This window comes from Burkholderia sp. Bp8984, assembly GCF_003853755.1.
Taxonomy (GTDB): Bacteria; Pseudomonadota; Gammaproteobacteria; order Burkholderiales; family Burkholderiaceae; genus Burkholderia.
The window spans coordinates 1-57,671 of record NZ_QTQN01000043.1; the positions used below are offsets into that span (position 1 = coordinate 1).

Annotated in this window: 51 protein-coding genes and 1 pseudogene (1 of these 52 running past the window's edge); 12 read left to right on the plus strand and 40 right to left on the minus strand. The window is 62.6% G+C overall.

Annotated elements, in window-relative coordinates:
- Nucleotides 1-236 precede the first annotated feature (236 nt).
- Nucleotides 237-1,121 carry a LysR family transcriptional regulator gene (locus tag DID98_RS31005; protein WP_185500408.1) on the minus strand — a complete coding sequence of 295 codons (885 nt, stop codon included), beginning with the start codon at nt 1,119-1,121 and terminating at the stop codon, nt 237-239.
- Between the two features lie 77 nt (nt 1,122-1,198).
- On the opposite strand from DID98_RS31005, the gene DID98_RS31010 reads away from it, so the two are divergent.
- The 3 genes from DID98_RS31010 (at nt 1,199) to DID98_RS31020 (ending at nt 3,908) form a co-directional block, all read left to right on the plus strand.
- Nucleotides 1,199-2,500, plus strand: coding sequence for an aspartate aminotransferase family protein (locus tag DID98_RS31010; protein WP_124523218.1), 1,302 nt, complete (start codon nt 1,199-1,201; stop codon nt 2,498-2,500).
- Between the two features lie 86 nt (nt 2,501-2,586).
- Nucleotides 2,587-3,456, plus strand: coding sequence for an AraC family transcriptional regulator (locus tag DID98_RS31015; protein WP_124523216.1), 870 nt, complete (start codon nt 2,587-2,589; stop codon nt 3,454-3,456).
- 44 nt (nt 3,457-3,500) lie between these two features.
- Complete coding sequence (locus DID98_RS31020) at nt 3,501-3,908, plus strand: DUF2000 family protein (RefSeq protein WP_124485251.1); 408 nt, start codon at nt 3,501-3,503, stop codon at nt 3,906-3,908.
- Between the two features lie 136 nt (nt 3,909-4,044).
- Here DID98_RS31020 and DID98_RS31025 read toward each other — a convergent pair.
- From DID98_RS31025 to DID98_RS31035, 3 genes and pseudogenes are all read right to left on the minus strand, one after another.
- Nucleotides 4,045-4,848, minus strand: a pseudogene (locus DID98_RS31025) (DMT family transporter); the annotation flags it as partial.
- A gap of 14 nt (nt 4,849-4,862) precedes the next feature.
- Nucleotides 4,863-5,849, minus strand: a complete 987-nt coding sequence (locus DID98_RS31030; protein WP_124523214.1) for a 2OG-Fe(II) oxygenase — start codon at nt 5,847-5,849, stop codon at nt 4,863-4,865.
- A 36-nt stretch (nt 5,850-5,885) separates the two neighbouring features.
- Nucleotides 5,886-6,866, minus strand: coding sequence for a hypothetical protein (locus tag DID98_RS31035; RefSeq protein ID WP_044846851.1), 981 nt, complete (start codon nt 6,864-6,866; stop codon nt 5,886-5,888).
- Nucleotides 6,867-6,999: 133 nt separating this feature from the next.
- Between DID98_RS31035 and DID98_RS31040 the strand changes: the two genes are divergently transcribed.
- A complete protein-coding gene (locus DID98_RS31040; RefSeq protein WP_044846850.1) occupies nt 7,000-7,851 on the plus strand; it encodes a LysR substrate-binding domain-containing protein in 852 nt (283 codons plus the stop codon).
- Nucleotides 7,852-8,192: 341 nt separating this feature from the next.
- On the opposite strand, the gene DID98_RS31050 is transcribed toward DID98_RS31040, so the two are convergent.
- The 5 genes from DID98_RS31050 to DID98_RS31070 form a co-directional block, all read right to left on the minus strand.
- A complete protein-coding gene (locus tag DID98_RS31050) occupies nt 8,193-8,894 on the minus strand; it encodes an ABC transporter ATP-binding protein (RefSeq protein ID WP_044846849.1) in 702 nt (233 codons plus the stop codon).
- Nucleotides 8,894-9,667: a high-affinity branched-chain amino acid ABC transporter ATP-binding protein LivG gene (gene livG / locus DID98_RS31055; protein WP_044846848.1), complete on the minus strand. Its 774-nt coding sequence runs from the start codon at nt 9,665-9,667 to the stop codon at nt 8,894-8,896. Before livG ends, DID98_RS31050 begins: the two co-directional genes overlap by 1 nt.
- Nucleotides 9,664-10,935, minus strand: a complete 1,272-nt coding sequence (locus tag DID98_RS31060) for a high-affinity branched-chain amino acid ABC transporter permease LivM (protein WP_044846847.1) — start codon at nt 10,933-10,935, stop codon at nt 9,664-9,666. Before DID98_RS31060 ends, livG begins: the two co-directional genes overlap by 4 nt.
- Nucleotides 10,936-10,946: 11 nt before the next feature.
- Nucleotides 10,947-11,873, minus strand: coding sequence for a high-affinity branched-chain amino acid ABC transporter permease LivH (gene livH, locus DID98_RS31065; RefSeq protein ID WP_044846846.1), 927 nt, complete (start codon nt 11,871-11,873; stop codon nt 10,947-10,949).
- A gap of 185 nt (nt 11,874-12,058) precedes the next feature.
- Nucleotides 12,059-13,177: a branched-chain amino acid ABC transporter substrate-binding protein gene (locus DID98_RS31070; RefSeq protein ID WP_044846845.1), complete on the minus strand. Its 1,119-nt coding sequence runs from the start codon at nt 13,175-13,177 to the stop codon at nt 12,059-12,061.
- Nucleotides 13,178-13,990: 813 nt separating this feature from the next.
- Between DID98_RS31070 and DID98_RS31075 the strand changes: the two genes are divergently transcribed.
- On the plus strand, nt 13,991-14,608 hold the full coding sequence (locus DID98_RS31075) for a hypothetical protein (RefSeq protein WP_260426269.1): 618 nt from the start codon (nt 13,991-13,993) through the stop codon (nt 14,606-14,608).
- A gap of 86 nt (nt 14,609-14,694) precedes the next feature.
- Here the strand turns inward: DID98_RS31075 and DID98_RS31080 are convergent, their stop codons facing one another.
- The 3 genes from DID98_RS31080 to DID98_RS36670 all read right to left on the minus strand — a co-directional run bounded on the left by DID98_RS31080 (nt 14,695) and on the right by DID98_RS36670 (nt 18,029).
- Nucleotides 14,695-14,913, minus strand: a complete 219-nt coding sequence (locus tag DID98_RS31080) for a hypothetical protein (RefSeq protein ID WP_124523210.1) — start codon at nt 14,911-14,913, stop codon at nt 14,695-14,697.
- Between the two features lie 773 nt (nt 14,914-15,686).
- Entirely contained in the window at nt 15,687-17,357 is a 1,671-nt protein-coding gene (locus DID98_RS31085) for a P-loop NTPase fold protein (RefSeq protein WP_221621955.1), read from the minus strand.
- 30 nt (nt 17,358-17,387) lie between these two features.
- Nucleotides 17,388-18,029, minus strand: coding sequence for a P-loop NTPase fold protein (locus tag DID98_RS36670; RefSeq protein ID WP_221621956.1), 642 nt, complete (start codon nt 18,027-18,029; stop codon nt 17,388-17,390).
- A 617-nt stretch (nt 18,030-18,646) separates the two neighbouring features.
- On the opposite strand from DID98_RS36670, the gene DID98_RS31090 reads away from it, so the two are divergent.
- Entirely contained in the window at nt 18,647-19,798 is a 1,152-nt protein-coding gene (locus tag DID98_RS31090; RefSeq protein WP_124523208.1) for a YaaC family protein, read from the plus strand.
- Between the two features lie 272 nt (nt 19,799-20,070).
- Here DID98_RS31090 and DID98_RS31095 read toward each other — a convergent pair whose 3' ends face one another.
- From DID98_RS31095 to DID98_RS31110, 4 genes are all read right to left on the minus strand, one after another.
- Nucleotides 20,071-20,628: a Swt1 family HEPN domain-containing protein gene (locus DID98_RS31095; RefSeq protein ID WP_124523206.1), complete on the minus strand. Its 558-nt coding sequence runs from the start codon at nt 20,626-20,628 to the stop codon at nt 20,071-20,073.
- A gap of 3 nt (nt 20,629-20,631) precedes the next feature.
- Entirely contained in the window at nt 20,632-21,267 is a 636-nt protein-coding gene (locus DID98_RS31100) for a DUF5343 domain-containing protein (protein ID WP_124523204.1), read from the minus strand.
- A gap of 580 nt (nt 21,268-21,847) precedes the next feature.
- Complete coding sequence (locus DID98_RS31105; RefSeq protein WP_124523202.1) at nt 21,848-23,356, minus strand: caspase family protein; 1,509 nt, start codon at nt 23,354-23,356, stop codon at nt 21,848-21,850.
- 10 nt (nt 23,357-23,366) lie between these two features.
- Complete coding sequence (locus DID98_RS31110) at nt 23,367-24,164, minus strand: hypothetical protein (RefSeq protein WP_124523200.1); 798 nt, start codon at nt 24,162-24,164, stop codon at nt 23,367-23,369.
- Nucleotides 24,165-24,899: 735 nt separating this feature from the next.
- Between DID98_RS31110 and DID98_RS31115 the strand changes: the two genes are divergently transcribed.
- Nucleotides 24,900-25,874 carry a helix-turn-helix transcriptional regulator gene (locus DID98_RS31115; protein ID WP_260426270.1) on the plus strand — a complete coding sequence of 325 codons (975 nt, stop codon included), beginning with the start codon at nt 24,900-24,902 and terminating at the stop codon, nt 25,872-25,874.
- Between the two features lie 468 nt (nt 25,875-26,342).
- On the opposite strand, the gene DID98_RS31120 is transcribed toward DID98_RS31115, so the two are convergent.
- The 13 genes from DID98_RS31120 to DID98_RS31190 all read right to left on the minus strand — a co-directional run bounded on the left by DID98_RS31120 (nt 26,343) and on the right by DID98_RS31190 (nt 42,081).
- The gene (locus DID98_RS31120) at nt 26,343-26,852 is read right to left on the minus strand and encodes a hypothetical protein (RefSeq protein WP_124523196.1); all 510 of its coding nucleotides are present in this window, start codon (nt 26,850-26,852) and stop codon (nt 26,343-26,345) included.
- A gap of 243 nt (nt 26,853-27,095) precedes the next feature.
- Entirely contained in the window at nt 27,096-27,707 is a 612-nt protein-coding gene (locus DID98_RS31125; protein ID WP_124523194.1) for a hypothetical protein, read from the minus strand.
- A gap of 215 nt (nt 27,708-27,922) precedes the next feature.
- Nucleotides 27,923-28,300 (minus strand): hypothetical protein, encoded by a 378-nt coding sequence (locus tag DID98_RS31130; protein ID WP_124523192.1) that lies wholly within the window; start codon nt 28,298-28,300, stop codon nt 27,923-27,925.
- Nucleotides 28,301-28,714: 414 nt separating this feature from the next.
- Nucleotides 28,715-29,059 (minus strand): hypothetical protein, encoded by a 345-nt coding sequence (locus DID98_RS31135; RefSeq protein ID WP_124523190.1) that lies wholly within the window; start codon nt 29,057-29,059, stop codon nt 28,715-28,717.
- A 198-nt stretch (nt 29,060-29,257) separates the two neighbouring features.
- Complete coding sequence (locus DID98_RS31140) at nt 29,258-29,521, minus strand: hypothetical protein (protein WP_221621957.1); 264 nt, start codon at nt 29,519-29,521, stop codon at nt 29,258-29,260.
- A gap of 148 nt (nt 29,522-29,669) precedes the next feature.
- The gene (locus DID98_RS31145; RefSeq protein ID WP_124523188.1) at nt 29,670-30,305 is read right to left on the minus strand and encodes a hypothetical protein; all 636 of its coding nucleotides are present in this window, start codon (nt 30,303-30,305) and stop codon (nt 29,670-29,672) included.
- A gap of 7 nt (nt 30,306-30,312) precedes the next feature.
- On the minus strand, nt 30,313-34,626 hold the full coding sequence (locus DID98_RS36420; RefSeq protein ID WP_260426271.1) for an RHS repeat-associated core domain-containing protein: 4,314 nt from the start codon (nt 34,624-34,626) through the stop codon (nt 30,313-30,315).
- On the minus strand, nt 34,623-35,081 hold the full coding sequence (locus DID98_RS31165; protein WP_039323783.1) for a DcrB-related protein: 459 nt from the start codon (nt 35,079-35,081) through the stop codon (nt 34,623-34,625). Before DID98_RS31165 ends, DID98_RS36420 begins: the two co-directional genes overlap by 4 nt.
- 17 nt (nt 35,082-35,098) lie before the next feature.
- A complete protein-coding gene (locus DID98_RS31170; RefSeq protein ID WP_124523184.1) occupies nt 35,099-37,237 on the minus strand; it encodes a type VI secretion system Vgr family protein in 2,139 nt (712 codons plus the stop codon).
- A gap of 134 nt (nt 37,238-37,371) precedes the next feature.
- Complete coding sequence (gene tssF / locus DID98_RS31175; protein WP_124523182.1) at nt 37,372-39,261, minus strand: type VI secretion system baseplate subunit TssF; 1,890 nt, start codon at nt 39,259-39,261, stop codon at nt 37,372-37,374.
- Nucleotides 39,262-39,510: 249 nt separating this feature from the next.
- A complete protein-coding gene (locus DID98_RS31180; RefSeq protein ID WP_044847820.1) occupies nt 39,511-40,020 on the minus strand; it encodes an OmpA family protein in 510 nt (169 codons plus the stop codon).
- 88 nt (nt 40,021-40,108) lie between these two features.
- Entirely contained in the window at nt 40,109-41,377 is a 1,269-nt protein-coding gene (locus DID98_RS31185; RefSeq protein WP_124523180.1) for a diguanylate cyclase domain-containing protein, read from the minus strand.
- Nucleotides 41,374-42,081, minus strand: coding sequence for a YfiR family protein (locus DID98_RS31190; RefSeq protein WP_124523178.1), 708 nt, complete (start codon nt 42,079-42,081; stop codon nt 41,374-41,376). The genes DID98_RS31185 and DID98_RS31190 overlap by 4 nt, the downstream gene beginning before the upstream one ends.
- A gap of 78 nt (nt 42,082-42,159) precedes the next feature.
- Here DID98_RS31190 and DID98_RS35980 point away from each other — a divergent pair, with 78 nt between their 5' ends.
- Complete coding sequence (locus DID98_RS35980; RefSeq protein WP_185500410.1) at nt 42,160-42,315, plus strand: hypothetical protein; 156 nt, start codon at nt 42,160-42,162, stop codon at nt 42,313-42,315.
- Nucleotides 42,316-42,499: 184 nt separating this feature from the next.
- Here DID98_RS35980 and DID98_RS31195 read toward each other — a convergent pair whose 3' ends face one another.
- Complete coding sequence (locus DID98_RS31195; RefSeq protein ID WP_124523176.1) at nt 42,500-43,585, minus strand: hypothetical protein; 1,086 nt, start codon at nt 43,583-43,585, stop codon at nt 42,500-42,502.
- Nucleotides 43,586-43,887: 302 nt separating this feature from the next.
- Here DID98_RS31195 and DID98_RS31200 point away from each other — a divergent pair, with 302 nt between their 5' ends.
- Complete coding sequence (locus DID98_RS31200; RefSeq protein ID WP_124485219.1) at nt 43,888-45,129, plus strand: FAD-binding oxidoreductase; 1,242 nt, start codon at nt 43,888-43,890, stop codon at nt 45,127-45,129.
- Nucleotides 45,130-45,145: 16 nt separating this feature from the next.
- Here DID98_RS31200 and DID98_RS31205 read toward each other — a convergent pair whose 3' ends face one another.
- The 9 genes from DID98_RS31205 to DID98_RS31245 form a co-directional block, all read right to left on the minus strand.
- A complete protein-coding gene (locus DID98_RS31205) occupies nt 45,146-45,907 on the minus strand; it encodes a FadR/GntR family transcriptional regulator (protein ID WP_124523174.1) in 762 nt (253 codons plus the stop codon).
- A 77-nt stretch (nt 45,908-45,984) separates the two neighbouring features.
- Nucleotides 45,985-46,875: an amidohydrolase gene (locus DID98_RS31210; RefSeq protein ID WP_124485217.1), complete on the minus strand. Its 891-nt coding sequence runs from the start codon at nt 46,873-46,875 to the stop codon at nt 45,985-45,987.
- A gap of 43 nt (nt 46,876-46,918) precedes the next feature.
- Nucleotides 46,919-47,860, minus strand: a complete 942-nt coding sequence (locus tag DID98_RS31215) for an ABC transporter substrate-binding protein (RefSeq protein ID WP_124485216.1) — start codon at nt 47,858-47,860, stop codon at nt 46,919-46,921.
- Between the two features lie 86 nt (nt 47,861-47,946).
- Nucleotides 47,947-48,984: an ABC transporter permease gene (locus tag DID98_RS31220; protein WP_124523172.1), complete on the minus strand. Its 1,038-nt coding sequence runs from the start codon at nt 48,982-48,984 to the stop codon at nt 47,947-47,949.
- Between the two features lie 19 nt (nt 48,985-49,003).
- On the minus strand, nt 49,004-50,548 hold the full coding sequence (locus DID98_RS31225; protein ID WP_124571964.1) for a sugar ABC transporter ATP-binding protein: 1,545 nt from the start codon (nt 50,546-50,548) through the stop codon (nt 49,004-49,006).
- A gap of 12 nt (nt 50,549-50,560) precedes the next feature.
- Entirely contained in the window at nt 50,561-51,337 is a 777-nt protein-coding gene (locus DID98_RS31230; protein WP_124523170.1) for an SDR family oxidoreductase, read from the minus strand.
- A gap of 83 nt (nt 51,338-51,420) precedes the next feature.
- A complete protein-coding gene (locus DID98_RS31235; protein ID WP_124523168.1) occupies nt 51,421-52,698 on the minus strand; it encodes an L-fuconate dehydratase in 1,278 nt (425 codons plus the stop codon).
- A 23-nt stretch (nt 52,699-52,721) separates the two neighbouring features.
- Nucleotides 52,722-53,564: an ureidoglycolate lyase gene (locus DID98_RS31240; RefSeq protein ID WP_124523166.1), complete on the minus strand. Its 843-nt coding sequence runs from the start codon at nt 53,562-53,564 to the stop codon at nt 52,722-52,724.
- Nucleotides 53,565-53,632: 68 nt separating this feature from the next.
- On the minus strand, nt 53,633-54,397 hold the full coding sequence (locus tag DID98_RS31245; protein ID WP_124523164.1) for an SDR family oxidoreductase: 765 nt from the start codon (nt 54,395-54,397) through the stop codon (nt 53,633-53,635).
- Between the two features lie 677 nt (nt 54,398-55,074).
- On the opposite strand from DID98_RS31245, the gene DID98_RS31250 reads away from it, so the two are divergent.
- The 3 genes from DID98_RS31250 to DID98_RS31260 all read left to right on the plus strand — a co-directional run bounded on the left by DID98_RS31250 (nt 55,075) and on the right by DID98_RS31260 (nt 57,036).
- On the plus strand, nt 55,075-55,365 hold the full coding sequence (locus tag DID98_RS31250) for a DUF3331 domain-containing protein (RefSeq protein WP_044847789.1): 291 nt from the start codon (nt 55,075-55,077) through the stop codon (nt 55,363-55,365).
- Between the two features lie 167 nt (nt 55,366-55,532).
- Nucleotides 55,533-56,519, plus strand: a complete 987-nt coding sequence (locus tag DID98_RS31255) for an oxidoreductase (protein ID WP_124523162.1) — start codon at nt 55,533-55,535, stop codon at nt 56,517-56,519.
- Nucleotides 56,520-56,733: 214 nt separating this feature from the next.
- A complete protein-coding gene (locus DID98_RS31260; protein WP_124485209.1) occupies nt 56,734-57,036 on the plus strand; it encodes a DUF4148 domain-containing protein in 303 nt (100 codons plus the stop codon).
- Between the two features lie 210 nt (nt 57,037-57,246).
- On the opposite strand, the gene DID98_RS31265 is transcribed toward DID98_RS31260, so the two are convergent.
- Nucleotides 57,247-57,671, minus strand: partial view of a TauD/TfdA family dioxygenase gene (locus DID98_RS31265; protein WP_124523160.1) — the 3' portion only. The gene runs 772 nt beyond the window's last position; the window shows 425 of its 1,197 coding nt (coding positions 773-1,197); the start codon falls outside the window, past its right edge; the stop codon is at nt 57,247-57,249.

Here is a 57,671-nt window from a genome sequence, read left to right on the forward strand (position 1 = left end):
GGACGACGACAAATGACCGCAACGGGGCATTGAGCCGCCATTGATCCTCCGCTGGCCCGAAGGGCTGATATGGGTCGGCATCGGCCAGTCCTGAAAAGATCGAGCGTAGGTCGTGGCGTAGCTTCGTGTGCCGATCCCTATCAGACAAGGCGCAGGTACTGCTGCATCAGCATTCCCCCTCTCCATCAGAAAACGGCGCATCGCTCGACCGATCACCCACACGCCCTACCCCGCCCTCACAGCACCGGCAACACCGCCCGAATATGCTCCGCGAACGCCGCCGTCAGATGCGACGGCCGCTTCCGGTCGAACCGCAGCGTAATGCCGACCGCCGGCAGCGGCGGCAATCCGCGATCGCTGGCGAGGATGGCCAGATCCGCCGGCACCGCCGTCTGCGTCATCACCGCGAACGCCTGCCCCGAACGCACCAGCGCGGTCAGCCCCGCGAGGCTGCTGCTCGCATACGCGACGCGATAATCGCGGCCCGCGCGATGCAGCGCCTCACAGGCCGCGATGTGATCGAGCGTATCGGGATCGGACAGCGCGAGCGGCAACGGATCGAACCGCGCGGCATCGAGCCCCGGATAGCCGATCCACACCAGTTGCTCGCGGCGGATGAAGTCGCCGTCCGAGCCATCGTCCGGCACGGACACCATCGCCAGATCGACCGCCCGCTTGTCGAGCTGTTCGAGCAAGCGCGGCGTCGGCCCGCACACGACTTCGACGATCGCCTGCGGATGCTGGCTCGAAAACTGCCGCAGCAGCGAAGGCAGGAACACGCCCGCGTAATCGTCCGGGCAGCCGAACCGGATCGTGCCCGACAACCCGGTGCCGCACAGATCGGCCATCGCCTCGTCGTGCTGCCGCAGGATGCGCTGCGCATGCACGAGCAGCCGCTCGCCGGGATGCGTGAGCAGCAGGCCGCGCCCGGTGCGCTGGAACAGCGGCTGGTCGACGCTTTCCTCGAGCCGCCGCATCTGCTGGCTGAGCGCGGACTGCGTGCGGCCGACCCGCGCCGCCGCGCGGCTGAGCGAGCGCACTTCGGCGATGACGACGAACGAGCGCAGCAGGTCGATTTCGAGCGAACGTGCCAAGGTATTAGCTCCTTTTCTACCTTGCATAAGAACTATTCGTTTCCATAAAACCAGACCGGCGCCTAGACTGCAAGCGATCCTTGGCCCTTGTCCGGAGAAGCCCGATGTCCCTGAACGACGACGCAACCTTCTGGCACAACGCCAGGCAGCACCTGATCCGCTACGGCGGCACGTTCGAGCCGATGATCATCGAGCGCGCGCAAGGCAGCTTCGTCTACGACGCGGACGGCCGCGCGATCCTCGATTTCACGTCGGGCCAGATGAGCGCGGTGCTCGGGCACAGCCATCCGGAGATCGTCTCCGTCATCAACGAATACGCGGGCAAGCTCGATCACCTGTTCAGCGGGATGCTGTCGCGCCCCGTCGTCGACCTCGCGACGCGCCTCGCCGACCTCACGCCGCCCGGGCTCGATCGCGCGCTGCTGCTGAGCACCGGCGCGGAATCGAACGAAGCGGCGATCCGGATGGCGAAGCTCGTCACCGGCAAGTACGAGATCGTCGGCTTCGCGCAGTCGTGGCACGGGATGACGGGCGCGGCGGCATCCGCCACGTACAGCGCCGGCCGCAAGGGCGTCGGCCCGGCCGCCGTCGGCTCGTTCGCGATTCCGGCGCCGTTCGCGTACCGGCCGCGCTTCGAGCGCAACGGCACCTACGACTATCTCGCCGAACTCGACTACGCATTCGACCTGATCGATCGCCAGTCGAGCGGCAACCTCGCCGCGTTCATCGCGGAGCCGATCCTCAGCTCGGGCGGCATCATCGAATTGCCCGAAGGCTACATGGCGGCGCTCAAGCGCAAGTGCGAGGAGCGCGGGATGCTGCTGATCCTCGACGAAGCGCAAACCGGCGTCGGGCGCACCGGCACGATGTTCGCGTGCCAGCGCGACGGCGTGACGCCCGACCTCCTCACGCTGTCGAAAACCCTCGGCGCGGGGCTGCCGCTCGCGGCGGTCGTCACGTCCGCGCGGATCGAGGAACGCGCGCACGAACTCGGCTACCTGTTCTACACGACCCACGTGTCGGACCCGCTGCCGGCAGCGGTCGGCCTGCGCGTGCTCGACGTGGTGCAGCGCGACGGCCTCGTCCAGCGGGCGAACGTGATGGGCGACCGGCTGCGGCGCGGGCTGCTCGACCTGATGGAGCGCTTCGACTGCATCGGCGACGTGCGCGGGCGCGGCCTGCTGCTCGGCGTCGAGATCGTCAAGGACCGGCGGACGAAGGAGCCGGCGGACGGCCTTGGCGCGAAGATCACGCGCGAATGCATGAACCTCGGGCTCAGCATGAACATCGTGCAGTTGCCCGGAATGGGCGGCGTGTTCCGGATCGCGCCGCCGCTGACCGTCAGCGAAGCGGAAATCGATCTCGGGCTGTCGCTGCTGGAACAGGCGATCGCACGCGTGCTGTAACCCCGCCGCCCGTCGCTGCCGCGCGAAGCGCGTACGATCTGCGTACACTATCCGGCAGGCAACGACGACGGGCAGCGAGGCGAGCGATGGCAAGCGCGGCAAACGACAACGGCACGAACGAACACTGGCTCGTCGCGCGCCGCGATCCGGAAACGGGGATCGAAAGCCTGCGCGCGCATTTCAGCGGGCATGCGTACGATCCGCACGATCACGACGACATGCTGATCGGCTTCACGGAACAAGGCGTACAGCGTTTCCAGTGTCATCGGTCGCTGCACACGAGCGTGCCGGGCCGCGCGATCCTGATCGAACCGGGCGCGCTGCACGACGGCCATGCGCCGGAAGCCGGCGGCTTCACCTACTCGATGCTGTACCTGCCACAGGCGTGGGTCGAACGTGCGGCCCGCCGAATCGATCTTCCCGGCCTGAGCGGCGTCGAAGCCGCGTTCGGCCATACGCTCGTCGACGATCGCCGCCTCGTCGACGCGATCCGCCACGCGTTTCTCGCGATCCACGGCAACGAAGGCAAGCTCGCGCGCGACCAGACGCTCGACCGTCTCCTCATGCGCCTCGGCGGTCAGTTGCGCGAGTCGGTCGCGGCAAGCGCCAACGCGAGCACGGGCACCGTGCCGCCGGCGATCGTGCGCGTGCGCGACCTGCTGCACGCGCATCTGGACGGCAATCTCGGCCTCGACGAACTCGCCGAGCGGGCCGGCATCGATCGCTTCCGGCTCACACGGCTGTTCCAGCGCGCGTACGGAACGTCGCCGCACGCGTACCTGGTTCGCCTGCGCCTGCGCGCGGCGCGCCGGCTGCTCGCGGCGGGCCGCACGCCGGCGCAGGCCGCCGCGGACGTCGGCTTCGCCGACCAGAGTCACCTCGGCCGCTGGTTCCGGCGTGCGTATAGGATGACGCCGGCCGCCTATCGGCGGATGTGCACAAACGTTCCAGACTGATCGCGCCGGCTATCCGATCATGAGCGCTTCAACGAGGAGCACTCATGTTCGATACGAAAGTGGCATTGATCGTGCGCGACGATCTCGCGGCGTGGCAGAAACTCAACGTGGTCGCATTTCTCGCGACGGGCGTCGCGGCCGGCGCGCCCGAAGCGCTCGGCGAGCCTTACGAGGATGCGGCCGGGAATCGCTACGGCCGCATGTTCGGCCAGCCGATGCTGGTGTTCGCGGCCGATCTCGACGGCCTGCAGGCCGCGCATCGGCACGCGCTGTCGCGCGAAGTCAGGATCGTGCCGTACGTGCGCGCGATGTTCTCGACCGGGCACGACGCGGCCAATCGCGAAGTGTTTCGCGCCGGGGACGCGACGAATCTCGATCTGGTCGGCCTTGCATTGCACGGGCCGAAGAAGGCCGTGGATAAAGCCGTGAAGGGTCTGGCGTTGCACGCGTGAACCCGGCGTCCGGCTCGCTGCCGCGGGCCGCTTCCATGCCTGGCCGCCGCGTCCGGCCGAACCGTTCGCCGTGCTTGCTGGCGAGCCACACGCCGAGCGCGACGACGACGATGCCGAGATAGGTCGTCACCGGAATCCGGTCGCCGAACATCCACGCGGCCCAGGTCAGCGTCACGGGCGGTTCGAGATAGACGAGCGTCGCCACGCGCGTCGCGGGCATGCGCTTGAGCAGCGCCCATAACGTCAGGTAAGCCATGAACGTCGAGAACACCGTCAGCCACACGACGGACAACCAGACGTTCGGCTGCGTCGGCACATGCAGATCGCCGGTGACGAGCCCGCATGCCGCGAACAGCACGAGGCTCACGCACCCCTGCACGAACAGCGGCAGAAACAACCCGTCCTCGTTGCTGCGCGCCGTCGTGAGCGCGCGCCGCCGCTGATAGATCGTCGCGATCGACAGCCCCAGCGCGGACACCAGCGGCAGCAGGTACATGACGATGCCGACCGATTCGGTCGGCAGCGCGTATTGCCCGCCGATCACGATGCCGACGCCGATGAATCCGAGCACGAGCCCGGCCCACTGGCGCGCGCCGCTGCGCTCGCTGCCTTCGAACGTCGTCATCGCCGCCGTGATGAGCGGCTGCAACGCCGCGACGATCGCCGCGATGCCCGGCGGCAGCCCATGCTGGATCGCGACGTAGACGCAGGCCAGGTAGAGGAACTGCGACAGAAAGCCGATCACCGCGTGATAGCGAATCTTCTCCAGCGTCAGGCGCCCGAGCCGCCTGTTGAGGACGATCGCCAGACAGAGCGTGACGAGCAGAAAACGCCAGAACAGCAGGTTGAACGCACCGGCCGTCTCCGCGCCGAGCTTGGCGCCGATGAAGCCGGAACTCCACGACAACACGAACACGAGCTGGATCAGGAAAAGCTGCATCGGAACTGCGCCCCTCAGAACGTGACCGTGGATGTGTGCGCGTCGCCCAGCTCTTCGAACCGGATCGGTTCGAGACCGAGGCGAAGGTACTGCATCGCCGCGTCGTCGCGAAGGCTGCGTTGCAGTGCCAGCCAGTTGACGACCGTGCGCGGGATGCCGTCGTCCGAAGCGAGATGCCAGAAGCCGTTGTCGTCTTCGCGTGTATACGGGCAATGAAACGACAGCACCAGCGACATGCGCCGCCCTGCCTCGACCGGTTCGACGCCGTGAAACAGCTTGCTGCCGTAGATCAGCAGCGCGTCGCCCGCCTGGCTCAAATCCGCCGTCTTCACATGCGCGCGTTCGCGATCGTGCCGATCGAACGTCTCGGCAGTCGATTCGTAGAACAGAAAGTTTCCACCCTCGTATTCGGATCGATCCGACAGCACGATGTTCAGCACGAAACTGGTGCCGTCGGTGTGCCACATGCCGACCTGTTCCTTGTCGTCGCGCTCGCGCGTCGGGTAGTAATAGTTGAACTGCGAGCGCGCATTGATCATCGGATACGGGATCAACGGCGCGCCGGCCAGACGCGACAGCCGCAGCAGGAACGCGCGGTCGTGCATCATGGCGTCGATGAAGCGCGAGCGGTTCGTCACCGCACGCACCCGCTTCGAGATGATCCAGTTGCTGTGCGACGCGCTGCGTTCCAGCGTGCGGCCGATCTCGCGCAACGCGTGAACCGCTTCGTCGGAGAACAACCCGCGCAGGCTGCACACCGCGTTGAGCGCGTTCGACTGCGTGCCGCGCATCGGCACGTCGCGATAGCCGAGATCGTCGAGGTTGCGGCGATACCGCACCTGATAGCCGTCGCGCAGGAAGCCGCTCGTCCAGCGCATCCGTTCCGCAATGGTAACCGTGTCGTCCACGACATTCGCGTCGCCGGCCAGCGAGGTCCGCAGCGCAAGCCTCACCCGATCGAACCCGCGCGCAAACACCGGCAGTGCATTTCCCTTGTTCATCGCGTGCCTCGCTCTCGTCGTTGCGGCCCCGGGGTGCTAGCCCTTGAACTGCGCAATCTGGTACACGACGCTGCCGTCCCCGCTGCGCAGCTCGTCGATCACCCGGCAGTTGCCGTGACTGCTGCGCACGTGGCGGAATTGCTCGGGCGTGTATTTCAGGCAGACGTTGGTGATCAGATGCCCGTGGACGCCGGCCTTCGACACCGGCTGCAGCGTAACCGCGACGTGGAACTGATCGCCCAGCAGGTTCAGCCGGACGATCGACACGTCATGCTCGCCGTGCGGCTCGAAGCCCTGCTGCCGGCTGACGACTTCGGAAAACCGCACCATGTTCTCGTTGCGGTAGAAGTCATAGATGTGCGCTTCGCGGCCTTCCACGAACAGTTGCATCTCCGACACAACGTAGGTCGACTTGCCGCCGAGATTGCGGATCAGCCGGCCGATCGTCACCGGCAACTCGTTGCCTTCCTGGAACCCGAGCATCGTGATGAAGGTCATGTCCTGGCCCAGATCGATGTGGTTCCACTGCACGTTCCGGTAGTCGTCGGCGATGTAGTTGAAACAGCCGGGCGTCTTCAGGAACGGCATGATCGCGTCGCGCATCGCGTGTTCCGACGACTCGTTGATGTCGACCGCCGTGTACCGCAGATGGTCCGGCCCGCCGCCGCTGACGCCCTTCATCAGTTCGGTCGTCTTGACCGGCTCGGGCCCGAGTTCGATGTAGTGAACATGGCGGCCGCGCGACAACGTGGCGAGACGCTCGCTCAACGCACCGATCGCTTCCCGCAACGATCCTTTTCCATTGCGATCCGCACATAATGCAGGACTCCGAACCCCCAATTCGTTCAGGTTCCGCATCAAGGAGAAGACTTCACGCCCCGCCTCGCGTTGCCGCGCGGCATCGTCCGTGCGCTGCAACGTCGAATACTTCTCGTGATTCTCGACCGTCCATACCGACTCCGCCTTCAGCTTCCTGTCCCGCACCAATGCATCCACTACAAAATCATTGATAGACATGAATCGTTCCCCGGGATACGTGTCACGCTCGATCGAATGCCTGCCGTCGTCCGCCTGTTGACCCGAGGATAGGGAGGCGCAATAATTCCGTCAATCGACATTACCTGAATCACTGATTCGGAAAATCAAAATCATGCCGCGCACCCTGGACGTCGACCTGCTGCGTACCTTCCACGCCGTCGCGAAGCTCGGCCGCTTCAAGGATGCGGCCGCGTATGTGAATCGCAGCCCGTCGTCGGTCACGGCACAGATCCAGAAGCTCGAGGAGATGGTCGCGCAGCGGCTGTTTACGCGAAACAACCAGGCCGTCGAGCTCACGCAGTTCGGCCACAAGCTGCTCGGCGACACCACCGAGTTCCTGTCGAGCCACGACCGGCTGGTCGAATCGCTGTCGCCGCAGATCCTGACCGGCAAGTTGCGGCTCGGCATCCCCGATTCGTATGCCGCGCATTTCATGGCGGAATTCCTGCCGCGCTTCGCCGCCGACCGGCCGTTGCTCGAACTGACCGTCGAAGCGCGCTCCAGCGAGGAACTGCAGCAGCTGTTTTCCCGCGGCCAGCTCGACATCACGATTGCCGTCGTGCCGAAAGCGCTGCCGCACGCGGAACTGCTCAGCAAGACCCATCCGGTGTGGGTCGCCGCGCGCACCTTCAAGTTCAATCCCGACGCGCCGCTGCCGATCGCCGTGCAGCTGCAGGGATGTCCGTACCGCGACACCGCGCTGAACGCGCTGAAGAAGGCGAAGATCGCGCACCGGATGCTGCTCGAGAGCGCGAGCTCGCCGGCGGTTGAAGCGTGCATCGCGAATGGCCTCGCGGTCGGCATCATCGAGCACGATCGCGTGTCCGGCAACCTGACGAGCAACGTCGCGGGGATCGCGCTGCCGGATCTGCCACCGCACCTGATCACGATCCTCACGGACGACAGCAATCGCGCCGCGCTGCATTTACGCGACGTGCTGAAAAGCACGTTCAGGATCGGCTAGGGTAGAAGAGTCATCAGCAGGTCGAGGCCGAACCGCTGCTGATAGAGGTGTTTCGCGTCGTCGAACATCAGCGTGTCGACGTTCGCGACGGTTCGTTTGATCTTCATCGAATTCGCCAGGAAGACGAATGCGATTTGACGGCAACTGCTATTGAATTTCCAGTAGCTCGGGCTTGTTCGCCACTAGCCATGCCTTCACGTCGGTCATCAACGATGTTGCACTGACAAAGCACTCGTTCACCACCGAGTCCACATGTAGCCAAATTTGCTACGATCGAAGCCGAATCGGCTACACAATTCCCGTAGACCGCCGGCCCATTGCAGGCCGGCGGCTTTCTCTCGTCAACCGCCGAGATACGCCTGCTTGATGCGGTCGTTCGCGAGCAGGTTCGCGCCCGTGTCGGCGAGCACCACGCGCCCCGTTTCGAGCACGTAGCCGCGATCGGCCACACCCAGCGCCTTGTTCGCGTTCTGCTCGACCAGGAACACCGTGACACCCTCGTCACGAATCGTCCGGATGATGTCGAAGATCTGCGCGATCACGAGCGGTGCGAGGCCGAGCGTCGGCTCGTCGAGCAGCAGCAGGCGCGGCTTGCTCATCAGCGCCCGGCCGATCGCCAGCATCTGCTGCTCGCCGCCCGACATCGTGCCGGCCCGCTGCGCCGCGCGTTCCTTCAGGCGCGGAAACAGCTTGAACACGTGCTCGATGCCATCGTCGATCTCATGACGGCTCGCGAAGAACCCGCCCATCTTCAGGTTCTCGAGCACCGTCAGGCTCGGGAACACGCGCCGTCCTTCCGGCGAGATTGCCATCCCCTGCCGCATGATCTGGTGCGTCGACATCGCAGTGATGTCGTTGCCCTCGAACAGCACGCGGCCCGACGACGCGCGCGGCGTGCCGCATACGGTCATCATCAGCGTCGTCTTGCCGGCGCCGTTGCTGCCGATCAGCGTGACGATCTCGCCCTTCTTCACCTCGATCGACACGCCCGCGAGCGCCTCGACCGCGCCATAGTGCGTATGGACCTGTTCCAGCTTCAGCATCACTCTTCCCCCAGATACGCCTTGATCACGCGCGGGTCGTTGCGGACCGCTTCCGGCGTGCCGATCACGATCGGCCGGCCGTGCTCCATCACGAGGATGCGGTCCGACACGCCCATCACGAGGCTCATGTCGTGTTCGATCAGCAGCACCGATACGCCGAACTCGTGGCGCAGCTTGTCGATCAGGTGCTGCAGCTCGATCTTTTCCTGCGGGTTGAGACCGGCCGCCGGTTCGTCCAGCATCAACAGGCGCGGCTCGGTGATCATGCAGCGCGCGATCTCCAGACGCCGCTGGTGCCCGTACGACAGCGTGCCCGCCTGCCGGTTGGCGACCGACTTCAGCCCCATCCGATCGAGCCACACGGCCGCGCGTTCGAGCGCTTCCTTCTCGGCGCGACGATACGCGGGCGTCGAGAACAGGCCCGGCAACAGCCCCGACTTCACCTTGCGATGCTGCGCGACGAGCAGGTTCTCGACCACCGTCAGCGACTTGAACAGGCGGATGTTCTGGAACGTGCGCACGAGGCCCTTCAACGCGATCTGGTGGCTCGGCAGCCCCGCGATCGCGTGGCCGTCGAGCACGACGTCGCCGCCGGTCGGCTTGTAGAAGCCGCCGACGCAGTTGAACACCGTGGTCTTGCCCGCGCCGTTCGGCCCGATGATCGCGAACACCTCGTTGCGGCGCACGTCGAAATCGATGCCGTCCACCGCGAGCAATCCGCCGAAGCGCATCTGCAGCCCGGCGACCTTCAACAGTTCCGTATTCGCGCTCATTGCGGCAGCTCCACGTGGGGACGGCTCGCGGGCAGCAGGCCCTGCGGACGCCACATCATCATCAACACCATCACCAGACCGAAGATCAGCATCCGGTACTCGGCGAAGCCGCGCGCGACTTCCGGCAGCACGGTCAGCAGGATCGCCGCGAGAATCACGCCGAGCTGCGAGCCCATCCCGCCGAGCACGACGATCGCGAGGATCAGCGCCGACTCGATGAAGGTGAACGATTCAGGATTCACGAGGCCCTGGCGCGCCGCGAAGAACGCGCCGCCGATGCCCGCGAACGCCGCGCCGAGCGTGAACGCCGACAGCTTGATGCGCGTCGGGTTGAGACCCAGCGAACGGCAGGCGATCTCGTCGTCGCGCAGCGCTTCCCACGCGCGGCCCATCGGCATGCGGATCAGGCGGCTCGTCACGAACAGCGTGAAGCCGACCAGCACCAGCGCGATCAGGTACAGGAAGATCACCATGTGTTCGCCGCTGTATTCCAGCCCGATCAGTTCATGGAAGGTCTTCGCGCCTTCGACGCTCGCCGAGCGCGCCATCTCGAAGCCGAACACCGTCGGCTTCGGAATGCTCGAGATGCCGTCCGGGCCGCCGGTGAGGCTCGTCAGGTTGTTCGCGAGCAGGCGGATGATTTCGCCGAAGCCGAGCGTGACGATCGCGAGGTAGTCGCCGCGCAGACGCAGCACCGGGAAGCCGAGCAGGAAGCCGAACGTCGCTGCGGCGATCGCCGCGATCGGCAGGCACTCCCAGAACGACAGCCCGAAATACTGGTTCAGCATCGCGTACGTATAGCCGCCGACCGCGTAGAACCCGACATAACCGAGATCCAGCAGGCCCGCGAAACCGACCACGATGTTCAGCCCGAGGCCGAGGATCACGTAGATCAGCGCGAGCGTCGCGACGTCCACCGCACCGCGCGAACCGAAGAACGGCCACACGAGGCCGACCGCGAGCAACACCCAGATGATCGCGCGCTGCTGCTGCGCGCCCATCGCGGGCATCGCCGGCAGCTTCACCGCCGATTTCGCGCGCACGAGCCACGGCTTGAACAACTGGAACAGGAACACGGCCGCGACCGCGATCCACACCGGACGCCAGTGCGGCGTGAGCACCACCTGATAGCCGTCGAGCTTCAGCTGCAGGCCGAGCACCGGGATCGTGAGGATCGCCGTCAGGAGCGCGGCGGCCGCGGCATTCTTCAGCGCCTGGCCGACCGACGCGTCGGCGGCCGGGCGGCGAACGGAAATGACTTGACTCATCTGCGTCTCCCTCAGACCTTTTCGATGTCCGACTTGCCGAGCAGGCCGGTCGGGCGGAAGAGCAGGATCAGCACGAGCAGGCCGAACGCGACCACGTCCTTGTACTCGGCCGGCATGTACCCTGCGGCGAAGGTTTCGGCGAGGCCCAGCAGCACGCCGCCGAGCATCGCGCCCGGGATGCTGCCGATCCCGCCCAGCACCGCGGCGGTGAACGCCTTGATGCCCGCGACGAAGCCGATGTACGGGTTCAGCTTGCCGATCGTCAGCCCGATCAGCACGCCGCCGACGGCCGCCAGCATCGCGCCGAGCACGAACGTGAACGAGATCACGCGGTTCGTGTCGATGCCGAGCAGGTTCGCCATCTTCATGTCTTCGGCGCAGGCGCGGCACGCGCGGCCCATCCGCGAATGCGAGATGAACAGCGTGAGCGCGATCATCAGCACGACCGTCACGCAGACGATCAGCAGACGCGCATACGGAATCGTCACGTCGTAATCGCCGCCGAGATGGATGTCGAATGCGCCGGAGATCAGCACCGGCACCGACACGTCGCGCGCGCCCTGGCCGATCTGCACGTAGTTCTGCAGGAAGATCGACATGCCGATCGCGGAGATCAGCGGCACGAGGCGCGGGCCGCCGCGCAGCGGGCGATATGCGACACGCTCGACCGCGAAGCCGTACAGGCCGGTGACGAGCACCGACACGATCAGCGCGGCGCCGAGCACGAGCGGCAGCGGATAACCGGCGGAGATGCCGATGGCGGTGAGGGTCACGAGGCCCACGTATGCGCCGATCATGTAGATCTCGCCGTGGGCGAAGTTGATCATGCCGATGATGCCGTAGACCATCGAGTAGCCGATGGCGATCAACGCATAGATCGCACCCAGCGTCAGGCCGTTGACCAGCTGCTGGGCGAATTGAGGAAAGAAGTCAGTCATGTGCGGGAAGCTCCCGTTGGCGCTGGGTCGCGTGCCGTCGCCGGATCACGGCGGTCGGCCGCGCGCAACGCACGGTGTCGTCTCGGGCCGCCCGTCGGCCGCGCAATGCGGTCATGCGCGGCGCGAATGCACGCCCGCCCCGTCCGGGTCTCGGACAGGGCGGGCGCGCGGGCGGGTACGCCGGATTACTTGGCGGCGGTCTTCGTCGCGTCCTTGTGCCACGTGTAGACGACGAACTTGAACGCCTTCAGGTCGCCCTGGGCGTCATACGCGACCTTGCCGATCGGCGTGTCGAACGTCGTCTTGTGCATGTACGCGGCGACCTTGGTCGGGTCGGTCGTCTTCGCGCCGGCGATCGCGTCGGCGATGATCTTCACCGCAGCGTACGACGGCATCTGGAACGGGCCGTTCGGGTCGCGCTTCTTGTCCGCGAACGCCTTCACGAGCGCAGCGTTGGCCGGGTCGGCCGAGAAATCTGCCGGCAGCGTGACGAGCATGCCTTCCGAAGCCGGGCCGGCGATCGCCGTCACGTCCTTGTTGCCCACGCCTTCAGGGCCCATGAACGTCGCCTTCACGCCCTGCTCGCGCGCCTGGCGCATCAGCAGGCCCATTTCCGGGTGGTAGCCGCCGAAGTAGACGAAGTCGACGCCTTGCGACTTCAGCTTCGTGATGATCGCCGAGTAGTCCGAATCGCCGGCATTGATGCCTTCGAACAGCACGACCGGGATCTTCGCGCCTTCGAGGTCCTTCTTCACCGACGACGCGATGCCCTGGCCGTACGATTGCTTGTCGTGCAGGATCGCGACCTTCTTCGGCTTCACGTTGTTGATGATGTAGTGCGCGGCGGCCGGGCCTTGCTGGTCGTCACGGCCGATCGTGCGGAAGATGAAGTGGCGCTTCTTGCCTTCCGTCAGCTGCGGCGCGGTGGCCGACGGCGTGACCATCACGATGCCTTCGTTCTCGTAGATGTCGGAGGCGGGGATCGTCGAACCCGAGCACACGTGGCCGATCACGTACTTGATCTTCTGGCTGACGATCTTGTTGGCGACGGCGACGGCCTGCTTCGGTTCGCATGCGTCGTCCATCTGCACGACTTCGAACTTGTTGCCGCCCGCGCCGCCTGCCGCGTTGATCTGTTCGATCGCGGTCAGCGCGCCGGCCTTCACCATGTCGCCGTATTGGGCGACCGAGCCGCTCATCGGACCAGCGATGGCGATCTTCACGGTTTCCGCTTGCGCGGCGGCGGCGCCGGCGGCGAACAGCACGGCGGCGACGGAAATGGACGTAAGACGGGACAGCGTCATCTGGGAGCTCCTCGATGTTGTTTAGTCATACGGGCAAAGGCGGCATGACTTGCGCAATCGAACAGCACCCGGGGCGAGGACATGGGACACGCCCGAGACACATGAAGACGGACCTGCGGATGAATGTTGCGTAGCGGGGCCCGGCTCTTGCAGTCCCCCAAGGGGGACGTCTGGTTCGGAAAGACATCGTGATGCGTCTTGCATTGCGCAAGCGTTTCGCCTGCCCCGCTTGCCAACTGCTCGTTCGGAGGGATGGTCCGACAGCCGTTGGCAAGGCAGTCGAAATTATATGGGGGTTTTTAAATCGTCTGTCAAAAATGCCGCTTCTATGAGGGAAAACACGGAGAAACTTGGGTGGGGAGAGGTGGCGATTTGGGAGCAACTCGGGCGGGCGGAGAACGTTTGCGGTGGGTGCAATTGGGTTGCGATTTTGGGTGGAGGTTTGGGGTTGTAGCTTGATGGATGGGGCTTTGCGGCGATCTGTGATCGTGGATCGCGAGATTTTTTGTTTTTAGGGGTCGGTGTGTTTTAAATCAATCGACTGAGGATTGCGTGGGCGCGCACCAACGCGGGGCGGCGGGGTGGATCGGTTAATCCTTCCATATGCTGACGTTTACGGCACTCACGAAAGCTGGTTGTTATTTTTATGAAATAATGCGAACTCGCCTCTGCAATCCAGCCAGCCTTCCCGCGAACCGCGCCCGCCGCGCTTCGCCGTCGCTTCAGGGCCGCTTCAACGCCCGTCCGTCGTTCAGTCTCGCCAGCCAGTGATCTGCCGTTTTTTCAATGCACATCACCTGCTTCGGATCGCATATGAATCATCCCTTCCGTCTTTCTTCCGCTGCCGCGCTTGCTTGTGCGCTTTCTGTTTCTACCGTCGACGCCTCGGGCCGCGATTCGCTCGTCGATCGTTCGGGCGGTGCCAACGTGTTTCGTTCGGAACGTCAGGCCGTGGCTCGCGATGATGGGCGCTCGGCACGCGCAACCCGACGCGTAAAGTACGCTGCGCCGGCTGAACGCAGCCCGTTCGATACGCCTGATACGCGGCCGGTGCGTGTGTCAGGCGATACGCTCGAATCGCACACTGCGTCCGTACCCGAATCCGATTTCGTATTGCCCGCGAATCGCGTTGCGCTCGGCGCAGGCGGGAGCGACAGCCTCGGGCGCGCTTTGCCCGAATATGAACAGCGCGCGCAGAACTGGGACGAATACCTGCGGGCGAATGGTTCGCGACCTGTCGGCAGCGGCGGATCGTATGCGCCAACGCGGACTTACGATGCCGCGCGCGGGCCGCACGGTACGCCGAATCCGTTTGATCCGTCAGTGCCGCAACCGGAGACACGGACGTTCTATGACAACGGCGCCGGCACGCATTGCACAGCTACAGGTGGCGCGGGAACGTCGCGGTCGTCGTGCAATATTGCCTGGTGATGCATTGGGGGCGGCCGATGGCGGCTACCCTGCCCGGCGCGCTGCGCGACATCGCGCAGCGCGGCCGCGTCTTGCGGCGTTGCCTTTTACAGTTTCGTGATGATCAGCCTGCCAGGCTCAATATCAATCCGTGCCTTCTGGCCGGGTACAAAACACGCATCTTCGATCAGCCACATTCCACCAATCTTCATGTACGGGTAGAACTTCTCCGGCTTGACGTCCGTTTTCGGGGTACCCCACATTTCCTGGATCGTGACGAAACGCTCCGTCTTCGGTGGTCGTGCTTTATGATTCGGCTTAGCCATGGGCAACTCCTTGGTAGTTGGCTTTGGTTAGCGGGTCGTGAGTGTTGGTAGCACTTGCGGCCCGCGCTCGTTTACTGCGGCGTTTTTATGGTCGGGATTCCTCCTTTGTTTTTGCCCCGATGAAAGCGATGTTTCGATAGGGCTTACCGGTTACGTTGTGCCCATTCGCGCGCGCGATGCACGCGCGATCATCATTGGACATTGCGTATTAGACCATCGCTAACGCCCAATATTTGCGACTTGCTCGAACGTTAGCCGTTAGGCATAGGAACGCAATTTTGCCTGCGCGGGCCGCGCCATTGCATGCGCAGATGCGGAAGGAAAAGCAAACTGACGCGGACGTTGATCGACTCGGGACACGATCATTTGAAACAGTTCGAATGAATTGGTATCACTCACAACATGATCACAGTTCGATACAGAAGCGACTGCTGCTCCGTCTCCTCTGACTTATCGACATAAAGAAATTGCTTGCCGGGAACGTTCTTTTCTACAGCCTCCACAGTCCGCAATCGACCCGAAGCCGACATCTGCCCCGGCACGACTGCAGCGGTTGCTTCCAAAGTACAACGGCCGTTCCATCGACCACATCGGTTGGCTGAAGGCCGTCCTATACGGACACTGGCCGCCCAGTGAATTCAATGGCCCCTTCGACATTTAGGAGAAGCATTTGAGTTTCAACATCGATTGGTCGACGGGACCATAAGTACGACCGCTTTCTGGCGCATGACAGCACCTTTCTGGTCAACTCGGCCTAGACATGGGCCACCCGATTAGAAATCGAATGGGTCGCGCTCTCTTAGTCCAAGCCACATATCAACAGAGCGACGCAGCGTTCGCAGGGCCTCCTCGTGCTCGGGGAATTCTGCGGGATCGATCGCGTCGCACCTGACCTTGGCCACGTCAATGCCGACGAAGTCGTCGATCGTCTGTTTGTTGAATGTGTTGTGCGGTGCAGAGACCCTGTCACCCCACGCGTGGACCGTGCCCCGGTTCATCATGCGTGTGGCCATCCTTGCGAAGCCCTCGTCGGTCCGGATCGCCTCGACCATCCACTCGCGGGGTTCGTCCAATGAACCAGCGTAGTCCCTCCATCGGTACAAATAGGACATGAGATCCGGTTCGGCGATCAGCACGTCGACGTCCGCGGCGCGGCTCCTCATCAACCGCAGCCATTCGGCTTTCATTGCCTCGACGGTATCGGTGTCGAGCGCCGGATCGAAGGCGTCGTTCTCCCCCTCCTTCCGATCGGCGGGATCGTTAAGATGAATCAAGATCGCAGCAATTGACAGCGCCTTGGTCTGGCGGAGCGCCTCAAGCGCCAGATCACCTCGCATACCTTCCGGCACCCGTTTTAGGAACCAGCTTGTCGCTCGCCATGCTGAAAGCCAGGGCGAATCGAAGGGGTCGCCGGCGCGCAGGCCTGCGAGCTTCTGGGCGATCCCGAACATCGCGGGAAGCAGCACGGCGGCGTTTTCGACCGGAAGGCGGTCGACGGACTCGTCGAACCTCGCGACGAGCGAGGGCAGCAAGCCATCGGTCTCGACATCGGCGATCGCGGCAGCTAGCCCGTCCTCCGTCGCAGTCGCGTCGAGGAACGCGACGAAGCGACGCTCCGACATTTCGCCGGCCGCTGTCTGGAGTTCGAAGTAACGCGGGAAGTAGCGCCGGGAGCACACCCGCTTGGCTGTCAGCCACTTGAGATGGGAGCCCTCTGCGTAGTTCGTGCCCCCGTATGCCCATTCGAGAGGCGGAAAGAGGTCCTTGAGCGCGTCCCGGGCGATGACGCGGCGCTCCTCCGGCACGAGCTCGAGAAGTCGCTCGGCCGCTGTCCTGTCCTCATCCCGCCGACCATAGCCCGGGAACCGACCCTCCTGGAGGACCAGCTCCCTCTCTCGGAACAGCGCCTCATGGAGGTCCGGTTCGAAGACCCGGAGCGCCTCCAGAAGAAGGAAGTCGACAATATTCACCTCAAATACGTCGCCGGCCGCATGCAACGGTAAGTGCACGGCGATGGACGAGATCAATCGGCGCGCGTCGCGCATGTTGCGCAATAGCGGCTGGATGCAGCCGACGAACGCGTTACCCCAACGCGTCTGCGAGAACCCATTCGCCTCCGTTGCGTACGGTCCCGCCAGCTCGGAGAGCTCTTCCCCGAATATATGATGCACAATCGATACCGGGACCGCCGGTAGGTCGAAGCTAGCCTGCACGACCTTTTCGAGAAAAGCGCGACCGTCACCGTCTGCGACCGGATCGAGCGCACGCTCTATGATGCTGGGCTGGAACAGGAGGACAAAGACGATGTTGGGCAGGTTGGCGTTTGCCTTCACCTGCCGGAGGAGCATCCTGATCTGCTCGGGCTCGAGCCGGTCGATGTCGTCGACGAAGACAACCAGCGGCCGGTCGAGTTCGCGAAGACGAACCTCCAGCGCATCGCGCACCTTGTCGAGCGGTTCGCTGCCGCGATCACGTCACAGATGCGACAGCGCTCGACCCAGCAGGGGCGTGCCGATCGAGAGGATGGCGAGGCCAGTTGCCACCTTCGCTGCCGTCGGGAGGTCGAAGCCTATTGCCGAGGCGACGGCGATCACCGAGGCGTTCGTCAGCACTGTCGAAATTATATGACTTGAGCCGCCGGCCTTTTTTAGCGGCGCGCTGGCCCCTGTAAGGATCGCGCCGTACCGTCGAAGCGCTTCGGCGCGGGCGAGCGCTGCCTTCGAATGTTCGCCCCCCAGACGATCCGCAATCTGGCCGAAGAGGGCGCGGGCGATCGCATCGCCGTCGCCCCACTGCCAGGGATTGAAGTCAAGCCAGTCGGCCCCGTCACTCTTGGCATCGAGTCGCTCGGTGATTAGATTCTTAAGTGAGGACTTGCCGAAGCCCCACCCACCTCGGATTGCGAACACCCTGCCTTCGCGCAGACTGAGTTCCGAGAGCACGCCGGCTATGCGGCCTGCGAAGTCCGCCCTCCTCAGGCGATCCTCGGACGCAGTCCGGATCGGCGCCTCCGCACCGATCCCGCCGTCCGGCCGTTCGGTTCTTGCGGCCTCCGCAGCGAGCCTCGCACGGCGACGAGCACGCCACGCGGACAGACGGACAAGCGGTCCGGTCATCGCGCAGCGACACCGATCGGATCGCCAGCCCCGCCGGAGGGGCGGAGCGCTGACGTCGAAGTGTGAAGCGCCGGCACGGGCATCGGGATAGAGACTCTCGAATGTCTATCGCCATCACTGCGTCCGCGACCAATCCCGAAACGTTTTCGCCACATAGTTATATTCCCAGTATTACTCGAGGAGATCCCACCGCGTTTGCGCATCCTAGCTCGTCCCGTCCGCTAACGGCGAGACAGCCGACATTAATCGAATGGACAGCGAACAGCAGATCAGGGAGAGAGGCGACATGACGCTGGCTTACCGAGGCCGAATTACCGCTTGTTGAGCGAAGCCGCCATCTGAAAGTCTCAACCACACTCCAGGCGAAGGTCTGCTTGTGGCCGGCTGCCGCCCGACGCGGGGACCGTAGCCGACCCATAGCAGCCAGACGCGTTGACTGCCAACAGTGGTCGTTCCCGCTAGAATGGATGCGTTCAATGACAGGCCGGCACCGCGAAAGCAAGCCGCAGATGTTCAATCTATTATTCGCCCGACTTTGTGCCGAACGTTCAGAACGCTGCTAAATTCGCTCGGCAACATAAGCCGAGTTCCATTCATGTATAAGGGCAATCCAACTTATGGCGCTTCCTGCTGCGCGAGTAGGCGAACGGCTTCGAGTCAACGGAAAACTGATTCCGTTCAGTTTTTGGCCAACAAAGCTCGGGGCCAGAGGTAATGCAAGCCTGCAATCATTGCTCTTCTCGCTTGATCCGTGGGCCATCATTGACCAAGCCATCAAGACTACATGCCCGGTGGTTGCTCGCCCTGAAGCTCTTGCATGCATGAACCAAGCACGTGATTTCTTTGAAGGCGCAGTGGATGCCCGGCGGGTGTCGGCTCGGCCGCTAACGCTCTACTACTGCTTCATGAACCTTGTGAAGGCGTTCTGCCTGACTCGCGGAACGCAACAAACGTTTAATAAGGCCCAGCACGGCATCTCAGAGATGCTTCGCGCTCCAAGCAACCGCGAACTCACCGACGCTTTCCTGCGCACGTTCCCCAGTCCTAATGCTCAAGGCAACTTGCAGAATTTTTCGGAGTTCATGCTAGCGCTCACGGGTGCTGGCCTTGCTGTGAATCAGGACTTCGATGTGCCGACTCTCCTGCCACAAATTCTTCCCGGTCACAGGTTGTGGGCATCTGCCGCGGGCAAGAAAGAACGGTTCATTGCAGTCCACGATATCCGCACTTACCTCAACAAAAACACACGCCAGCTCTGGCTGAATTTGTACTTCGTTACAGACGACCTTTCCCGAATCGGCGTAAGCATTACCCGACTACTCGCCGAGTCAAAGCTGCAAAATGCGTTTACCCAGGTCGCATGCAGCGAGACCGATGCTTCCGGCCGGGAACTGATCTGCATTCAACAAATCACACCAGTCGTCTGCCCGAACACGAAATATGCGAACTCTCTTGAATCTCTGTTCCACTCAATTCAGGGGATTCTCTGGACCACCGTTTCGTCAGTTCCGCCGTACAGGAGGCACTACGTTTACCTTCGACCGGCTGCAGAAGACGCTCAAACATTGCCGCAACTACTCTCGACTTATATCCTCGCGTACTATTTGGGATCAATTACGAGGTACCGACCGCACCATTTCCCCGCGATCAATGACGGTGCCTTCGGTCCTCGAATTCAGGACTTTATATCCGGGCAGCCGCAACAGTTTCTGTATCTCATGGCGTCAGAGTTTTCTCGCCGTGAGATAGCCAAGCCATCTATCCTCTAATCGCGATGCAACGTACTAAGATTTCGGTTTGTAGTACCAATATGGTGACATCGGAACCGTCGAAAAATCAATGTCTTAGCGCGCGCCTCAAGTGAAGTTACTAACTGAAAACTTAGTAACTGAACTTGAGTGACTGTTTTTCCATTGACTAGTGGCGGCTTCTGGCCGAACTCGGCCGGCCGCCGCCCGGCGCAGATCGACCCAGAGCCGACTGTCACGCCGCTCCAATCGAACGTCTGAAGTCAAAGCCTATTTTTAAGTATATCAATTCATCAGCCAACCTGACGATTCCAATCTCGCAAAATACTCTCTATCCGATCAACCTCGATCTGCGGCAGTGTTCCTGTATGCATAATTATATTTCTAGACATTTCCAGATCATTAAATCTCGACATAACCCATGCCTGATCCGGAAACAAGTCAGAAAAATCATCCCAGTTCGCGATAATAATCTGACCTAGATTTCCAAAAAGCGTATAACCAATTAACGCAGCCGATCTGGCTGCATGATATTTATTCGCAGCCTCTTTTTCCTTAAGTTTTTCAACGGCCGCTCGAATCTTTGCTGGCACCGCACAACCCCACCAATCCAAACCCTTGCGCGATAGAAGACGTTCGGCTATTAGATCTCGAGCTGAATTCTCAATGCAAAAAAAAGCCGTAAAGACCGACGACATTTTTTTTGCATCGTAAACGATGCGCGGGCTGAAACCGAATTCGTCGACCGTAATGACCGGAGGTGTAGCGGTGCCGCGAATCGCAATACCTTCACTCGCCAATTGAGCGAGCGAATTCTCCGCGAGCAGTGCATTGAAAACGAATTGCCGCATCGACTACACCCCCAAATTATCACGAAGGCTTTTAAAAATTGCGTTATAAACCGTGATGTCGGTCGTGACCGGCAGATGAATCTGTATATTGTAATGATATTCAGTTTTTCGATGCGATGCTGGCGCTGCGGGAGGCGCAGCCTCGGTTGTTTTTTCTGGTAATGCTGTTGAGGAAGAGGAGTTATTCGCCTCTTTTACGATCGGCGCTGGGTCAGGTCTCTCGCTAAAATCAGCCAGCCTAGCGAGAGTCTTGAATGTCGAATAATATCGCTTAACAGCCTCTTCGTCCTTTCCAGTAATGCGGCTAATAGCCCCCTTTACCTCTGCCTCGCTTGCCGATTGAATATTCGAATCAATTGCAAACAGATCGGCGTAAGTTTCACGAACACGCTCTCCCAAAACTCGCTTCCAGTCCGAAGGATCCCGGAGACGGTCGTAATAAGCCGTCGGCACACCATTTTCAGTTAAAAAGCCTAGCGCCTTTAATACCCGCGGCATTGCCCTATCATTTGATGCGGTAAATCCCCACGTTGCGAGAAGTTCCTGTGACAATTTTTCCGGTTTTGCGGCTGTGCGAATTCTACTTAGAATTGGCTCAATTTTATTATTGGATACGATGAAGGGATATTGGTCTGGCATTGAGTTCTCCGTCAATGCATAAACGATTAAGTTTTAATCAAAAAATCTACTTCTACGCGGCATGGCGTGAAAGCCACATTTCTGCCAGCCAAAGCGGAAAATCACGTTGGCCCACGCCTAGAATACTCCGTTCTGAGTCCCCAGTGGCGTCTCGCACGATCAAGGGGCCACTTTTGCCACGCGAAACATCGGTCGTGGAATGATCGCCGGAGGCCGCTTTTGGCCGAACTCGGAAGTTCGTCGTCGGACTGTAATCTACCGTTGTCGACTCCAAGTCAAAGGTCGTGTCGCCTCTTCGCAGCCATTGATCACTCATGGCATGAGTGGTCCAGGATGGTTGGCAAGCGGCCGCAGGAAGTGTTTGCTCCAACACACGCCCAGCTCTCATGCCGACGGTTAGGAGATAGATCGGATATCGGACTGTCATTGTCCTAGTCCGCGTTGTAGTAGATCGACCGCATCCGAGACTAAAGGCATCGGCAGGGCATGGCGGTCTGTAGAACGATCTTCCATACGAGAACGCGGTCAGCGATTGATGGAGAGGCAGAGCGGAGTGCCGAAGCCCCCGCCCCATCGCCTGCTAATTGACAGCGGTCTTAGCCTGGCTAACCCACCAGTTCCGCTCGCCAGTATCCTTGGGATTGAATGGGGTGCGTAACCTTCGCGCGATCTGTTCCAAGTCTCCGGCGTCAGCAGCCGGGTTGACATTGTATGCGTGCCAGATGGCCGCGGAGACCGCCAATCCAATGTCTGGATCATTGACCAAGTCTGGCGAATTGAGTAGATCAACGCCGACCATTTCGCCGAAACGTTTGTAGTTGTACCGACCGACAACAAGGAGGCCGTATATGTTGCGGCCACGATATCGCCAGCCATCTCCGCTTCCTGGTGGCCCGTTCCCCAAGTCGCTTCTGCCTCCGTAGATCACGTTGGCGATGGCTTCGGGCTTACCAACGAGGCTTCTTGCCATTTCGTCAGATGTCACTTGGCGAGGCCAGTCCTTACGCAAAGCTGCGGCAGAATATGTAAGCCTATCCTCCTTGGCTCTAAATCCCCCGGTCTCGTAACCGATGGCGCCTAAAAAGTAGGCAAGTCGGATCGGGGTATTAATCTCGTATTTGGCCAAGACGTCGCGGTGTTTGAGGAGCGCGTCGGCAAAATATTCTCTGCCACGGAAGAAGTGCACTAGCTTTGCACGGTCGAGGCCCTCCAGGAAAGGAGTGACTTTGTCGGGCGTTCCGACCGGCTCAGGTTTGTCCGGCACACCATTGAACTCGCCGCTGGCGAAGCTCCAGCGGCCTGACGCAGTGAGACCGTTAACCACGAGCGGGAGTTGTTCACCGCCTGTGTCGTTGGAAACAAGCGTCTTCACGTCGTCAAAGAGCAGGACTATCGGGTCGTTCGGATGTCGTGCTATTGCTTCAATCAAGCGACCTGAGAACGGACTACTCTCCAGCGAAGCGCCTTCGTCAGCGATATCGCCAGCGCGTGTCGCATAGGCGATGAGCGTGCTGCCACGGCGACCCATGTCGTGCAGTCCCTTTGGATCTCGTGGCGTATTAGACGGATACCATTGGCGACACGCATCGAGCACAACGATGTTGATTGGGTTGCCGGCCTCCTCCATGTCCTTCAGCAGTGGCTGCAACGGAGTGCCTTCGTTGCGAACTTGGGCGGGAGTTCGCGCCTTGGATGTGAGCGGCAGCAGATAGTTGTTGCCGAATTCATCCTGAGCAGCGTGGCCAGCATAGTAGAAAAAGCCTACCGCGTTGTCTCCAGCCGCACGCAGTCGCTTCCCGAATGCAGCGATCACGTTGGTTAAAGTGGGGCGGTCGAGATCGTAACTGTTCGGCTGCAAGGTAAAGCCCTGTCGCCTTAATTGTTCAGCCAGCTTTTGCGCGTCTGATAATGCGTTTGGCAGAGAGGGATTCGGGTTATAGTGGGTATTGCCAATAACTAATGCAATGCGGACCGGTGTTTGACCGCAGGCCGCGCAGCATGCAATTGACGTTGCAATCAACAACAATACTCGGCCGAATCGGACTCGCCAACTGTTGTTTCGCAGTGCCGGTTGTGCGACTGTGATCATTGCAGTGGCCTCAGGCACGGCGCCCTCGCTCAAACAAGGCGGCCTCTGCTTCACGACGAATGGGTAATCCCCGTTGGTCGGGGCCCGGCCAGAGGTGCTTCATTGCACGAATTCGATCGGGTACTTTATCGAATTGCTCGGCTGCCATCAATTGCTTGATCTCGTACATCTCTTTCCGAGATTTGTTGTTATGCGTCGACGGCCCTCGGTTGTAAACCAGCGAAACGAGTGCCCCGAAGCTATCGTCGGATAACATTCCGCAGTTTGGAAAAGCGTCTTCCGTCTGTTTGGTGGGGTATCGCAGGAAAGCGAGAAACTGCGTGTAGGCGTCCGACCAAGAAATCTCGACAGATTGCACACGCGGCAAAGCTGCCTTTGCGGCGGGCCCCTTGAGTGCAGCCACGCTTGTCAGAAGCGCGCGGTCGTCCACGCTGAGCATCGGCCAGTCACGATCGATGATGGCTGCGTTTGCGGACTGCAGGTCGTAGCCGACTCCGATAGTCACGCCTGACTGCCCCTTTGGCCAGATCGGTCGTTGATACTTTGCTTTGTAGACCGCCTCGCTCGCGACCTCGCAGGCAACAATCAGATCGATCGACCGCTGGCTCAATAGCCGCTTAGAGGGTTTACCATGAGGTACGCCGCGAGCCCCCGTCTTATCGCGATAGATCCAACTTTGCTCAACCATTTCCGGGTCATTCTGGATTTGATGAAGCAGTGTTTCAAATCTATCGGCCTGTGCAAAGGCAGGCAAACTGTTCGCGAGTGCAGCCGAACCTAGAACCGAGAGAAACACGCGTCGTTCCATAGGAAACCTCAGGCTCCAAGCAAACGTGTGGAAAATGCAACCAACACATGTTATGTGGTTTTCTTAACAGCAAGCGCCAGAAGTTTGCCTTTGACCGCCAAAGCCCACGACCGTGCCTTGCTCGCGCTCGGGAGATTCGATGAAGCGCGACTACGTCGCCTTTATGCCCAGGCCGGACGCTGTGATAGCAGCGAGGAATCTGACCATCACCCGTCAACCTTACAACGAGCAGCACCTTGAATTGCGCTCTCAACGGGGGGCCAGGTAGGCGATGAGCACCTCAACCTAAGGGTGATGCGGTGTCCGGAAGTACAGGGTCAACTCCATTCCGTTCCCCCGTGCATTGGGCTAGATTTCAGCAATGTTTGGATCGGATTTCATCCCCCAGATTGGGGATGAAAAAATGCAATGTCTGATTCGTCCGGTGATGCCGCTGCTTTGTCCTGTATGCAAAAGAACGGCAGGAAAACATTGAGAATCGCCATTACGTCTGACGAGAAGCACCCCTGAAGCAACATGCTTCGAGCAGAAAGCGCTGCCCGCATATTGAACCTCGTACAAGAATGAGTAATATGCCCGAAAGGCTGTCAAAAAGAACGCATCGCGCGGGGTAGCCAAATGCAACGGAACGAGTTGATTCCATCGGCATTGCTCGATGACATCTACGCTGCAGCACTGGGCGATCAGAGATGGGAAGTCGTACTCGACGGCTTGCGATCGTCGGTAGGCGTGCGTATGGCCACGCTGCTGTCGTTCGACGACGCGGCGGGAGTGCCGGTCATCGACCGGGCTGCGGGCGACGACGAGCCGTGGGTTGCCGATTGCCGCCGCGCATACAACACCGAGTTCTATCTGTATGACCCGGTCGTACCGATCGCCGGCAACTGGCCGACTGGTCGCTGGTTCGAGGACGCCAAGCAACTGTCCCGCCCACAGCGCGACCACTGCGTGTTCTACCAGGAATTCCTGAAACCATACGGGATCGGCAGCATCGCCGGCCTGTATATCCATCGCGGTGAGCACACCGGCGCATTCCTCAGCGTACAGAGCGGCCCCGAATCGCAGGGCCTGTCGGACGCACAGCGCGTCGCGATCGAAAGCATGGGCGCACACATCAGCCGCGCGTTGCGGATCGAGGCACGCATCGGCGAACTCGAAGCACGCGTGGCCGCCGCGGAATCGGCGCTCGATGCGCTTCCGGTGCCGGTGTTCTTGCTCGGCGCGCAACGCGAACTCCGCTATACGAATCGCGCAGCCGATCAACTGATCGCGGCGGAACCTGCGCTGCGGATCGCGAACGGGCGCTTCGCACCGGAAGGCTGCGTCGACGATGCGCAATGGCGGCACGCGTTCGCGCGCGGTGGGCTGTTGCTGCGCCGTGCGACGGGCGAACCGCTACCGCTTGCGCTGATACCGGTGCCCGAACAGTCACGCCTCGTGCGCGAGCGGCCCGGCGTCGCGACATTGATGACGGCAGCCGACCTGCGTTCGCCGGCGGCACGCGCGCAGCGGCTGCGCGTGTTCTACGGACTGTCGTCGGCCGAAGCCGATCTCGCGGTGCTGCTGTGCTGCGACGGACGCTCGCCGCAGGAATGCGCCGAGCTGCGCGGCGTGTCGATCGGCACGATCCGCTCGCAGATCAAGTCGATCTATGCGAAGACGGAAGTGACGCGGGCGGCGCAGTTGACGTCGTTGGTCATGCAGACGTGACGGAACCAGATTGATGAAATAGCCGATGTCCGAGCTACACAATCGGAAAGTGTGTAGTGCAGCCCCGGTCTCACCATACAAATATTGTCCCTGGAAACGCACGTTTTGCGCCCCGATGCATGGTTAGTCGATTCCCTGGCTGCGTTTCGTTCCATGCGGGTGCGGTCACAACGCCCGTCTCGGGACCTGGAACGCGTTGTCGCATCCCAAGTTCACGCCGCAAATTCGAAGTGCGTTGTCTGACGGCAAGATAGTCCTTCGTCACGCCGGTGTTAAGCTGGTTTCGAATGTTGTATTCGAGATCCAGCTCATTGGCAGGCCCCATGCTCACTCACCTTACGAACGAGTGACCCATACGAACCATGCTCGAAGTGCGTCGCGTTCCCAACCGGATCGATTGCACTACTCCCCGACTGCCGCCTCACAATCCCCTCGAACTGCCAAACATGCCGGATCGCCACTCCTAGACTAGCGACTTTTCTCCGGTGGCTCCCAATATTTCGCTCCCTGAGAATCTATCAATTTTTCCAAAAAATCCGCAAACGAATCCGCGACCTTCGGCCAGTCACATCGACTATCCAAAGGCAAAGCAACGCAAACCGCACCAGCAGGATCCATCAACAATAATTCTGAATCCCCGTAAAAACGAGCAAAAACAACATCACCATTCAGAAACTCTCGCGCCCTTCTTCCCCTTTGCCTCGCAGTTTCATCGATGGCCTCTTGAGGCGACAATACCTGAACGCCCCACTGCCCGTACCCAACATCTTTGAATAAATCTGCCCGCTCGGATATTTTCCAAAATTTCGCGAGCTCGGACGCGGAGTCCGGAATACCCCGAATCGTCGAATCAAGCGCAACCGAATCAGCAAAATCAGATCTCAGAAAAAAATGACATTCCCTTCCAAAATGAAAAGCCCTTCTCGCCACAGACCAATCCGCCTTCATCTTCTCGACAATAACATTCAATTTTCCCATAATTGACTGATATCCCTCCAGAATGCGCTGAGGCTGCCAGATCAGTTCATCATCTACACCTACTGCAGCAAGAGCAGTTTATCTTTCTTCCCACCTCAAAGGTCAACTCGCAAATACACTGTTCGCGGACGTGATACATCCGAAGAAAATTTTAATTCATCGAACACCCCACAAGAGTCAAGCGGAAATTCTGCGTAATTTTTATTTTTTGACACCAAGGCGACCCCAAGCAAATCGCCACCTTTAAAGATAAGCCTTCAAAATACTTCGATCAAACGACTTATTCCCGGACACATTTTTACCCAGCAAATACTCGACATCCAGTCCATCTTGACCGACACCATTCTTCTTCGCCGCGAAAACGATAGTCAAAAATGGGTACGAGTAGTAGTTCGGGTTGTCCATTACATCCTTAATCAACCCCGAATTAACCTCCACCGCATTTACCACTCTCGGCAAGTAAATACCCACCACTTTTTCACATATCCATCGACACGTCGATTCCATCTCCACCTCATTCCGCGGCAAATCAACCACCCCGCCGACACTCGGCGAAAATGATTTTACCGCTTCCATAGATGTATTCATCGCCAGAACCAACCCCGTCGGAATCTTTGACTTGTATGGAGGATTACTGCCTACATAGAAATCCTGAAGACGAGGAGAATCAGCAGCAGCAGAAAGAATATACCCGTTTGCATTTCTTAGAAACCTGAATCCGATTCGCCCACTACCCGCCCCTTCGCGGTCGACAATAATTTCACCTCTCGACACCTTGACGCCGATCTCATTTATATTTCCCTTGAGAACCTCTTGCAATCTCTTCTCAAACTTCTTTTTCAGTTCAACGTCCATCTACACACCTCAATGTTTCAACACGTGAAACGCGTACAACACGGCCGATGTGATTCGGCCAGCCTTGTCACACGGGTGTCCACGCTTGCCATCATCGAGCGAAATCCCACAACCGGACAACGGAGCGCTATTGTGCGACAGCCTCATCTGCTTCTCAAAAATCGGCAATGAATGACGTCGCAATAGAAAACCCCGTCAACACTCGCAATTGAAAATCAATCCGAATCAGGATATATCTCTCGCAAACTTTCATCTCGACTAACTTGCGACCATACCGCACGACCCCACGCAACCCCACCATTTTTGAAGATGGATTTTATTTTACCCTCAAATTTTTCATTGAAATTCTCATCCGACTCGATAAAAACATCAACAATGTGATTTCCATCAGACAAAAAATCAGCAAGTCGATCAACCCGATCAACGACCTCGATAGAAAAATCATCGCCATCCCAATCTGCGATACAACGCCCCTTTTTATCCTTCACCGAAAGACGCGCACCAAATGCATTTTCGATTTTTTCAACCAGACCAAGAAAATCAATATCTTCCAGAAGAACAACGCTCAAGCAACGACCACGCTTAGAAATCATTTATATTTATTGGCCTAGAAATAGATGGACCATAAGCCTTACCAATCCCACTTGCAGCACTCCCTCTTTAAATAGTGCCCCCATAATCTCATTGCCCGTCGAGCGTGTAGAGAGTCATCGCAGTTTGGTGAAGCGCGCAACCAAATGTAGTGGTCCACATACGTGGATTCATGGCATAGCGATAAAATTCGACCGCCGCACGACCCAGTCGGATCGCGTGCCATGAACCAGTAAATGGTATACACAAGCCTCGTCGCCCCGGCAATACAAGCATTGAAACCAACTTACCGAGACTACCTGATCAGCCATCCATTTTAATCTATTTTCGCTCGCGACCGATCAACGCGAAAGAATGTCATATGACTGCTCGAACCGAATAATCAAGCAGTATTGCAAATTTCTCGATGTTAAAATTTAAGTCCTAAATTCATCATTTTCACGATAATAATTTATCTCATCAATAAACCACCTGACATTATCATTTTCATCGATCTTGTTTTTTAAAATATGGCTCAGCTGATTCACCAACATCCAACATCTCAAGTTATACTTCTCAACTGACTTCGGCATCTCCATGCCCTCGTCGTCCACATAAATTTCATCATCATCCAGATCTTGAATGTAATCCCACGGGATGTAGAAAAACCTCGCCCGCTCTGGGTCACTCCGCCAGGAATCAACATTTGCGTAAATCCAGTCTTTTTCTGGCAACGACTGGATATTTTCGGTTAGCCCCAACAGAGAATTATAAATTCGCACGAGCCCCCCCAACCGTTACACCTCTTTTACCCACAAGCTCATATGGAATTCATTTTATTCGACTATAAATCACAAATATCAACACAAACCCCTTCAGCCAGATCGACAAAAGTCCGCGTATTCGAGAAGAGTCACACTCAAACACCACCCTTGGTTATTGGACGAATCGCCCTCCGCGCGCCCCGCTCTTAACACAACTTACAATTGCATCGGTTTATACGAAAGCATTTTCTCCACAATTTCCTCCAGCGGCATATCCTCGCACTTTTTCTGAAATATATAATCCATTGCACTCGGATCAATCACATTCGCATTCAAAATTTCAATGTCATTTTCAGCCTCCTCGTCGGAGGCATAATTTGACTCTCTCATTCTTCCGACCAGTACGATCAATTCATCCCTATTCATCGCCCGACCTCTCACTAGGGGCATGCAGGATCCAGCGCGGCCATCGGCACCCATATGGATCATCGACTACCGCCCCGTTTCGCTCTTATTGCATATCTCCGGCACCCTTTTCTCGAAACTTCCCTCCAGCGGGAGCGAGGGACAAATTGCCGCACGAAAACCGCTGCTTCTTCTATTTAAGTTAACCCAACCACCGATCGCGTTAAGGCTCCGGATAAACGGGAATCTTTCTTTCGCCACGAATTTCAAAAATCTTCACATCACCGCCGCCGCCCTCCACCGATAACACTCGATCAGGAAAACGCCCCTCCGGCCATTTAACCACTATCCCGACAATACTCCCATCAGCATCATATGAATAATTCGTCTCCGTATACTCAAGATTTCGTTTTTCAAGCTGAAATACACTAGAGACCTTTCCCTTTACATAGTTCAATCGCACAACTCGAGTCACCTGTGAATCGGGATTCTCTTTAAATGTATTTCCATATACGTACCGAGTTGCAGAATTTTCTGAATATTGATAAAAATCATCGGAACGCATCCAATCCTGGTTTCCGGGTGGACCGCCCAATTTACCATACGCAACCATATGTATTACTCGCCCTTGATCATCGTACGAATAACAATACCGTCGGGGTCCGGGCTCCGATTTGCCTTTCAACATACGGCCGGGCTTCACTCCAAGTATCTCAGTACGATAGGGCTCGAGAGAAAATGGGGCACCGACACCAGTTCCCCACCCTTCTGATTTAGTGTTCTCTTTCGCGTGCTTCAAAAACTTTGAATAAGCTCCATCACTTTCATGCAGCAGCTTAACAAGATCGTCTTTCTTCATTTCTCACCTATCTTTTCCTGGGGAAAGTCTTCCCGCTCTCAAGGTCGGTCCTTATTTTATCCAATCCAGCATGAAAATCGGGGACCGTATTTGCATTATCCAAATGATCAAAAACGTATTGTTTGTATGCGTTACTGTGAACACCTTCCCCAGCATGGGCGGTCGATAAGTCGCCGGCTAGGCGCGAGCCAGTGTCTTTAGGCAGCCAAGCACCATTTTCACCCGCATTGATTGGTATCCCGAGATTATCCATCTTGGTTCGCAACGCCACCATTCTCGGATCAGTCGAATTCGACATTACGATATGGTGCGCCCGGTAGTCAGCGCTAGGTCTGTTTCCAAGATTTTGTGCAAGTTCCTTCGCGTCACTGGAGCACGATAGCCCCCAGGGGTCAATCCAGGTTATAGGGTTGGGGGCGTATTGGTAAAGGTTAGCCCCTCCTACCACCCCAATCGGATCCGGATTAATGAATCGCCCGATGTCCGGATCGTAGAACCGGAAAGTGTTGTAGTGCAACCCGGTCTCGCGATCCAGATACTGCCCCTGGAAGCGCAGGTTCTGTGGTCGCGGTACGTGTGTCGGCGTCGGCGCGACCACAGACACTTCGCCCCACGTGGCTGTCGGCCGCTGCGGCACCCGCGCAATCCACTCCTCCTGCACCGCATTGCCCCACACCTTGTAGCGTGCCTGCCAGACCAGCTCGCCATCCGCGTCAGTCAGTTCCTCCGGCAGCCCCGAAACGTCGTTGTGGAAGTAGTAGACGGCATCCCGTGCATCCGCATCATTAGCCGCCGCCTTCCCTTGATCGATCCGAGCAAGCGGCACGTAACTATTGGACTCGTACAAATACGTCAGCGCTTCCTCACCACGACGATCGTGATACGTCTCCTGCACCAACCGCATGCCGTCCCACAGGAAATCCGTACTCGCGTAACTGCCGTTGAGCTTCCGGATCCGCCGCCCGAACGCGTCGTATTCGAAGTGCGTCGTCGCGATGCCGAGCCGGTCCTTCGTCACGACCGACTTCAACTGGTTCCAATCGTCGTATTCAAGAATCAGCTCTTTGGCCGGCCCGTGCCCGCTCAGCTTGCGAACCAGCCGCCCATACGAGTCGTACTCGAAGCGCTTGTCCTCGAACATCTTGAGCCGGTTGTGCTCGACAAAGCCGCCCGGGTGATCGCTCGACACCAGGTTGGCCGCCGCATCCCAGCGAAACACTTCCGACGGCAATCCCGGCCCCACGGCCTGCTCGATACGCCCCGTCGGGTCATACCGATAGTTCGTGGTGCCGTAGCGCTGATCGCGCTTCTGGATCACGTCGCCTGCTGCATCGTATTGCCACTGCTTCGCAAGCAACTCGCCGCCCACCGTACCTCGCTGCGCAGCGTGCCGCGCCCGACGCCCCACCGCGTCGTACCCGAAATGACTCGTCAGCTTGCCCTGCGTTCGTAGAATCTCGCGATGCAGGTCATCCCGCTCGATATCGGCCACCGTGGCGCCATCGAAACGAATCTGGTGCACATGCCCCGACCCGTAATGCAGCCAATCGATCGTTCGTTCGCCGGAAATCGTCGTGCTGACGCGATTGCCAAGCTCATCGTAAGTGTGCGCGAGCCAGCCAGTCGGCGTGTACTCCTCGACGACCTCACCGCGCGCGTCGTATTTCAGGCTGACCCGGTTCTTCAGCGACGGCCCACGCGCGGCAAGCGCGTACAACTCCGCCGATGTGATTCGACCGGCCTTGTCATACAGGTATTCACAACGCTCATGCGGAGCTTGCTTCGCCGTCAACTGCCCGATCGCATCGCGCTCGTATCGCGTCTCGATCTGTCCATCGCGGACAATCGTGCCCTGGCCGCACACGTCGTACTCGTAGGTACGCTTGTGGCCATCGAGCCCGATCTGCGCGGAAACCAGATCGCGCCGCTCATACTGAAAACGGTATGTCTCGCGATTTTCGTTGGTGAGGCTCGCAAGCCTGAAAGCATCGTCGTAACCGAACCGCACCACGCGATCCGCCGCATCCGTGCGAGACAACAGCAACCCACGCGGATCGAGTTCATACCGCGTCCGACGCTGATTCGCATCAACGACCTCGACGAGCCGCCCCGCCGCATCGTATCGAAACGTCTGACGCGCACCGTCAGCCGTCCCGATCCCGGTAACGCGCCCCATCGCATCCGTTTCATACACGGTGGCCTGCCCGGCCGCGTCCGTCACCCGCGCGAGCGCACCACGTGCGTCATACGCGAACCGCGTGACCTTGCCGGAACAATCGGTATACGACGTCAACTGCGCCCGACCATTCCATTCGAGGAACTTGTACCCGCCACGCGCATCGCGAATCGTATGAACGAGCCCGCGATCGTCCCGGTAATACTCGGTCGCGAAACCCGCAGGGTCGCGCGTCATCGTCAGGTTGCCGCGATCGTCGTAGCGATAGATCCAGCGCGCATTGGCCGGATCGGTTTCAGCGACGGGCAGATCGTAGTGCCCGTTCCACTCGGTCCGCTCGACCTGGCCGAGCGCATCGATACGCTGCGTCTGCCGCCCGCGCTCGTCATATTCGAAGCGCGTCGTATTCCCGGCCGGATCGGTCGTACTGACCAATTGCCGCATCGCGTTCCACTCGAGCCGCCACACATGGCCTTCGGCGTCGGTATGACTCGTCGGTTGCCGATCCTCGTTCCACGTCCATTGCGTGACGCGCCCGATCTGGTCGGCGATCGTCACCGAACGCTGAACGAGATCCGCATCGAACGTGTACGCTTCGCCGTCGTCGGTCCAGTGGCGCACGACACGCGCGTCGCGGCCGACGCCCTGCCACGCATAAAAGCACGTCAAGCCGCCGCGCAACGTGTGCTGCACCATCAGTCCGCGCTCGTAGCCGAACCGTCGCCCGACGTGGCCGCTGCGATCGGTCACGGCCACCAGTTCGCCGGCGTCGTTGTACGTGTAACACACGAGCGTATCGGGGCGTTCGCCGTCCACACCACGCGTCAGCTCGATCGCGGCGATGCGTCGGGGGTGCGACGAATCGTAGACAAGCGTCAACAAACGACCCGCGCTATCACGCAGCAGCCCGGGCCGCACGACGTCATCGGCCGCTTCCTGCTCCACCTCGATCCAGTTGCCGTTGCGATCCTCGAGACGCCACAGCTTGAGCGTCTCGCTGTCCGCATCGCTGCGCGCACGGCCGAAATCGCGATACAGACCGTCGACCGTTTCGACCACATAGTGACCGCCGGCGGTACAGATCAGATAGATGCCTTCAGGCACGCTGAAATGACTCTCACCCGGCGGCACGGCCGGAAATTCGATATCGCGCCCCTGCTCATCCCAATACGTGATCGACGTGACCTCGCCGTGCTCGCGCGCAATCCGCAGCTCGACGCTGATCGGCACGCTCCAGCCGGTGCCGAACAGGCTGTCCGCACGATCGTCATGGCTGCTGTAAAAACGCCGCCACACGATCGGCAGCGGCCCGGGCAAAGCGAAGTCGGTGTCGTCCGTGCCGTCGAGAACCTTGCCGCCGGTGATGACGTTCACCGGATGGCCGGCCGAAGGTCTCGCCAGACTGCCGAGCCACGTCCCGAACGCACTCGCCGCGAAATTCATCGCGATACACGGCACCTTGCTCTTCAGGAACTGCCCCCAGCTCATCTTGCCGCGGCCGCAAACCGCCAGCGCAATCCCCAGCGCGGCGCCGAGCCAGCCGAGCCGCGTCGCCGACTTGACGTCCCGCACGCGCTGCGTGCCGCCGCCGATGAAAACGTTATCGGAGCCTTCGGCGATCGTCCCGTCGCAAGTCGTCTTGTCGCCGACGCGCGCGGCCGGCTGATCGTTGATATAAACGCTCCCCGACCCATCGGCAATCATCTGCGGCCCAGGATGATCCGTGCACGCAACGGTGTCGAGATCCCCCGGCTGCGCGGCCCGCGCCGCCGGCTTGTCGTTGACGTACACGTTGCCGGAGCCGCTCGCGATCTTGCCCTTGATCTCGGGCGGCGCGATCGAATCGGCCAGCGCCTTCGCGCCGTCGTCGATGGCTTCGTTCATGCCGCTCGCTTCCATCAGCGCGCCGGATCCCACCGCGACGCCCACGCCGATCGCAATCACGAGCGGCGTCGCCAGCCCGGCCGTGCCGATTTCGAGCGCGGCGAGGCCGACGAACACCAGCCCCTCCATCGCCTCGGCCACCAACGCGCCGACGACGGCACCGCCGATCACCGACCCGACCGTGCCGGCAAGCTCGCCCCAGAACGACGTGTGCTGGATCGGGTCTTCGAAGCGGGCGGCGGCGAAGTGTTCCGCGCTCACGACGCGTCACCCGGCCCGAGCAGGGTCGGCCGAGCCGCGCGCGGCTGGAAACTGGCAAGCATGCGGTCGGCGATCGCCTGCTGTTCGTCGGTCAGCGGCGCCGCGCTGGTCAGCGTCATCACGAGCACGCGGCCGGCGTCGTCCGATGGGAACATGGTCTGCATCTGATGCCAGAGCCGGCCGTCCCGTTCGTGCGTGGAATCGATCTGGATGCCCGCGCGCCCGCCGACCACGATCGGCCGGCGCGCCTTCTCGGTGAGCATCCGCGCATCGCGCGACGCCACTTCCCATTCGCGCGCGACGAATGCGTCGAGATTCTCGCCGTCGCGAAACCGCCCGCGGGCGATCACGAGGTTGAGGCCGCCGGGGCCGACGTTCATCATCAGGATGTTGACGGTGCGGTCGAGCGCCGCGTCCGGCAGTTCGAAGGTGCCTTCGTGGATTGCGTAGTGCATGGCTGGTGTCGTTCGAGTTATTTGTTGAGGTCGATGCGCTTGCCGTTGACCATCACGCCGTCGTCGGTCATCAGGATCACGGAACCCTTGTGTTCGAGGCGGATGCCTTCCGGCGCGAGCGAGATCGAGCTGTCCTGCACCTTCAGCAGGATGCCGCGCTCGGCCACGTACATCTGCGTGCCGCCGCCGCCGTCCTTGGCCGGCGTCGTCACCTCGACGGTGGTCGCGGTCGTGCTGCGCTTCTCGGCGATCGTCTCGGTCAGGTTGCCCTGCGGAATCTGCTTCTCTTCGCTACCCGTCGCCACCAGCACGGTACGCATCGGGCCCAGCACCTTGTGCGTCTCGTTGTTCTCGACGACGGTGTTCATGTCCTTCTGCGCGTGCATGAAGAACTCCTGCATGCCGTTCGTATCGGTCATGCGGATTTCGTTCGACCCCTGCCCCTTGTGCGTCTGGCTCTTGATCCCCATCGTCTGGCCAGCCGCGCCGTGGTACGGATTACCTTGCTCGCCGTTGAACACGCGCCCGACGATCACCGGGTTGTCGGGATCGCCCTGGTTGAACGCGACCAGCACTTCCTGCTTGATCCGCGGAATCGCGGCCGCGCCCCAGCCGTCGCCGGCCCACGGTTGCGACACGCGCACCCACATCGAATCGGAGCCGTCCTTCTTGCCGCGCCGGTCCCACGGAAAGTGCACTTTCACGGCGCTGCCGTTGGTATAGATCTCCTCGCCCTTCGGCCCGACGACGATCGCCGACTGCGTGCCGTGAATCACCGGCTTCGGCGTCGCGCGCGGCGCACGGTACGGAATCTTCTTCGGCAGCAGCGCGAACGAATTGCGGTACGGCAGCTTCGCGCTGTGCTGCGTGTAGTCGTTCACCGCTTCATGACGCACGTGCAGGATCACGTATTCCTGGTTGTTCTCGAGGACGGGATGATTCGCCACCGTGACGGCGCCGGCCGTCGTCATGCGCCACGCATAGCCGCCGCCGGTATAGCGATGGGCCTGCGCCTCTTCGGCCTCCATCGCGAAACGCGCATAGCGGTTGCCGTCGTCGCCGTGGTCGTACAGCGACTGGTGCTCGAACCGCTCGGTCGCGTCGAGCCGCGCATGCTTGAGGTTCTGCGGCTCGGCCTCGACCAGCATCAGCGGCGACGACGGATTCTGGTAATTGAAGTCGCGAAACGTGACCTTGCCGACCCCGAAGCGCCGGCCCTCGTGCAACTGGTCGATACCGCTGTCCTCACTCGCCTCGGTCGCGGCGAACGGCACGGTGGCCAGCCCGTCGATCGGACGGAACAGCAGGTTCGTGTCGCCGATCACGAGGAAATGCTTGTCCTTCTCGTAGCGGTGCGTCCAGACCAGCCCCTCCTGCTCCATCAGCCGCGCGCAAAAGTTGTAGTAAGTCTCCTGATACATCACGACGTACTCGAGCGGCTTCTGGCTCGTCCGGATATCGAACACGAAATCGGAAAACCCGTGCTCCTGGAAAATCTCGGTGAGGATGTCCTGCGCGGTCTTGTTCTGGAAGATCCGGCAGTCGGTGGAGCGCGTCAGGAACCAGAACCACGGCACGGCCGTCAGGTGATACTGCGTGACGTTCCCGGGATTGCCGGCGCGGTCGAACGATGCGACGTAGCCGTCGAAGTAGCGGTCGGTATCGCCGGTGCCGGTTGCGACGAAGCGTTCGAGCGTCGACAGGCGCGCCTGCTGGTCGAAGCGGATCTTGACCTGCTGGCCGATCAGGTCGTCCGGGCGAAGGTCGTGGCGATGCGACAGCAGGTCGAGGTGAATCTCCGGCAACCGGTTCACGTACTCGTCGACGACGGCCGCGCTGACCAGCAGCACGTCCGGGCCGAGCGGCGTATCGAGCGTCACGTAGCGATTGAGCTGGGTCAGGCGCGCGGGGTTGGCGGCGCCGTTGATCACCTCGGCAATCGCGCCGGGCGTCTTGTCCATCAGCGAGAAACCGGTTTGCGCGAGTTGCATCGCGCGCTGGACGGTGTCGACGTGCCCGGCCAGGCCGGCGAGCGGGCCGACGCTTCCGGCAACACTCGATGCGATCGGACCTGCGAGGCCGCCGAGCGCGCTCAGGGAGCCGAGCGCACTGCCGCCCAAACCGTTGGGAATACCCCCGTTCGGAGCGAAACTCATTCTTGTTCCTTGCTTGTGTTCTCAGGTTCTGTCGGCCGGTTCGCCGGGCCGAAGCCTCGATAATGTAGGTCAAAACCCGGGGGCGCGAAAGACGCCTTCGCAAACGTTTTCGTTATCGCCCCAATAATCGGGAACTAGATCAAAGGCTGGGTGCCGGGACAAGGTTGCCCACGCCGAAGCACCGCACCGGTATGGGCTGAAAACAGCACGATCTGCACGAAGCTGTTAACCGGAACGTACGGCGCGAAAAACCGGTCCATCACGTGCGCGAACCCGCCCAGGCTGAACCCGGCGAAGCGCTGCTCGTCCACGACCAGCCGCACTTCCAGCCCTTGCACGAACGCCGAGGCCGGCTTGCCGGGCAGCCAGCACCGCACGCGCGCGGTCGACAACGAGACGAGCGCATCGAAGCGCCGTCCGGCATCGACCGAATCCTCCGCCCAGCGTGCGCAAAGCCGCCTGAGCTGAGCCAGGCCGCCTTTGTCCAGCCGGATCGCCTGTGGCACGAGAAGCGACAGCAGATCCCACAGTTCCCCGTGGCGGAAAGCCCGCGCCCGGCACCGGGTCGGCCGGTTCAGCAACATGATCGTTCCCACCGGGTCGCCTTCCGCCGGCGTCAGTTCGCACGCCTGCATCCCGGACAGGTCACCCTGGGTACAGGAAAGCCGGATCGCCAGATTGCGCTTGCCCGGATCGGCAGGTTGGCCGTCCCGGTCGGTGAGCTGGAGTTCGACGCCGTGGAGCGGCTCTGGCGTCTCGTCCGGGGCAGGCGTCGGTGTCGGCGCTTTGTCCGCCTGTTTGGCGTCGGGGTCGACAGGCTTCCGCTTCGGTGCCCGCCTCGCCTCGTCGCGCAATACAGTCCAGAACAACCCGGGACGGCCGTCCATGCCGTGCCGCAGGGAATGGAATGGCGCCAGTGCCGATGTCCCCGCGTCGGAAATCTCACGCACGGAGTCGATCGACCAGATGTCCGTGCGCGGCGTACCGGCCTGAGCCAGCGCCTTCACCGGGTAATACGCGCAACCGGCACGCGTCTCGATCGGCGCAGCATCGTCCGGGAACAGGTTGATCACGGGCGTACAGAACAAGCGCACATGGTCCGCCGTCGCGGCGGCCAGACGCTGGGCGCGATGCGAGTCCCGATGCACGCCGGCGATCGCGAGATGCAGCGCGACGCGACGACCGTCGCCGGCGGCACGCTTGAGCAGCCTCATGTCGACGTCGACAAAGTCGAAACGCTCCGGAGCGGCGCAGTACGTCATCAGCAGGTGAAACGGCCCGAGGGCGTCGTCGGGCGGCGGGGCGAGCAGCGCATCGGCCGGCTCGACGCCGACGGCCGTGATCGCCACGCCCGGCAGGCGCTTCCAGCGACCGGACTCGCCCACTTCGGCGAAACTTCGTACGGCAAGCAGCAGCGCGGCGTCCGCGAGTGCAGCGACAACCTCGCGCGCACCGGTGAAGTGCAGGCGCAGCCTGTCCGGCACGATCGCAAACGTGGCTTCCGATGCAGTCAGCTCGAACGTGATGCTCAGGAAGCCGGACGTTTCGGCGGGCAACGCCGCGTCTCGCGGTGCGATCGCCGACGTCGTGTAACGCACGGCCGCGACGGTCAACGGCACGATCGTGACGTCATCTGTCATCCGAAATACTTCGCGGCCGGCCGGCGCGATCAATCGGTCACCGCGGGGGATGACGCGAGGTGCGGTCTGCTTGTCGGTCTGGCCGCCACGAAATTGCGCAATCGCGCAGGAAGGAAACGGGCGCAGGAACGTGCCGTGCAGCGATTCGAGAAGGCTGTGTGAAAACGCAGGCACGTCATCCTCGAGACGGATGTCGTGAGACGCCGCCAGCAACGCGAACGACTGCAACAAGCGTTCGACGTGCGGGTCGTCCGAATGCTCGCCAGTGATCGCAAGGCGCGCGGCGATCTTGGGAAAGCGCTGCGCGAACGTCTGCATCGAACGGCGCAGCAGCGCAAGCTCACGTTCGAAATGCCGAAGCAGGTCGTTGGGTTCCAGGGCCATACACGTTCCGGTAGCCGCTGCACTCGCCGCTTGGCCATGCAGCGTTCAAAAAAGGCGGAACGATTTTATTCAGGCAGTTGAAAACTTCGTTTCAGATTTTCCGGGAAACTTCCAGTCACGCGTGTCCGTTTCGTGCCGCAGATCCGGCCCGGTTGCCGTGATCATCAAGGTTCGCCGCTCGCGAATGGACGTTCGGGCTTCTGCATGGCAATGGTGGCAAACTGTTACAGCCCAACGCATGCGCTCCCCTCACCGCGGCGACACCACAATCGCCGCCCTCCGGTTCTGCGCCCGCCCGGCGGGTGTCCGGTTATCCCCCACCGGATCGCTCTTCCCCTTCCCGACCACCGCGATCTGCTTGCCGTCCAGCCCCACATCCACCAGCTCGATCGCCACCACCTCCGCCCGCCGCCGGGACAACTCGAGATCGTAAGCCGTCTCCCCTTCCTCGTCCGAGTACCCATAAACCCGCACACCGTTGATCCCGGCCGACCTCAACGTCCTCCCGATCCGCTCGACGATCCGCCTGACGACCGGCTTGAGGTTGTACCGATCAAAGTCAAACAAAATCGGCCCCGTCGACCCGAACTCGAACCCCTGCTCGGTCTCCTGAAACCCGGCCGACTTCAGCGCCGTGACTTGCGTCTGCGTGAGCCCACGATGAAGCGGCGGCGTCTTGCACCCGCCGAGCAGCAGGCACAGCAGCACCGCGCTCGCGACGCACATCCTCCCCATGCTCACAGATAACGCGTTTTTCATCACAGTCCCCTTGCTTCGCATGCGCCCGCATCGCGTGCGCTTCTTATCCCGCCGCCGCGGCCTCGCCCGCAGCGCGAAACGATCGACGTCAAACCGGCCCGGCTACGCCTTCCGACAACTGCCACGACCCCGGCCGCGCACGCTTGGCGCGGTACATCGCGGCATCCGCCGCGCGCAGCAAGCCGCTCGCGTCGGACGCATGGTCGGGATACAGCGCAACGCCGGCACTCATCATGGTGGCCACCATGCGTCCGTCGGGCAACTCGATCGACGACACCATGCCGGACAAAATCTGGTCGGCGATCAGGCACACGCTGTCCGTGTCGCGCACACCCGTCAGCATCACCGCGAATTCATCGCCGCCCAGGCGAGCGACGAGATCGGTTTCGCGCACCTGCGCGCGCAACCGTGCCGCGACGCCGACCAGCACCGCATCGCCGGCATCGTGGCCAAGGCAGTCGTTGATTTCCTTGAAGCGGTCGCAGTCGAGATACAGGATGGCGACCCGCTGTCCCGTCAACACGGCGTCGCAGAGTGCAAGCGACAGACGCGACTCGAACTGCACGCGGTTGGGCAAACCGGTGAGCGCATCGTGCGTCGCCTTGTATTCGAGCGACGCGTTCTCGTCGCGCAGCGTGTTCTGCCATTCCTCGAGTTCATCGAGCAGCGCATTGAAGTCGTCGCCGAGCTGGTTCAGTTCGGCGATCGCCACCGGCTCGACACGACGCGCGAATGCACGCTCGCGCCGCACGGCGTGCGCGACGGCGGCAAGCGCGCGCAGCGGCGCGACGATATTGCGCAGCAGACGCTTCGAGCTGATGTAAGCGCCGAACACGCTGACGACGAGACAGCCGAGAATGCCGCCGATGCCGCCGAGCAGGAATCCGAAGAACTGATGCCCGCGGCCACGCACGATCACCTGACCGACGACGATGCCGTCGTGCATCACCGGAACGGTCACGGCGCCCGGCAACGCGAGAGCGGCGACGACGCGCTCGAGCCCGGCGATCCGGCCGCCGGCAGGCAGCTTCCAGGTCGCGAACAACTGCCCCTTGTTGTCCGTGACCACCACCTGCGCGACGTCCTCATCGCTGGCGATCGTCGCGATCGCTTCGCTCGCCGCGGCACGGTCGCCGAACACGAGCGCCGCCTCGACCGTGTAACCGAGCGAGCGGGCCAGCAGGTTGAGGTTGTTGCCGGCATACGCACGCAACGCGATCACGGCGACGACGATCAGCGACACGGCGGCCATCGTCACCGCGACGAACGCCAGGCGCAGGTGCGCGCGGCGCAACACGCTTTGCAGCGTCGGGCGCGGCACGCGTGAGGACGCGATGGGGGGCGCGGAACGTGTCATGGCGTCAGCGTCCGCCGCGCGAGGTTGAGCACGTTCGGATGCACGCGCACGCCACTGCGCGCGACGGCGTCGAGATTGATGTCGAACGTCACGTGCTCGCCTTCGACCGTCAGACAGAACATGCTGCCCGCGGTGCACGACGGATCGTGTTCGGCGATGGTCAGCACCGGACGGCCGGCGAGCGCGGTTCTCACCCGCATTCGCTCGTCGTTGCCGAGCGCGCCGAGATACACGACGTCGCAGGCGATGCCGAGCGAGGGATCGTCGAAGCGGACGCGCTGCACGTCGAGCACGGTCGAGCCGGCCTGCATCGTGTCGGTGAGGTCGCCCGCGTAGTCGGGCCTGCCCGTCACGCACAGATGCAGGCGCACGGGCGTCGTCGGCCAGCGCGTGAAACTGACGATGCCGAGCACGACCTGGCGTACGTTGGAGTCGTGTGACGAAAAGGCGGGACCCGTCGGGCCGGCGGGCGTCGCGGTGGCTGCGACGTGCATCGTGTCGACCGGGTCGCCCCTGTCGGCAAGCGATCCGGCGAGGACGGAAGGGACAACGCTCAGAACGCAAACGATTGCGATGAATGCGTGACGCAACGACGCGACTCGGCCCGACCGGCCGCACGCCGTCCGCGCGGCGATTGCCGCCGCACCCGCTGGCGTCGATGCGGCCGCATGCTTCGCGGCCGTCGCGCACACACTCGCATCCATGATGGAAACATCGGTTGCAGTCGTTCCCGGCCCTGCCTCCTGCCTGCCGTGTGCGTGCGCAGGTACCGTGTCACGCACATGATTGCTTCCATCTTAGGTAAAAATTCGCAACCCGAACCAGTGGGATACTCCCGCCAAATAACCGTCGGAAAGTATGTTGAATCAGCGTTGAGCCTGGTGATGGCGGTGAAAGCGAAGCGCAACGCCGATCTGAATTCGGCTTCCGCAGATTGATCAGCGGATAGGACGACCGTGCGCATCAAGCACATGCAGTTTCGCAGAGGCGCACCGGGCCGGTTTCCAATACGCATCGATGCACAGCCAGTAAAAGTTGCTGCACGATTCCGCGCCTGACGAAACGGATCCGTCATACGATGCGCGACACGACAAGGATTCATGCGCCCGCGGAAAACGGTACCTACTTCGCTTTACACGGCACGGTCCGGAATACATACCCGTACCCGTCCTTCACGGCCTCCGACACACTGTCGTCACCGATGCGTGCGAACAACCCCGCACGACTGTCCCCACGGCACGCGCTTGCCGCCGAATACGTCGTCCGTACCAGCACGTGAGAAAACAGCGTCCGGGTCTCGATACTGCCTATGAGATAGGTGGGCCCCATCAGCAACGCTATTGCCCAGAACACCATGCCACACGGCGCCAGCATGGCAATCACCTGGCGAAGCCGCTTCCGGCCGTCAGGCTCCGTTTTTTTTAGCCCGAACCTGAGCCTTCTCCAGGTCACGGTCATCCGTTCAGCTCCGTGCGTGCTGAATATCCTGACTTGATTTGCAGCATGCTGAATGATCATGCTGCCGACCAGGAAAACCAACTGAAATACGAAGAACGCAACGAGCATAAGTCCCGCTGCCTGAACCAGACGCAGCGCGAAAAATACGGAAGCCGACAGGCCCGTGAAGCTGGAAAAGTGGTCGGCGGTTTCATGCGTCAGCGTCAGGACCAGTCGCTCCGCGTCCGAGTGCGCGAGCCAAAGCGCGATCGACGCCACCGCCAGATAGGCGCCCTTTCCCAATACCTTGCTCCACGTCCAGCGCGCGACCAGGCTCAACACATGGTAGATGTGTCGAGCAGCCGCGTATGCAAGGAGAAGAAACACCGGTATGGAGAAACGGCCGATCCGCGGCATATCCAGCCCAATCCACAGGATTCCGGAAAGCAGCAACATCATTGCGACCAGACCATAAGCCACGGTGACATCCGGAGGAAGTTTCGCGATCGGGCGCAGTTTCCGCATGACTCTGACCGTGCGGCGGATCAGCCATGTTCGAAATGGCCGCAGCATGGGGATCCATTCACGCAAGATCCCATACAGCATCGTTGCCGAAATCGCACCGACCACAAGTCTGATCACCAGCTGAAACCTGAGGAGCTGCAGGATGACGAACAGTCCCGCCAAAACGGCTGCGCTGCGAACGAGCGGCGATCGATGCCACGGAATTGCGGCAGGTTGTCGGGCCTCGGAAATATTGTTTTCGGGCATGGAGCGCTCTCGTGACCAGTTGGCAAATTCGACGAAGTCGCCCGCTCTCCAGGTACTCGAATCGCTCCGGAAGTGAGAAATGCAATTTGCGCGACGCCTTCGTATCCGGCTGCGTACGGCCGGCCGCCTAGCGTACAACCGGAATGGTTGTTGCGACAACCTCACGGCCAAGCGCCCGATTCGCGCATCGTCGCGTTCGCGAGTATCCTAGCTGATCATTCGATTGCAATTCCGAGCACCCGACCGAAGCGCCGTCGCCGACTTCGAGTGTTGATCGCTAACCGTCTATTTCGCCTTCCCTCATGGACTTCGACGTAATCGTTCTGGGCGCGGGCATCGTCGGCGTCTCCGCCGCGCTGCACCTGCAGGATCGCGGCCGCAAGGTCGCCCTCGTCGACCGCGGCGCGCCCGGCGAAGGCACGAGCTTCGGCAACGCGGGGCTGATCGAGCGCTCGTCGGTCGAGCCGTATCCGTTCCCGCGCAGCCCGTTCACGCTGATGCGCTACGCGCTGAACCGCTCCACCGATCTCTACTGGCACAGCACGTCGCTGCCCGCGTTCGCGCCGTGGCTCGCGAGGTTCTGGTGGGAATCGGCGCCGCTGCGTCACGCGGCGGCCTCGCGCGACATGCTGCCGCTGATCGAGCGCTGCATCGTCGAGCACGACGCGCTGATCGCACGCGCCGGCGCCACCGAGCTGATCCGCGCGAGCGGCTGGATGGAAGCGTTCCGCACGCCGGCCGCGTTCGAACGCGCCGTCACCGATGCGGGACTCACCGCGCGCCGCCACGGGCTCGGCATCACGCCGCTCGATGCCGCGACGCTGCGCGCGCAGGAACCGAGCCTCGCGCCCGGCTTCTGCGGCGCGCTGCACTGGCTCGATCCGAAAAGCGTCGTCGATCCGTCCGCGCTCGTCAAAACCTATGCGCAACTCTTCGTGCAAGGCGGCGGCACGCTGCTCACGGGCGATGCGGCGAGCCTCGACGCGCTGTCGCCCGGCTGGCAGGTCACGACGGACGACGGCAAGATCGCCGCGCCGGCCGTGGTCGTCGCGCTCGGCCCGTGGTCCGACACGGTGTTCGGCAAGTTCGGCTACAAGATTCCGCTGCGCGAGAAGCGCGGCTATCACATGCACTACGCGCCGTCCGAACGCGGCGCGCCGTCGGCGCCGATCGTCGATCGCGAATACGGCTACGTGATCGCGCCGATGCGGCGCGGCTTGCGGCTGACCACCGGCGTCGAGATCGCCCGGCGCGGCCTGCCGCCGACCGGCGTACAACTCGAGCGCGCGGAACGCGTCGCGCGCCCGGTGTTCGGCTTCGGCGAACGGCTCGACCCGCAGCCGTGGCTCGGCTTCCGGCCGTGCACGCCCGACATGCGGCCGGTGATCGGCCCCGCGCCCGCGCATCGCGGGCTGTGGTTCTCGTTCGGACACAACCATCACGGGCTCACGCTCGGCCCCGTCTCCGGCCGCCTGCTGGCCGAGATGATGACCGGCGAAGCGCCGTTTACCGACCCGACGCCCTACCGCGCCGACCGCTTCTGATTGCGCTCGCCCGCGCTCAGTCGAGCGCGCGGCCGAAGATCCGGATCACCTCGTCGAGATGCTCGGCCATCGCACGGCGCGCGGCCTCCGGGTCGCGCGCACGGATCGCGTCGAGGATCGCGCGGTGTTCGAGCTCCGAGCGGTGCGGCATGTCGTTGGGCATGTACAGCGACTGCAGCCGCTGGAACATCAGGTCGTACTTGTGCGCGAGCAGCTGCTTGATCATCAGCGCATACGCGGGGTTGTCGCTCGCTTCCGCGATACGGATATGGAACAACCGGTCGCCCGGATGCGTGAGCGAGCCGCTGCGGTTGTCTTCCTGGTTGCGCAGGAACGCCGCGTGAATCCCTTCGATCTGCGCGTCCGAGCCGTGCTTCGCGGCGAGCGACGCGGCTTCCGGCTCGATCAGCCGGCGCGCCTGCAGCAGCGCGAACGGCGGGATTTCGGTATCGAGGTCGAGCGCGATGCCGAGCTCGGGATCGATCTCGACGACCGGGAACGGCGCAACCTTCGTATCGGGCCGCGGCTCCGGCGCGGCGGCCGCCTCGGGTTGGCGCACCTTCACGCCGTCGCCGACACGCACGCTGACGAGCCCGCTGACTTCGAGCGCGATCAGCGCCTCGCGCACCGACGTGCGCGACACGCCGAACTGCTCGGCCAGTTCGCGCTCGGGCGGCAAATAGCTGCCCGGCGGGAAGTCGCCGGACTCGATCATCGTGCTGAGCTTGTCGGCGATCTGCTGGTAGAGGCGGCGGTTCTGAATCGGCTGGATGGACATACGTTGATACAGGTAAGCGATTGCATTGCGGACGGTCTGACGAATGGAGCGCGCGCGTCGGGCCGTTCGCGCCTATTTTATATGCGGGGCTTCGAATCGCCGGGCAGCGCATAGCAACGCGCGGCCGTGCCGCCCCACAGCGCGTTGCGCTCGGCCGCCGACAACCGCGCTTCGGCCCAGCGCTCGACCAGCGACGCCACTTCGTCATACGACGCCGCAAGCAGGCACACGGGCCAGTCCGACCCGAACATCAGCCGCTGCGGGCCGAACGCGTCGAGCGCCGCGTCGAGGCATTGCTCGATGTGCCGGATGTCCTGCCCGCGCAGGCCGCGCCGCCAGTCCGTCTCGGTCACGAGCCCCGACAGCTTGCACACGACGTGCGGCAGCGCGCCCAGCTCGCGCAACCCGGCACGCCAGCGGGCAAGCGCAGCGCCATCGCGGTGGAATTCGGCGAGCGGCGGCTTGCCGGCATGATCGAGCACGAGCCAGTGCGCATCGTGCCGCGCGCAGAACGCGCGCACGTCGGGCAACTGGCGCTCGAACACGAGCACGTCGTACACATAGCCGTTCGCCTGCAGCCACGCGACACCGCGATTGAACGCGGGATCCGCGACGAACGCGCCGACGTCGGCTTCGTCCTGCACCTGGTGACGAAAGCCGCGCAGCTTCGGGCTGCGCCATTCGGCGATGCGCTCGGCGAGTTCCGGCGCACCGAGATCCTCCCAGCCGACCACCGCCGCGATGTGCGCATCGTCGCGGGCGAGATCGAGCAGGAACGCCGTCTCGTCGCGCCCGGCGCGCGCCTGCACCGCGATCGACGCGCCGAGCGCCTGTGCATGCATCTGCGGCCACAGCGCGTCGGGCAGGTAGTCGCGGGCGAGCACGCCCATGCCGGGACCGATCCACGGATAGTCGGCCGCGCGGTAACGCCAGAAGTGCTGGTGGGAATCGATACGCACTGCGCCCATGGTGTCCTCGTGATTCACCGTTGCCCGCCGCGTCACGTCGCGCTCAGTCGTACAGCACCGCCGTGATTTTCGGGTCGTCGATATTGGTCTTGTCGTACCAGTAGAAACCGGTATCGATGACCTTCGGCAGCTTCTCGCCCTTGACCGACTTCACGGCCGCCTCGACCGTCTTGTAGCCGATCCCGACCGGGTTCTGCGTGATCGCGCCGGCCATCAGCCCGCTGCGGATCGCGTCCTTCTGCTGCTTGCCCGAATCGTAGCCGATGATCACGACCTTGCGCTTCATCTCGCGCACGCCGTTCACCACGCCGATCGCCGAGCCTTCGTTGGTGCCGAACAAGCCCTTGAGCTTCGGATACGCCTGCAGGATCGACTTCGTCACTTCGGTGGACTTCAGCTGATCGCCCTCGCCATACTGCACGGTCACGACCTGCACCTTCGGGTGCGCGGACTTCATCCGTTCGAGAAAGCCGTCGCGGCGGTCGATGCCCGTGCGGCTCGTCTGGTCGTGCGCGACCACGGCCACCTCGCCTTCGTCGCCGATCAGCGCGGCGAGCTTGTCGGCGGCGAGCGCGGCGGCGGCCTTGTTGTTGGTCGCGGCGGTCGTCACCGGGATGTCGCTGTCGACGCCCGAGTCGAACGCGATCACCGGAATCTTCTCGGCCTGCGCCTTCTTCAGGAGCGGCAGCGCGGCCTTGCTGTCGAGCGCCGCGAAGCCGAGCGCGGCCGGCTTCTTCGCGATCGCGGCGGACAGCATGTCGATCTGCTTGTCGACCATCGCCTCGGTTTCGGGGCCTTCGAACGTCACCTTCACCTTGTAGTCCTTCGCGGCCTGCATCGCGCCCGCCTTCACGGCCTGCCAGAACTGATGCTGGAAGCCCTTCGAGATCAGCGGGATGTAGGATTCCTGCGCCTGCGCGCCGGCCGTCGCGCCGACGGCGAACGTCAGCCCGACGATCGCGTTCAACACCTTGCTCCTGATCACTTCGCGTCTCCTTGGTTGGTATCGACTGAAATGCCGGCCCGGCCGGCGGTGAAGCGCCTGCATGTTCGTGTTCGTGCGTGCATGCGTCAGCGGCGGCGCCGGCGCAGGATGTCCACGTAGACGGCGAGGATGATGATCACGCCCGTCACGACCGTCTGCCATTCCTGCGCGACCGACATGATGCGCAGGCCGTTGGTCAGCACGCTCATGATGAACGCGCCGATGATGGTGCCGACGATGCTGCCCGCGCCGCCCGACAGCGACGTGCCGCCGATCACGACGGCCGCGATCGCGTCGAGCTCGTAGCCTTGCCCGAGCGCGGGCTGCGCGGAATTCAGCCGCGACGCGATCAGCAGCCCGGCGATCCCGCACACAGCGCCGCTGAACGTGTAGACGGCGATCTTCCACGCATCGACATTCACGCCGGACAGCCGCAGCGCTTCCTCGTTGCTGCCGAGCGCGAACGTGTAGCGGCCGAAGATCGTCCGGTTCAGCACGATCGACGCGCCGACCGCGACGAGGAACAGGATCAGCACCGCGTTCGGGATCGGCAGCGCGGGAACGAGGCTGCCGATCAGCGAATCCTGCGCGATCGACGTGAAGCCCGGCGTGTCGTTGAAGTAGATCGGCCGCGTGCCCGAGATCACGAGCGACAGCCCCTTGAGCAGCATCATCATGCCGAGCGTCGCGATGAACGGCGGCACCTTCATCTTCGCGATCACGAAGCCCGACACGCTGCCCGACAGCGCGCCGAACGATAGCGCGGCCAGGATCCCGAGCGGCAGCGGCAGGCCCCACTTCGTCAGCACGACGCCGGCCATCACCGCGCAGAAGGTCATCAGCGTGCCGACCGACAGGTCGATGCCCGACGTGATGATCACGTAGGTACACGCGACGGCCAGCACACCGTTCACGGCGGTGGCCTGCAGGATCGTCACGAGGTTGTCGACTTCGAGGAAGTTCGGCGACGCGAAGCTGAAGAACACGATCAGCAGCACGAGGCTCGCGAACGCGAGCAGCTTCTGCCGCGCGGCCGGGTTGAAGAAGCGGGCACGGAGGCCCGCTGCGCCGGCCGGCGTGTCGCCGGTGGCAAGAGGCGGAACGGGATGCGTATCGTTGGACATGATCGGGTAAGCGTCGGAATCAGGACAATACGGTCGACTCGCGCTGCGTCGCGAGCTGCATGATCTTTTCCTGCGTGGCGTCGGCCGCGCGCAATTCGCCGGTCACGCGCCCTTCGCACATCACGAGGATCCGGTGGCTCATGCGCAGCACCTCGGGCAGCTCCGACGAGATCATCACGATCGCCTTGCCGTCGGCGGCGAGCGCGTCGAGCAGCTTGTAGATTTCGCTTTTCGCGCCGACGTCGATGCCGCGGGTCGGCTCGTCGAAGAACAGGATGTCGCAGTCGCGCAGCAGCCACTTCGCGATCACGATCTTCTGCTGGTTGCCGCCCGACAGGAGCCGCGCCGGCTGCGCGACGGACGGCGTGCGGATCGCGAGCTGCCGCACGTACGACTGCGCGGTGTCGCGCATCCCGCGCGCATCGAGGAACATGCCGCGGCGCACGAAGCGCCGCATGCTCGACAGCGCGATGTTGTTCTGCACGTCCATCCCGACCGCCAGCCCGAAGTGCTTGCGGTCCTCCGAGAGATAACCGATCCCGTGCCTCACCGCGTCGGCCGGCGTGCGGATCGTCACGGTCTTGCCGTGCACGCGGATCTCGCCCGCGTCGACCGGGTCCGCGCCGAACACCGCGCGCGCGACCTCGGTACGGCCCGCGCCCATCAGCCCCGCAAAGCCGAGGATCTCGCCGCGCCGCAGCGTGAAGCCGACATCGCGGATCGCGCGGCCGCGCGACAGCCCGCGCACCTCGAGCGCGACCGCGTTGGCCGACGTATCGGGCGGCGTTCGGAACGTCGCATCGAGCTGGCGGCCGACCATCATCGCGATGATCGCTTCCATCGACGTATCCGCCATCGGCACGGTCGCGACGTACTTGCCGTCGCGCATCACCGTCACGCGATCGGCGATCTGGCGCAGCTCGTTCATCTTGTGCGAGATGTAGACGATGCCGACGCCGTGCGCGCGCAGGTCGCCGATGATGCGGAACAGCTCGGCGATTTCCGCGTTGTTCAGCGCGGCGGTCGGTTCATCCATGATCAGCACGCGCGAGTCGAACGACAGCGCCTTCGCGATCTCGACCATCTGCTGCTTCGCGACCGTCAGCCGGCCGACCGGTGTGCGCGGGTCGAGATCGAGCCGCATCCGCGCGAAGATCGCGGCGGCGTCGCGGTTCAGCCGGTCCTCGTCGACGAACACGCCGAAGCGGCCGCGCGGCTCGCGGCCGATGAAGATGTTCTGCGCGACGCTCAGGTGGTTCATCAGGTTCAGTTCCTGATGGATGATGCCGATCCCGAGCGCCTGCGCGGCGCGCGGATCGTCGATGTCCACCGCGCGGCCGTCGATCCGGATCTCGCCTTCGTCCTTCTGGTACACGCCGGCGAGAATCTTCATCAGCGTCGACTTGCCCGCGCCGTTCTCGCCCATCAGCGCATGCACTTCGCCGGCGCGCAGGTCGAAGCGGCAATCGTCGAGCGCCAGCACGCCCGGAAAGCGCTTGCTGACGCCGGTCAGCTCGATCAGCGCCGCGGGCGCGGGGGTCGTCGGGTTCGGATCGGGTTGCATGGCTCGCCGCCCTCAGCCGATCGCGCGATCGAGATGCGTATAGCCGCCGTCGACGAACAGCCACTGGCCCGTCGTGTGCGATGCGCGCGCCGACAGCAGGAACACGGCCGTGTCGGCAATCTCGTCGGCGGTCGTGAAGCGCTTGCCGAGCGGCACCTTGTCGGCAATTTCCGCGAGCTTCGCTTCCGGGTCGTCGAAGCCCGCGATCCAGTTCCGGTAGAGCGGCGTCATCACCTCGGCCGGGATCACCGCGTTCACGCGCACGCCGTCGTCGCGCAGCGCGACCGCCCATTCGCGCGTCAGCGCGAGCTGCGCGCCCTTCGATGCGCAATAGCCGCTCGTGTTGCCCTGGCCGGTGACGGCCGTCTTCGACGAGATGTTGACGATCGCACCGCGCGTCGCCTTCAGGTGCGGCACGCAGTAATGCGCCATCACGTAGTAGTGGATCAGGTTGCGTTCGAGCGACGCGACGAACGCGTCGCGCCCGGCATCGAGCCCGACGCCGTCGTTGATGCCCGCGTTGTTGACGAGGCCGTCGATGCGGCCGAAGCGCGCGACGGTCTGCGCGACTGCGTCGCGGCACTGTGCGTCGTCCTGCAGCTCGACGGACACGCACGCGGCGCGCGGCTGCTTCTGCGCGAGTGCGCGCCAGAAGCCGTCATCCGGCGCGTGGCGCGCGAACACCACCGGAATCGCGCCTTCGCCGGCAAGCCGCATCGAGATCGCGGCGCCGATGCCCGACGCGCCGCCGGTCACGATCACGACCTTGTCTTGCAGATTCAAATCCACTTCGCGTCTCCGTCGTTCATGTTGTCGCCGCGCGCAGGTCATGCGCGGGTCGTCGTGCGCCGTCGTGCTGCGCGCTGCGCGCTTCAGCCGCGGAACCGGTACTGCTCGAGCGATGCCGGCTTCATCTCGATCGAGAAGCCGGGTGCCGTCGGCGGCAGGTACGCCGCGCCGCGCACGACACAGGGCTCGACGAAATGCTCGTGCAGGTGATCGACGTATTCGGTCACGCGCCCTTCCTTCGTGCCGGCAATGCACACGTAGTCGATCATCGACAGATGCTGCACGTATTCGCACAGCCCGACGCCGCCCGCATGCGGACACACCGGCAGCCCGTACTTCGCGGCCAGCAGCATCACCGCGAGTATCTCGTTCACGCCGCCGAGCCGGCACGCATCGATCTGCACGACGTCGATCGCGCCGCGCGCGATGAACTGCTTGAACATCACGCGGTTCTGGCACATCTCGCCGGTCGCGACCTGCACGGGCGCGATCGCCTCGCGGATCTTGCGATGCCCTTCGACGTCGTCGGGGCTCGTCGGCTCCTCGATGAACCACGGTTTCGCGAACGCCAGCTCGCGCACCCAGTCGATCGCCTCGTCGACTTCCCACACCTGGTTCGCGTCGATCATCAGCTTGCGGTCCGGGCCGATCACCTCGCGTGCGATCGTCACGCGGCGGATGTCGTCCTCCAGGTTCGCGCCGACCTTCAGCTTCACGTAATCGAACCCGGCGTCCACCGCTTCGTGACACAACCGGCGCAGCTTGTCGTCGCTGTAGCCGAGCCAGCCGGCCGACGTCGTGTAACACGGGTAGCCTTCGCGCTCGAGCATCGCGATCCGCTCGGCCTTGCCCGGCGCCTGCCGGCGCAGCAGGTCGAGCGCTTCGTCCGGCGTCAGGCAGTCGGTCAGGTAGCGAAAATCGATCGCGCGCACGATGTCCTCGGGGCTCATGTCGGCCACGAGCCGCCACAGCGGTTTGGCCGCAGCCTTCGCCCACAGATCCCACACCGCGTTCACGACGGCGCCCGTCGCCAGGTGGATCGCGCCCTTGTCGGGGCCGATCCAGCGCAACTGGCTGTCCGAGGTCACGTGCCGCCAGAAGCGGCCCATGTCCTCGCGGATCCAGTCGAGGTCGAGGCCGACGACGAGGTGACGCATCGCGTCGATCGCCGCGCAGCAGATTTCGTTGCCGCGCCCGATGGTGAACGTGAGCCCGTGGCCTTCGAGCCCGTCGCGGTCGGTTTCGAGCACGACGTACGCAGCCGAATAATCGGGGTCCGGATTCATCGCATCGGAACCGTCGAGCTGGCGCGAGGTCGGGAAGCGCACGTCGAGGACGCGCATCGATCGAATGATAGGCATGGCGAACCGTCCGGGAAAGGGTTTCAGGCCTGCACGGTGCGCTGGCGCTGCTCGCCGAGCCCGTCGATGCCGAGCGTGATCACCTGCCCGGCGCGCAGATAGACGGGCGGCTTCTGCCCGAGGCCCACGCCCGGCGGCGTGCCGGTCGAGATCACGTCGCCCGGCTGCAGGCTCATGAAGCGGCTCAGGTAGCTGATCAGGTGCGGCACGCGGAACACCATCGTCGCGGTCGTGCCGTTCTGGTAGCGGTGGCCGTCCACTTCCAGCCACAGCCGCAGCGCGTGCGGATCGGGCACTTCGTCGGCCGTCACGAGCCACGGGCCGAGCGGGCCGAACGTATCGTTGCCCTTGCCCTTGTCCCACGTGCCGCCGCGTTCGAGCTGGTACTCGCGCTCCGACACGTCGTTCACCACGCAGTAGCCGGCGACGTGCGACAGCGCGTCGGCTTCGTCGATATAGCGGCCGCCCCGGCCGATCACGACGCCCAGCTCGACTTCCCAGTCGGTCTTCTCCGAGCCGCGCGGGATCTCGACGTCGTCGTTCGGCCCCGAGATCGCGCTCGTCCACTTGCCGAACACGACCGGCTCCTTCGGGACGTCCATCCCCGATTCCGCCGCGTGGTCGGAATAGTTGAGGCCGATGCAGATGAACTTGCCGACGCGGCCGACGCACGCGCCGAGCCGCGGCGCGCCTTCGACGAGCGGCAGCGACGCCGGGTCGAGCTCGCGCAGCCGCGCGAGCGACGCGGGTGCGAGCGCGTCGCCGGCGACGTCGTCGATCACGCCCGACAGGTCGCGGATCCTGCCCTGCGCATCGAGCAGGCCCGGCTTTTCATGGTGTTTGTCGCCAAATCTCAGCAGTTTCATGTGGTGTGAGCGGAAATGGAAAGTGAGTGGAAGGAAGCGGTCGGCTACACGCGGTCGGCTAGACGCGGTCAGTTCGACCAGCCGCCATCGATCAGGTGAATCGCGCCGGTCGTGAACGACGCTTCGTCGGACGCGAGATACAGCGCGAGCGCGGCCACTTCGTCCGCGGTGCCGATACGGCCCATCGGCTGACGCGCGACGAACGCCTGGCGCACGGTATCGGTCGACACCTGGCGCGTGCGCGCCTGCTCGGCGATCCGCTGCTCCAGCGACGGCGACTCGATCGTGCCCGGGCAGATCGCGTTGCAGCGGATGCGCTGCTCGACGAAATCGGCGGCGACCGACTTGGTCAGGCCGATCACGGCCGCCTTGGTCGTGCCGTAGACGAACCGGTTCGGCACGCCCTTCACGCTCGACGCGGCCGACGCCATGTTGACGATCGACGCGCCGCCCGCAGCCAGCATCGCCGGCAGCAGCGCGCGGATCAGCCGGTACATCGACGTGACGTTCAGGTTCAGCGAGAACGCCCACGCGGCGTCGTCGCAGTCGAGGATCGAGCCGTGGTGCACGAAGCCCGCACAGTTGAACAGCACGTCGAACGCGCGCTCCTGCGCGGCGAGTGTGGCCACGTCGCCCGCATCGGTCACGTCGAGCCGCCGCGTGGCCAGCCGGCCGCCCGCGCGTTCGGCGTCGGCCGCGAGTTGCGCGAGCGCGGCTTCGTTGATGTCGGTCGCCAGCACGTCGGCACCCTCGCTTGCGAACCGCAGCGCGGTCGCGCGGCCGATACCCTGCCCGGCCGCCGTCACCAGCGCGCGCTTGCCCTGCAATCTCATGAGCACCTCTCCCGAAGAAGCCGGCCGGGCCGGCTGATTGGCACAAAGGACTAAAGGTCCAACCAATCATAGGAACAGATTCCGGATTTGTCACGTTCGTGTGATTCAGTATTTTCCCGAGCGGGAGAATCGGGCGGAAGGCGCTGCGGCGGGCTTCGATTACCGTATTTTTCAGGTTCCGCCGATCGGCCGCGTATCGCGCAAAGCCAATACCGGTGGGCGTTTTCGCGACCCCGGGGCATCGGAGTCGCTCCGTCGGCACCGCGAAACTGACAAAAAAGTCATGTTCCCGTCAGGGTGTCAACGGCGGGCGCGCGCGATCATGGTGTTGCCGGACCGCGCTTCCCCGGACACCGCCCCCCCGCCCGTCGCCGATCCCTGACGGGCGTCTCCGTCCCCCCGGTGTCCACGTGACTGAGCGAGCAGACACGGGGGCGCGGGCCGATTTTCCGCCCCGGGCGTGCGCGTCCGGGGCGCTTTTGTCGTTGGCTTTTTCACGAAAATGCGCGTCGATTGTTTCTGATTCGGCAAAAGGTAATTTGAGCCAGACAGGATGTTTTTTCCGGTCACAGACGCTTACATTTAGCGCACCACTCATGGAAACCGCTACGGATTCGCCCTCGGGTAGTGACATCCACTGCCACGGCCGAAACCGCACGAGCTTTAGGAAACGGCAAATGAAGGCCTCCAAATCCCTGCCTGTGCTCGATCCCGCCGACGTCCACGTCGAAATTCTGGAACGCTCCGATACGCTGCTCGTCGTCCGCTGGGTCGAACCCGGCCGCTGTCACTACGGCGAACAGCGCTGGCGCCGCCGCTTCGCGCAGCGCACCGGCACCTGCGCGCTGTCGCGCCAGGTCATCCAGCGCGGCGACGAAGTGTTCCGCCCGGCCGAGCGCCCGGCACCCGCGAACGCGGCGGCGATGATCTCCGCGGCCGAAGTGCTCGCGCTGGCCGGGAGCCGGTAACGCCCGCCGGCCACCCGTGCCGGGGCCCGCGGCCTGATGCGCTGGCGCGCCCTAGAACCGCCGGTCTAATTCCCCCGCTTGTCTGTCCCGCCTGCGCGGACTATCGTTACACCACCCAATGTAACGATTACGCGTCGTGGCGCACTGCCACGCCGATGGAGGCAGACATGCATGCATGGAGCGCGCGCCACGTCCCGGCGCAAGGCGGCAAGGTCGCGGTCGTGACCGGCGCCAACAGCGGCCTCGGCTGGCATATCGCGGAAACGCTGGCCGCCAAGGGCGCGACGGTCGTGATGGGCTGCCGCGATGCCGCGCGCGCCGCCCACGCCGCCGCTGCGATTCGCCGGCTCCATCCCGCCGCACAGATCGAAGTCGATCAGCTCGACCTCGCCGATCTCGCGTCGATCCGGCGCTTCGCCGCCGACGTCGCCGACCGCCACGGCCGCGTCGACATCCTCTGCAACAACGCCGGCGTGATGTTCCTGCCGCTGCGGCACACGCACGACGGCTTCGAGATGCAGTTCGGCACCAACCACCTCGGCCATTTCGCGCTGACCGGCCATCTGCTGCCCGCGCTGCGCGCCGCCCGGCGCGCGCGTGTCGTGACGATGTCGAGCGGCTTCAACCGCGGCGGCCGGATCCGGGTCGACGACCTGCGCGCCGAGCACCGTTACAACCGTTATCTCGCCTACTGCGACAGCAAACTCGCGAACCTGGTGTTCGCGCTCGAGTTGCAGCGCCGCTTCCAGCGCGCGGGGTTCGCGGGAATCAGCGTCGCCGCGCATCCCGGCTACGCGGCAACCAACCTGCAGTTCGCGGGCCCCGCGATGGACAGTTCGCCCACGCGCGCCGCGCTGATGCGCGCGGCGAACCGTTATCTCGCGCAACCGGCCGAGCAGGGTGCGTTGCCCGCGATTCATGCGGCGACGTCGCCCGACCTCGCCGGCGGCTCGTACATCGGGCCGTCCGGCTGGCTCGAGTCGCGCGGCCTGCCGGCACCGGCGAGCGTGCCGCGCGCGGCACGCGACGTGGCCCTCGCGGCTCTGCTGTGGGAGGCCTCCGAAGCCGCGACGGGCGTGCGTTTCCTGAGTTCGGGCGCGTCCGCCGGCCGGCCGCCCGCCAAGCCGTTCGATGCGGCCGCCGAGGCGCGCTGAATCCCGCGCGTGCCGCCTCAACATTCTTCATACTTATTACACTTACAGAAACGAAAGCAGGATGAAAGCCTGATCCGGCGTCCCACTGTTACCGCCCTGGAAACAATCTATCGTCAAAATCAGCGTTTACCCTCAACGACCCGGTGACTAAGATTTAGTCAATCGCTGCAGACATGGTGTCGCAAGCGAACCCAATAAAACACCGGAGGTCATCATGAAATCGCTCGTTTCCGCAGTTGTTGCCGCTGTCGCCCTGTCCGCTTCGTTCGGCGCTTTCGCACAAAGCACCGTGACCCGCGCTCAAGTCCGCAACGAACTGGTTCAGCTCGAACAAGCCGGCTACAAGCCGGGCGTGTCGAGCCCGTACTACCCGAACGACATCCAGTCGGCGGAAGCGCGCGTTCATGGTGCCGACGCCAGCGGCTACGGCGCGCAACCGGCTCCGGTCGTCCACTCGGGCGCCCCGGCTGCCGCAGCGTCGTCGAACGCACGCGACTCGGTCTTCTTCGGCCAGTAAGCCGACGCGCCCCCGGCGGGCGCACCGCGCATCGCGCGATGAAGAAGCTGGATCCGGACGAGCCCCTCATGCGGGCTCGTCTTTTTTTGTGAAAACGCATACCTCCGCCGCCCGGCAGCGGGTGGCTTCGCCCGGGCGCCTTGCGTCCGGGCGCTTTTTCTCCGGCGAGGTATGCGTAACGAAGTCGACTGCGGAAGTCGAATGCGCCGATCAGCGCCCGGCGGCAGCCGCGGGCAGCGCACGCGACAGCACACGCCAGCGCGACAGCAGTTCGTCGCGATCGACGTAGCAGCCCTGCAGATGCCGGCGGCCCGTCGACGGATCGAACTCGGTGCGCGCATGAAGCACGCGCCGGTTGTCGAACGCCCACATGTCGCCCGCCCGCAGCCGGCGCTGCACGCGGAAACGCGGCTCGCGCGCGAGCGCGAGAAACCGCCGGTACGCGCGGTAGACGGCCGCGACGGCGCCGGCCGGCGCATCGAGCGGCCCGCGCAGGAAGTTCGCGACGCGCACCTCGGTCACGTTGCCGCGCGCATCGAGCCCGATCACCGGCGCCGAACAGCGGTAGTCGCTGTTCGCACTCTTGTTCCAGAACTCGAACGGTGTCGACGCAAGTTGCGTGAAATCGTCCGGAT

Excerpts from the sequence above, each read along its gene's own strand:
- DID98_RS31005 (WP_185500408.1), bottom strand. The coding sequence starts at position 1,121 with ATGCAAGGTAGAAAAGGAGCTAATACCTTGGCACGTTCGCTCGAAATC.
- DID98_RS31010 (WP_124523218.1), top strand. The coding sequence starts at position 1,199 with ATGTCCCTGAACGACGACGCAACCTTCTGGCACAACGCCAGGCAGCAC.
- DID98_RS31015 (WP_124523216.1), top strand. The coding sequence starts at position 2,587 with ATGGCAAGCGCGGCAAACGACAACGGCACGAACGAACACTGGCTCGTC.
- DID98_RS31020 (WP_124485251.1), top strand. The coding sequence starts at position 3,501 with ATGTTCGATACGAAAGTGGCATTGATCGTGCGCGACGATCTCGCGGCG.
- DID98_RS31030 (WP_124523214.1), bottom strand. The coding sequence starts at position 5,849 with ATGAACAAGGGAAATGCACTGCCGGTGTTTGCGCGCGGGTTCGATCGG.
- DID98_RS31035 (WP_044846851.1), bottom strand. The coding sequence starts at position 6,866 with ATGTCTATCAATGATTTTGTAGTGGATGCATTGGTGCGGGACAGGAAG.
- DID98_RS31040 (WP_044846850.1), top strand. The coding sequence starts at position 7,000 with ATGCCGCGCACCCTGGACGTCGACCTGCTGCGTACCTTCCACGCCGTC.
- DID98_RS31050 (WP_044846849.1), bottom strand. The coding sequence starts at position 8,894 with ATGCTGAAGCTGGAACAGGTCCATACGCACTATGGCGCGGTCGAGGCG.
- livG (WP_044846848.1), bottom strand. The coding sequence starts at position 9,667 with ATGAGCGCGAATACGGAACTGTTGAAGGTCGCCGGGCTGCAGATGCGC.
- DID98_RS31060 (WP_044846847.1), bottom strand. The coding sequence starts at position 10,935 with ATGAGTCAAGTCATTTCCGTTCGCCGCCCGGCCGCCGACGCGTCGGTC.
- livH (WP_044846846.1), bottom strand. The coding sequence starts at position 11,873 with ATGACTGACTTCTTTCCTCAATTCGCCCAGCAGCTGGTCAACGGCCTG.
- DID98_RS31070 (WP_044846845.1), bottom strand. The coding sequence starts at position 13,177 with ATGACGCTGTCCCGTCTTACGTCCATTTCCGTCGCCGCCGTGCTGTTC.
- DID98_RS31075 (WP_260426269.1), top strand. The coding sequence starts at position 13,991 with ATGAATCATCCCTTCCGTCTTTCTTCCGCTGCCGCGCTTGCTTGTGCG.
- DID98_RS31080 (WP_124523210.1), bottom strand. The coding sequence starts at position 14,913 with ATGGCTAAGCCGAATCATAAAGCACGACCACCGAAGACGGAGCGTTTC.
- DID98_RS36670 (WP_221621956.1), bottom strand. The coding sequence starts at position 18,029 with ATGACCGGACCGCTTGTCCGTCTGTCCGCGTGGCGTGCTCGTCGCCGT.
- DID98_RS31090 (WP_124523208.1), top strand. The coding sequence starts at position 18,647 with ATGGCGCTTCCTGCTGCGCGAGTAGGCGAACGGCTTCGAGTCAACGGA.
- DID98_RS31095 (WP_124523206.1), bottom strand. The coding sequence starts at position 20,628 with ATGCGGCAATTCGTTTTCAATGCACTGCTCGCGGAGAATTCGCTCGCT.
- DID98_RS31100 (WP_124523204.1), bottom strand. The coding sequence starts at position 21,267 with ATGCCAGACCAATATCCCTTCATCGTATCCAATAATAAAATTGAGCCA.
- DID98_RS31105 (WP_124523202.1), bottom strand. The coding sequence starts at position 23,356 with ATGATCACAGTCGCACAACCGGCACTGCGAAACAACAGTTGGCGAGTC.
- DID98_RS31110 (WP_124523200.1), bottom strand. The coding sequence starts at position 24,164 with ATGGAACGACGCGTGTTTCTCTCGGTTCTAGGTTCGGCTGCACTCGCG.
- DID98_RS31115 (WP_260426270.1), top strand. The coding sequence starts at position 24,900 with ATGGCCACGCTGCTGTCGTTCGACGACGCGGCGGGAGTGCCGGTCATC.
- DID98_RS31120 (WP_124523196.1), bottom strand. The coding sequence starts at position 26,852 with ATGGGAAAATTGAATGTTATTGTCGAGAAGATGAAGGCGGATTGGTCT.
- DID98_RS31125 (WP_124523194.1), bottom strand. The coding sequence starts at position 27,707 with ATGGACGTTGAACTGAAAAAGAAGTTTGAGAAGAGATTGCAAGAGGTT.
- DID98_RS31130 (WP_124523192.1), bottom strand. The coding sequence starts at position 28,300 with ATGATTTCTAAGCGTGGTCGTTGCTTGAGCGTTGTTCTTCTGGAAGAT.
- DID98_RS31140 (WP_221621957.1), bottom strand. The coding sequence starts at position 29,521 with ATGGGTGCCGATGGCCGCGCTGGATCCTGCATGCCCCTAGTGAGAGGT.
- DID98_RS31145 (WP_124523188.1), bottom strand. The coding sequence starts at position 30,305 with ATGAAGAAAGACGATCTTGTTAAGCTGCTGCATGAAAGTGATGGAGCT.
- DID98_RS31165 (WP_039323783.1), bottom strand. The coding sequence starts at position 35,081 with ATGCACTACGCAATCCACGAAGGCACCTTCGAACTGCCGGACGCGGCG.
- DID98_RS31170 (WP_124523184.1), bottom strand. The coding sequence starts at position 37,237 with ATGAGTTTCGCTCCGAACGGGGGTATTCCCAACGGTTTGGGCGGCAGT.
- tssF (WP_124523182.1), bottom strand. The coding sequence starts at position 39,261 with ATGGCCCTGGAACCCAACGACCTGCTTCGGCATTTCGAACGTGAGCTT.
- DID98_RS31180 (WP_044847820.1), bottom strand. The coding sequence starts at position 40,020 with ATGAAAAACGCGTTATCTGTGAGCATGGGGAGGATGTGCGTCGCGAGC.
- DID98_RS31185 (WP_124523180.1), bottom strand. The coding sequence starts at position 41,377 with ATGACACGTTCCGCGCCCCCCATCGCGTCCTCACGCGTGCCGCGCCCG.
- DID98_RS31190 (WP_124523178.1), bottom strand. The coding sequence starts at position 42,081 with ATGGATGCGAGTGTGTGCGCGACGGCCGCGAAGCATGCGGCCGCATCG.
- DID98_RS35980 (WP_185500410.1), top strand. The coding sequence starts at position 42,160 with ATGATTGCTTCCATCTTAGGTAAAAATTCGCAACCCGAACCAGTGGGA.
- DID98_RS31195 (WP_124523176.1), bottom strand. The coding sequence starts at position 43,585 with ATGCCCGAAAACAATATTTCCGAGGCCCGACAACCTGCCGCAATTCCG.
- DID98_RS31200 (WP_124485219.1), top strand. The coding sequence starts at position 43,888 with ATGGACTTCGACGTAATCGTTCTGGGCGCGGGCATCGTCGGCGTCTCC.
- DID98_RS31205 (WP_124523174.1), bottom strand. The coding sequence starts at position 45,907 with ATGTCCATCCAGCCGATTCAGAACCGCCGCCTCTACCAGCAGATCGCC.
- DID98_RS31210 (WP_124485217.1), bottom strand. The coding sequence starts at position 46,875 with ATGGGCGCAGTGCGTATCGATTCCCACCAGCACTTCTGGCGTTACCGC.
- DID98_RS31220 (WP_124523172.1), bottom strand. The coding sequence starts at position 48,984 with ATGTCCAACGATACGCATCCCGTTCCGCCTCTTGCCACCGGCGACACG.
- DID98_RS31225 (WP_124571964.1), bottom strand. The coding sequence starts at position 50,548 with ATGCAACCCGATCCGAACCCGACGACCCCCGCGCCCGCGGCGCTGATC.
- DID98_RS31235 (WP_124523168.1), bottom strand. The coding sequence starts at position 52,698 with ATGCCTATCATTCGATCGATGCGCGTCCTCGACGTGCGCTTCCCGACC.
- DID98_RS31240 (WP_124523166.1), bottom strand. The coding sequence starts at position 53,564 with ATGAAACTGCTGAGATTTGGCGACAAACACCATGAAAAGCCGGGCCTG.
- DID98_RS31245 (WP_124523164.1), bottom strand. The coding sequence starts at position 54,397 with ATGAGATTGCAGGGCAAGCGCGCGCTGGTGACGGCGGCCGGGCAGGGT.
- DID98_RS31250 (WP_044847789.1), top strand. The coding sequence starts at position 55,075 with ATGAAGGCCTCCAAATCCCTGCCTGTGCTCGATCCCGCCGACGTCCAC.
- DID98_RS31255 (WP_124523162.1), top strand. The coding sequence starts at position 55,533 with ATGCATGCATGGAGCGCGCGCCACGTCCCGGCGCAAGGCGGCAAGGTC.
- DID98_RS31260 (WP_124485209.1), top strand. The coding sequence starts at position 56,734 with ATGAAATCGCTCGTTTCCGCAGTTGTTGCCGCTGTCGCCCTGTCCGCT.